The sequence below is a fragment of the Benzoatithermus flavus genome (assembly GCF_037908215.1).
GTDB lineage: Bacteria > Pseudomonadota > Alphaproteobacteria > Geminicoccales > Geminicoccaceae > Benzoatithermus > Benzoatithermus flavus.
In genome coordinates this window covers 56,265-110,689 of sequence record NZ_JBBLZC010000010.1, presented here as the reverse complement: position 1 = coordinate 110,689, position 54,425 = coordinate 56,265, and the positions used below count along the sequence as shown (strand labels likewise).

General features: G+C 69.4%; 55 protein-coding genes, 3 tRNA genes and 1 pseudogene (2 of these 59 cut by a window edge). 30 read left to right on the top strand and 29 right to left on the bottom strand.

What is annotated here, in order from left to right; translation table 11 throughout:
- Both U1T56_RS11875 and U1T56_RS11870 read right to left on the bottom strand, forming a co-directional pair.
- On the bottom strand, positions 1-533 hold the start of the coding sequence (locus U1T56_RS11875) for an RsmB/NOP family class I SAM-dependent RNA methyltransferase (RefSeq protein WP_418159682.1). It extends 910 nt beyond the left edge of the window; the window shows 533 of its 1,443 coding nt (coding positions 1-533); its start codon is at positions 531-533; its stop codon lies beyond the left edge, outside the window.
- Positions 530-2,233 (bottom strand): lysine--tRNA ligase, encoded by a 1,704-nt coding sequence (locus U1T56_RS11870; protein ID WP_418159681.1) that lies wholly within the window; start codon positions 2,231-2,233, stop codon positions 530-532. Before U1T56_RS11870 ends, U1T56_RS11875 begins: the two co-directional genes overlap by 4 nt.
- Positions 2,234-2,311: 78 nt before the next feature.
- Here U1T56_RS11870 and U1T56_RS11865 point away from each other — a divergent pair, with 78 nt between their 5' ends.
- The 4 genes from U1T56_RS11865 to pdeM are packed head-to-tail and all read left to right on the top strand — an operon-like array spanning position 2,312 to position 6,043.
- Positions 2,312-2,560, top strand: a complete 249-nt coding sequence (locus U1T56_RS11865) for an AbrB/MazE/SpoVT family DNA-binding domain-containing protein (protein ID WP_418159680.1) — start codon at positions 2,312-2,314, stop codon at positions 2,558-2,560.
- Positions 2,553-2,936, top strand: coding sequence for a PIN domain-containing protein (locus tag U1T56_RS11860; protein WP_418159679.1), 384 nt, complete (start codon positions 2,553-2,555; stop codon positions 2,934-2,936). The genes U1T56_RS11865 and U1T56_RS11860 overlap by 8 nt, the downstream gene beginning before the upstream one ends.
- Entirely contained in the window at positions 2,891-5,341 is a 2,451-nt protein-coding gene (locus tag U1T56_RS11855; RefSeq protein WP_418159745.1) for a ligase-associated DNA damage response DEXH box helicase, read from the top strand. The genes U1T56_RS11860 and U1T56_RS11855 overlap by 46 nt, the downstream gene beginning before the upstream one ends.
- Before the next feature lie 15 nt (positions 5,342-5,356).
- Complete coding sequence (pdeM, locus tag U1T56_RS11850; protein WP_418159678.1) at positions 5,357-6,043, top strand: ligase-associated DNA damage response endonuclease PdeM; 687 nt, start codon at positions 5,357-5,359, stop codon at positions 6,041-6,043.
- On the opposite strand, the gene U1T56_RS11845 is transcribed toward pdeM, so the two are convergent.
- On the bottom strand, positions 5,954-6,733 hold the full coding sequence (locus U1T56_RS11845) for a type 1 glutamine amidotransferase (RefSeq protein ID WP_418159677.1): 780 nt from the start codon (positions 6,731-6,733) through the stop codon (positions 5,954-5,956). The genes pdeM and U1T56_RS11845 overlap by 90 nt on opposite strands.
- Before the next feature lie 94 nt (positions 6,734-6,827).
- Here U1T56_RS11845 and U1T56_RS11840 point away from each other — a divergent pair, with 94 nt between their 5' ends.
- From U1T56_RS11840 to U1T56_RS11825, 4 genes are all read left to right on the top strand, one after another.
- Positions 6,828-7,271 carry a SufE family protein gene (locus tag U1T56_RS11840; protein ID WP_418159676.1) on the top strand — a complete coding sequence of 148 codons (444 nt, stop codon included), beginning with the start codon at positions 6,828-6,830 and terminating at the stop codon, positions 7,269-7,271.
- A gap of 178 nt (positions 7,272-7,449) precedes the next feature.
- Positions 7,450-7,923, top strand: coding sequence for an Hsp20 family protein (locus U1T56_RS11835; protein ID WP_418159675.1), 474 nt, complete (start codon positions 7,450-7,452; stop codon positions 7,921-7,923).
- A 133-nt stretch (positions 7,924-8,056) separates the two neighbouring features.
- The gene (locus U1T56_RS11830; RefSeq protein WP_418159674.1) at positions 8,057-8,554 is read left to right on the top strand and encodes an Hsp20/alpha crystallin family protein; all 498 of its coding nucleotides are present in this window, start codon (positions 8,057-8,059) and stop codon (positions 8,552-8,554) included.
- Positions 8,555-8,619: 65 nt separating this feature from the next.
- The gene (locus U1T56_RS11825; protein WP_418159673.1) at positions 8,620-9,117 is read left to right on the top strand and encodes an NADH dehydrogenase ubiquinone Fe-S protein 4; all 498 of its coding nucleotides are present in this window, start codon (positions 8,620-8,622) and stop codon (positions 9,115-9,117) included.
- A 255-nt stretch (positions 9,118-9,372) separates the two neighbouring features.
- On the opposite strand, the gene U1T56_RS11820 is transcribed toward U1T56_RS11825, so the two are convergent.
- The 5 genes from U1T56_RS11820 to U1T56_RS11800 form a co-directional block, all read right to left on the bottom strand.
- On the bottom strand, positions 9,373-10,188 hold the full coding sequence (locus tag U1T56_RS11820; RefSeq protein ID WP_418159672.1) for an ABC transporter permease: 816 nt from the start codon (positions 10,186-10,188) through the stop codon (positions 9,373-9,375).
- Complete coding sequence (locus U1T56_RS11815) at positions 10,188-11,105, bottom strand: ABC transporter permease subunit (RefSeq protein WP_418159671.1); 918 nt, start codon at positions 11,103-11,105, stop codon at positions 10,188-10,190. The genes U1T56_RS11820 and U1T56_RS11815 overlap by 1 nt, the downstream gene beginning before the upstream one ends.
- Complete coding sequence (locus tag U1T56_RS11810) at positions 11,102-12,217, bottom strand: ABC transporter ATP-binding protein (RefSeq protein WP_418159744.1); 1,116 nt, start codon at positions 12,215-12,217, stop codon at positions 11,102-11,104. The genes U1T56_RS11815 and U1T56_RS11810 overlap by 4 nt, the downstream gene beginning before the upstream one ends.
- Before the next feature lie 126 nt (positions 12,218-12,343).
- Complete coding sequence (locus U1T56_RS11805; RefSeq protein ID WP_418159670.1) at positions 12,344-13,447, bottom strand: polyamine ABC transporter substrate-binding protein; 1,104 nt, start codon at positions 13,445-13,447, stop codon at positions 12,344-12,346.
- A gap of 205 nt (positions 13,448-13,652) precedes the next feature.
- A tRNA-Gly gene (locus tag U1T56_RS11800) sits at positions 13,653-13,727 on the bottom strand.
- Between the two features lie 112 nt (positions 13,728-13,839).
- Here U1T56_RS11800 and U1T56_RS11795 point away from each other — a divergent pair.
- A tRNA-Lys gene (locus U1T56_RS11795) sits at positions 13,840-13,915 on the top strand.
- Positions 13,916-14,354: 439 nt separating this feature from the next.
- Here the strand turns inward: U1T56_RS11795 and U1T56_RS11790 are convergent.
- Together U1T56_RS11790 and U1T56_RS11785 are read right to left on the bottom strand one after the other, a co-directional pair.
- Positions 14,355-14,612, bottom strand: a pseudogene (locus U1T56_RS11790) (integrase core domain-containing protein); the annotation flags it as partial.
- 261 nt (positions 14,613-14,873) lie between these two features.
- Positions 14,874-15,512 carry an ABC transporter substrate-binding protein gene (locus tag U1T56_RS11785; RefSeq protein WP_418159743.1) on the bottom strand — a complete coding sequence of 213 codons (639 nt, stop codon included), beginning with the start codon at positions 15,510-15,512 and terminating at the stop codon, positions 14,874-14,876.
- A 181-nt stretch (positions 15,513-15,693) separates the two neighbouring features.
- Here U1T56_RS11785 and U1T56_RS11780 point away from each other — a divergent pair, with 181 nt between their 5' ends.
- Positions 15,694-17,268, top strand: coding sequence for an ABC transporter substrate-binding protein (locus tag U1T56_RS11780; protein ID WP_418159669.1), 1,575 nt, complete (start codon positions 15,694-15,696; stop codon positions 17,266-17,268).
- Between the two features lie 46 nt (positions 17,269-17,314).
- Here U1T56_RS11780 and U1T56_RS11775 read toward each other — a convergent pair whose 3' ends face one another.
- On the bottom strand, positions 17,315-19,639 hold the full coding sequence (locus tag U1T56_RS11775) for an ATP-binding protein (RefSeq protein WP_418159668.1): 2,325 nt from the start codon (positions 19,637-19,639) through the stop codon (positions 17,315-17,317).
- A gap of 206 nt (positions 19,640-19,845) precedes the next feature.
- On the opposite strand from U1T56_RS11775, the gene U1T56_RS11770 reads away from it, so the two are divergent.
- The gene (locus tag U1T56_RS11770) at positions 19,846-21,006 is read left to right on the top strand and encodes a branched-chain amino acid ABC transporter substrate-binding protein (RefSeq protein WP_418159667.1); all 1,161 of its coding nucleotides are present in this window, start codon (positions 19,846-19,848) and stop codon (positions 21,004-21,006) included.
- Positions 21,007-21,021: 15 nt separating this feature from the next.
- On the opposite strand, the gene U1T56_RS11765 is transcribed toward U1T56_RS11770, so the two are convergent.
- On the bottom strand, positions 21,022-22,068 hold the full coding sequence (locus U1T56_RS11765; RefSeq protein WP_418159666.1) for an adenylate/guanylate cyclase domain-containing protein: 1,047 nt from the start codon (positions 22,066-22,068) through the stop codon (positions 21,022-21,024).
- Positions 22,065-22,442 (bottom strand): response regulator, encoded by a 378-nt coding sequence (locus U1T56_RS11760; RefSeq protein WP_418159742.1) that lies wholly within the window; start codon positions 22,440-22,442, stop codon positions 22,065-22,067. Before U1T56_RS11760 ends, U1T56_RS11765 begins: the two co-directional genes overlap by 4 nt.
- A 253-nt stretch (positions 22,443-22,695) precedes the next feature.
- On the opposite strand from U1T56_RS11760, the gene U1T56_RS11755 reads away from it, so the two are divergent.
- From U1T56_RS11755 to U1T56_RS11735, 5 genes are all read left to right on the top strand, one after another.
- Complete coding sequence (locus U1T56_RS11755) at positions 22,696-24,306, top strand: alkaline phosphatase D family protein (protein ID WP_418159665.1); 1,611 nt, start codon at positions 22,696-22,698, stop codon at positions 24,304-24,306.
- 291 nt (positions 24,307-24,597) lie between these two features.
- Positions 24,598-25,989: a DNA repair protein RadA gene (gene radA, locus U1T56_RS11750; RefSeq protein WP_418159664.1), complete on the top strand. Its 1,392-nt coding sequence runs from the start codon at positions 24,598-24,600 to the stop codon at positions 25,987-25,989.
- A 4-nt stretch (positions 25,990-25,993) separates the two neighbouring features.
- Positions 25,994-26,623 carry a CvpA family protein gene (locus U1T56_RS11745; protein ID WP_418159663.1) on the top strand — a complete coding sequence of 210 codons (630 nt, stop codon included), beginning with the start codon at positions 25,994-25,996 and terminating at the stop codon, positions 26,621-26,623.
- Positions 26,624-26,642: 19 nt separating this feature from the next.
- Entirely contained in the window at positions 26,643-28,097 is a 1,455-nt protein-coding gene (purF, locus tag U1T56_RS11740; protein ID WP_418159741.1) for an amidophosphoribosyltransferase, read from the top strand.
- A gap of 2 nt (positions 28,098-28,099) precedes the next feature.
- Positions 28,100-28,828, top strand: a complete 729-nt coding sequence (locus tag U1T56_RS11735; RefSeq protein ID WP_418159662.1) for an SDR family NAD(P)-dependent oxidoreductase — start codon at positions 28,100-28,102, stop codon at positions 28,826-28,828.
- Here U1T56_RS11735 and der read toward each other — a convergent pair.
- The 3 genes from der to U1T56_RS11720 are packed head-to-tail and all read right to left on the bottom strand — an operon-like array spanning position 28,813 to position 32,190.
- Positions 28,813-30,180, bottom strand: coding sequence for a ribosome biogenesis GTPase Der (gene der / locus U1T56_RS11730; RefSeq protein WP_418159661.1), 1,368 nt, complete (start codon positions 30,178-30,180; stop codon positions 28,813-28,815). The genes U1T56_RS11735 and der overlap by 16 nt on opposite strands.
- A 7-nt stretch (positions 30,181-30,187) precedes the next feature.
- Positions 30,188-31,525: an outer membrane protein assembly factor BamB family protein gene (locus U1T56_RS11725; RefSeq protein WP_418159660.1), complete on the bottom strand. Its 1,338-nt coding sequence runs from the start codon at positions 31,523-31,525 to the stop codon at positions 30,188-30,190.
- Positions 31,522-32,190: a tetratricopeptide repeat protein gene (locus tag U1T56_RS11720; protein WP_418159659.1), complete on the bottom strand. Its 669-nt coding sequence runs from the start codon at positions 32,188-32,190 to the stop codon at positions 31,522-31,524. The genes U1T56_RS11725 and U1T56_RS11720 overlap by 4 nt, the downstream gene beginning before the upstream one ends.
- 164 nt (positions 32,191-32,354) lie before the next feature.
- Between U1T56_RS11720 and thpR the strand changes: the two genes are divergently transcribed.
- Complete coding sequence (thpR, locus tag U1T56_RS11715; RefSeq protein WP_418159658.1) at positions 32,355-32,918, top strand: RNA 2',3'-cyclic phosphodiesterase; 564 nt, start codon at positions 32,355-32,357, stop codon at positions 32,916-32,918.
- Between the two features lie 18 nt (positions 32,919-32,936).
- Here the strand turns inward: thpR and guaA are convergent, their stop codons facing one another.
- From guaA to U1T56_RS11700, 3 genes are all read right to left on the bottom strand, one after another.
- The gene (gene guaA / locus U1T56_RS11710; protein ID WP_418159657.1) at positions 32,937-34,481 is read right to left on the bottom strand and encodes a glutamine-hydrolyzing GMP synthase; all 1,545 of its coding nucleotides are present in this window, start codon (positions 34,479-34,481) and stop codon (positions 32,937-32,939) included.
- Between the two features lie 83 nt (positions 34,482-34,564).
- The gene (locus U1T56_RS11705; RefSeq protein WP_418159656.1) at positions 34,565-35,263 is read right to left on the bottom strand and encodes an alpha/beta fold hydrolase; all 699 of its coding nucleotides are present in this window, start codon (positions 35,261-35,263) and stop codon (positions 34,565-34,567) included.
- Positions 35,264-35,353: 90 nt separating this feature from the next.
- On the bottom strand, positions 35,354-35,896 hold the full coding sequence (locus U1T56_RS11700) for a hydrolase (RefSeq protein WP_418159655.1): 543 nt from the start codon (positions 35,894-35,896) through the stop codon (positions 35,354-35,356).
- 174 nt (positions 35,897-36,070) lie between these two features.
- Here U1T56_RS11700 and U1T56_RS11695 point away from each other — a divergent pair, with 174 nt between their 5' ends.
- The 5 genes from U1T56_RS11695 to U1T56_RS11675 all read left to right on the top strand — a co-directional run bounded on the left by U1T56_RS11695 (position 36,071) and on the right by U1T56_RS11675 (position 38,880).
- On the top strand, positions 36,071-37,483 hold the full coding sequence (locus U1T56_RS11695) for a DEAD/DEAH box helicase (protein WP_418159654.1): 1,413 nt from the start codon (positions 36,071-36,073) through the stop codon (positions 37,481-37,483).
- The gene (locus U1T56_RS11690; protein ID WP_418159653.1) at positions 37,483-37,725 is read left to right on the top strand and encodes an Lrp/AsnC family transcriptional regulator; all 243 of its coding nucleotides are present in this window, start codon (positions 37,483-37,485) and stop codon (positions 37,723-37,725) included. The genes U1T56_RS11695 and U1T56_RS11690 overlap by 1 nt, the downstream gene beginning before the upstream one ends.
- 10 nt (positions 37,726-37,735) lie before the next feature.
- Positions 37,736-38,374, top strand: coding sequence for an NUDIX domain-containing protein (locus U1T56_RS11685; protein ID WP_418159652.1), 639 nt, complete (start codon positions 37,736-37,738; stop codon positions 38,372-38,374).
- An 88-nt stretch (positions 38,375-38,462) separates the two neighbouring features.
- Positions 38,463-38,750, top strand: coding sequence for an ETC complex I subunit (locus tag U1T56_RS11680; protein ID WP_418159651.1), 288 nt, complete (start codon positions 38,463-38,465; stop codon positions 38,748-38,750).
- A gap of 53 nt (positions 38,751-38,803) precedes the next feature.
- Positions 38,804-38,880, top strand: a tRNA-Arg gene (locus U1T56_RS11675).
- A gap of 80 nt (positions 38,881-38,960) precedes the next feature.
- On the opposite strand, the gene U1T56_RS11670 is transcribed toward U1T56_RS11675, so the two are convergent.
- The 3 genes from U1T56_RS11670 to U1T56_RS11660 all read right to left on the bottom strand — a co-directional run bounded on the left by U1T56_RS11670 (position 38,961) and on the right by U1T56_RS11660 (position 41,799).
- Positions 38,961-41,018, bottom strand: coding sequence for a cytochrome-c peroxidase (locus tag U1T56_RS11670; RefSeq protein WP_418159650.1), 2,058 nt, complete (start codon positions 41,016-41,018; stop codon positions 38,961-38,963).
- A gap of 47 nt (positions 41,019-41,065) precedes the next feature.
- Entirely contained in the window at positions 41,066-41,350 is a 285-nt protein-coding gene (locus U1T56_RS11665; RefSeq protein WP_418159649.1) for a hypothetical protein, read from the bottom strand.
- A 185-nt stretch (positions 41,351-41,535) separates the two neighbouring features.
- On the bottom strand, positions 41,536-41,799 hold the full coding sequence (locus tag U1T56_RS11660) for a hypothetical protein (protein ID WP_418159648.1): 264 nt from the start codon (positions 41,797-41,799) through the stop codon (positions 41,536-41,538).
- A 204-nt stretch (positions 41,800-42,003) separates the two neighbouring features.
- Here U1T56_RS11660 and U1T56_RS11655 point away from each other — a divergent pair, with 204 nt between their 5' ends.
- The 3 genes from U1T56_RS11655 to U1T56_RS11645 are packed head-to-tail and all read left to right on the top strand — an operon-like array spanning position 42,004 to position 44,069.
- A complete protein-coding gene (locus U1T56_RS11655; RefSeq protein WP_418159647.1) occupies positions 42,004-42,540 on the top strand; it encodes a sigma-70 family RNA polymerase sigma factor in 537 nt (178 codons plus the stop codon).
- Positions 42,541-42,544: 4 nt separating this feature from the next.
- Positions 42,545-43,357, top strand: a complete 813-nt coding sequence (locus U1T56_RS11650; RefSeq protein WP_418159646.1) for an anti-sigma factor family protein — start codon at positions 42,545-42,547, stop codon at positions 43,355-43,357.
- A complete protein-coding gene (locus U1T56_RS11645) occupies positions 43,350-44,069 on the top strand; it encodes a Bax inhibitor-1/YccA family protein (protein ID WP_418159645.1) in 720 nt (239 codons plus the stop codon). Before U1T56_RS11650 ends, U1T56_RS11645 begins: the two co-directional genes overlap by 8 nt.
- Positions 44,070-44,198: 129 nt before the next feature.
- On the opposite strand, the gene U1T56_RS11640 is transcribed toward U1T56_RS11645, so the two are convergent.
- On the bottom strand, positions 44,199-44,921 hold the full coding sequence (locus U1T56_RS11640; RefSeq protein ID WP_418159644.1) for an alanyl-tRNA editing protein: 723 nt from the start codon (positions 44,919-44,921) through the stop codon (positions 44,199-44,201).
- Positions 44,922-45,088: 167 nt separating this feature from the next.
- On the opposite strand from U1T56_RS11640, the gene U1T56_RS11635 reads away from it, so the two are divergent.
- The 4 genes from U1T56_RS11635 to U1T56_RS11620 all read left to right on the top strand — a co-directional run bounded on the left by U1T56_RS11635 (position 45,089) and on the right by U1T56_RS11620 (position 49,425).
- Complete coding sequence (locus U1T56_RS11635) at positions 45,089-46,189, top strand: ABC transporter ATP-binding protein (RefSeq protein ID WP_418159643.1); 1,101 nt, start codon at positions 45,089-45,091, stop codon at positions 46,187-46,189.
- 77 nt (positions 46,190-46,266) lie between these two features.
- Positions 46,267-47,316 carry an ABC transporter substrate-binding protein gene (locus tag U1T56_RS11630; protein ID WP_418159642.1) on the top strand — a complete coding sequence of 350 codons (1,050 nt, stop codon included), beginning with the start codon at positions 46,267-46,269 and terminating at the stop codon, positions 47,314-47,316.
- A gap of 60 nt (positions 47,317-47,376) precedes the next feature.
- On the top strand, positions 47,377-48,600 hold the full coding sequence (locus U1T56_RS11625; protein WP_418159641.1) for an ABC transporter permease: 1,224 nt from the start codon (positions 47,377-47,379) through the stop codon (positions 48,598-48,600).
- A 3-nt stretch (positions 48,601-48,603) separates the two neighbouring features.
- Positions 48,604-49,425: an ABC transporter permease gene (locus U1T56_RS11620; RefSeq protein WP_418159640.1), complete on the top strand. Its 822-nt coding sequence runs from the start codon at positions 48,604-48,606 to the stop codon at positions 49,423-49,425.
- Here the strand turns inward: U1T56_RS11620 and U1T56_RS11615 are convergent.
- From U1T56_RS11615 to pdxH, 4 genes are all read right to left on the bottom strand, one after another.
- Positions 49,415-49,861: a DUF1284 domain-containing protein gene (locus tag U1T56_RS11615; RefSeq protein ID WP_418159639.1), complete on the bottom strand. Its 447-nt coding sequence runs from the start codon at positions 49,859-49,861 to the stop codon at positions 49,415-49,417. The two genes, U1T56_RS11620 and U1T56_RS11615, sit on opposite strands and share 11 nt — an antisense overlap.
- Positions 49,858-50,436 (bottom strand): biotin transporter BioY, encoded by a 579-nt coding sequence (locus tag U1T56_RS11610; RefSeq protein WP_418159638.1) that lies wholly within the window; start codon positions 50,434-50,436, stop codon positions 49,858-49,860. The genes U1T56_RS11615 and U1T56_RS11610 overlap by 4 nt, the downstream gene beginning before the upstream one ends.
- Before the next feature lie 75 nt (positions 50,437-50,511).
- Positions 50,512-51,246 (bottom strand): SDR family NAD(P)-dependent oxidoreductase, encoded by a 735-nt coding sequence (locus U1T56_RS11605; protein WP_418159637.1) that lies wholly within the window; start codon positions 51,244-51,246, stop codon positions 50,512-50,514.
- Between the two features lie 46 nt (positions 51,247-51,292).
- Positions 51,293-51,934, bottom strand: a complete 642-nt coding sequence (pdxH, locus tag U1T56_RS11600) for a pyridoxamine 5'-phosphate oxidase (protein WP_418159636.1) — start codon at positions 51,932-51,934, stop codon at positions 51,293-51,295.
- A 139-nt stretch (positions 51,935-52,073) separates the two neighbouring features.
- Between pdxH and pdxY the strand changes: the two genes are divergently transcribed.
- Positions 52,074-52,925: a pyridoxal kinase PdxY gene (gene pdxY, locus U1T56_RS11595; RefSeq protein WP_418159635.1), complete on the top strand. Its 852-nt coding sequence runs from the start codon at positions 52,074-52,076 to the stop codon at positions 52,923-52,925.
- 236 nt (positions 52,926-53,161) lie between these two features.
- Here the strand turns inward: pdxY and U1T56_RS11590 are convergent, their stop codons facing one another.
- Together U1T56_RS11590 and U1T56_RS11585 are read right to left on the bottom strand one after the other, a co-directional pair.
- Positions 53,162-53,890 (bottom strand): endonuclease/exonuclease/phosphatase family protein, encoded by a 729-nt coding sequence (locus U1T56_RS11590; protein WP_418159634.1) that lies wholly within the window; start codon positions 53,888-53,890, stop codon positions 53,162-53,164.
- A gap of 10 nt (positions 53,891-53,900) precedes the next feature.
- A protein-coding gene (locus tag U1T56_RS11585; protein WP_418159633.1) for a VTT domain-containing protein crosses the window boundary here: on the bottom strand, positions 53,901-54,425 show its final stretch. It continues 1,602 nt past the right edge of the window; 525 of the gene's 2,127 nt are visible here — the last part of the coding sequence; its start codon lies beyond the right edge, outside the window; it ends in the stop codon at positions 53,901-53,903.

Sequence of the window (54,425 nt, the reverse complement as noted above, 5' to 3'; positions counted from 1 at the left end):
GTCGCGAGCCGGCGCAGCACCGCGTTCAGCATCGGCATCTCGCGGGTGAAGCCGGCGGCGGCGAGGCGCACCGTCTCCGCGACCGCGGCATGAGGCGGGGTGCTCAGGAACAGGAGCTGGGCGGCCCCCAGCCGTAGCATGTTGTGGACCCGCAGCTCCTTCGGCCGGTAGCGCAGGAGCGGCAGGACCGTGTGGTCGATCTGGCCCAGGCGGCGCAGCACGGTCGTGACCAGAAGGCGTGCGAAGGCGCGGTCGCGCACGGCGAGCTTCGCGAGCTGGGGATGGCCCTGGAAGGTCTCGTCGAAGGCGCGATGGTCCGGACCCAGCACCCGGTCGAGCACGTCGAGAGCGATGCGCCGGGCGTTGGGCCCCGCGGGTGGGGTCGAGGGGCGGGTCGTCGTGGCGGCCGGCGGCGTGCCGCCGGTGGGTTTGCCCTTCTCGAGCCCCGGCTTGCGGCGGGCGAGGTTGCCGGCGCGCTCGCCGCTGCCGCCGCGAGGCTGGTTGCGCCGGTCGTGCGATCCGCGCTCGTTCATTCGGCTGCCGCTCCCTCACGGGCGAGCCCGGCCTCGATCAGGGCGCGCGTGTTGGCGATGCCGTAGATCACCGCGAACGAGCCGAAGCGCGGCCCCTCGCTCTGGCCGAGCAGCACCTCGTAGAGCGCTTTGAACCAATCGCGGAGATGCGCGAACGAGTGCCGCTTGCCGATCTCGTAGAGCTCGTGCTGTACGGCCTCGGCATCGACCCCTTCGCCGATGCCGGCGAGCCAGTCGCGCAGCTCCAGGAGCGCCTTGCGCTCCTCGGCCGTGGGCGCCCGGTAGCGCTTGTTGGGCCGGACGAAGTCCCGATAGTAGGCGATCGCGTGCTCGACCAGGCGGGCGAGGCGGGGCGAGGATTCCGGCGTGGTGCCGGGCGCGTAGCGGCCGATGAAGCCCCAGAGCACGGAAGGCTCCTCGGCGTTCACCACGCTCGCGAGGTTCAGGAGCATGCCGAAGGTGAGGCCAGGCGGCAGGCGGTCGTCCACGGGCGGGTGCCCGTCGTGGATGTGCCACAAAGGATTGCCCACCTGCTCCTGCGGGAGCTGGCGCGGGAAGGCGTCGAGGAAGCTTTCGTAGTCGTCGACGTTCTTCGGGATCACGTCGAAATAGAGCCGCTTCGCCTTTCTGGGATCGCGGTAGAGGAAGAGCTGGAGGCTCTCCTTCGTGCCGTAGCGCAGCCACTCCTCGATGGTGAGCCCGTTGCCCTTGGACTTGCTGATCTTCTGGCCCTTCTCGTCCAGGAACAGCTCGTAGGAGAAGCCCTCGGGCGGCACGCCGTCCAGCACCCGGCAGATCTGCGAGGAGAGCTTCACCGAATCGATCAGGTCCTTGCCCGACATCTCGTAGTCGACGTCGAGCGCCGCCCAGCGCAGCGCCCAGTCGCACTTCCACTGCATCTTGCAGTGGCCGTCCGTGACCGGAACCTCGGTGAGGGTCCCGTCCTCGTCGCGGAACACGACCGTGCCGCTCGCCACCCGGCACTCCTCGATCGGCACCTGGAGCACGCGGCCGGTCCTGGGCGAGATCGGCAGGATCGGGCTGTAGGTGGCGCGGCGCTCGGGGCCCAAGGTCGGCAGCACGATCCGCCGGATCTCCTCGTGCCGCTCGAGCACCTTGAGGAGAGCCCGGTTGAAGGCGCCGCTCTTGTAGGCCTCGGTCGCCGACTTGAACGTGTAGGAGAAGCCGAACGCATCGAGGAACGCCTTGAGCCGGGCGTTCATGTGCGCTCCGTACGATTCGTGCGTCCCGAACGGGTCGGGGATCGCGGTCAAGGGACGGCCGAGATGCTGCGCCACCATCTCCTGATTCGGGACGTTGTCCGGCACCTTCCGCAGGCCGTCCATGTCGTCGGAGAACGCGAACAGCTCGGTTGGCAGATCGCTGAGGCGCGTGAAGACCTGGCGCACGAGGGTGGTGCGGAACACTTCCGCGAACGTGCCGATGTGCGGCAGGCCCGAGGGGCCGTAGCCGGTCTCGAACAGGACGTAGCCCTTCGCGGGCGGCCTTTTCGCGACGCGCTCCAGCACACGCTGCGCCTCGACGACGGGCCAGGCTTTGCTCGCGGCCAAGATCTCGCGATCCTCAGACATGCTCGTCCATGTTGATCTGGGAAGGAACGGGCGGCTCCGCTGTTTAGGCCGATTTCGCTGCGGCGCAAAGGCCTCGGCCGCACTTTCGCGAGGTCCGTCATCCGCCATATGGACGGAGCTCTTGCCGGATATCGGGTGCTTCCGGCAAAATCCGCCGTCTTCTGCCAGTCGGAGGCATTTTTCGCCATGGGCCACCAGCGCCTCAAGCTCGGCGAGAACGGGCGGATCTCGATCCCGGCCGCCTACCGCAAGGAGCTCGGCCTCGAGCCCGGCGACGAGCTGATCCTGCGCGTCGACGAAGGCGAGCTGCGCATCACGAGCGCGAAGCTGGCGCTCGAGCGCGCACGGCGTCTGATCGCGCGCTACGTCCCGGCCGAGGACGATCTGGCGCAGAGCCTGATCGACGATCGCCGGGCCGAGGCGGCGCGTGAGTGAGGTCGTGCTCGACGCCTCGGCCCTTCTGGCCGTGCTGCACCGCGAGCGCGGCAGCGAGGTCGTGGAGCCTCTGCTCGGGGCGGCCGTGATCGGGGCGGTGAACCTCGCCGAGGTGCTCGCGAAGCTCGTGGACCGAGGGGTGCCGGAGGATGCCGCCTGGTCGGCCGTAGCCGGGCTCGGCCTGCACACGGTGGCGCTCGATGCCGTGCAGGTGCGTGCCACCGCGCGCCTGTGCACCCTGACCCGGCGGCACGAGCTCTCGCTGGGCGACCGGGCCTGTCTGGCGCTCGCCGAGTGCCTGCGCCTGCCCGTGCTCACCGCCGATCGTAGCTGGGCGGCGCTGGGGCTGTCCCTCGACATCCGGGTGATCCGCTGACGATCGCGCTCCCGCCACCCTTCGCCGCCTGGTTCGTGGCGCGCGGCTGGCGGCTGCGGCAGCATCAGGCCGCCATGCTCGAGGTGGCGCAGGAAGGACGGGATGCGCTCCTGATCGCACCCACGGGCGGCGGCAAGACGCTGGGCGGATTCCTGCCGAGCCTGATCGAGCTCACGGAATGCGGCTCCTCGGGCCGGCTGCACACGCTCTACATCTCGCCCCTGAAGGCGCTCACCAACGACATCGCCCGCAACCTGCTGCGTCCGGTGGCGGAGATGGGTCTTACGTTGCGCATCGAGACCCGTACCGGCGACACGCCGCAGAACCGGCGCCGGCGCCAGCGCGAGCACCCGCCCGATCTGCTGCTGACGACGCCGGAATCGCTGGCTCTCCTCCTCTCCTATCCCGAGGCGGTCCCATACTTCGCGAGCCTGCGCTGCGTCGTGCTCGACGAGCTGCACGCGCTGGCCGCGAGCAAGCGCGGCGCCCTCCTGAGCCTCGTTCTCGCCCGCCTGCGACGCCTGGCACCGCAGGCGCGCTTCGTCGGGCTTTCGGCGACGGTGGCCGACCCGCCGCAGCTCGCCCGCTATCTGAGCCCGACACCCGAACGCGTCGCCGTGATCGCGGGCGGGGCCGGGGCCGAGCCCGAGGTCCGCATTCTCGTTCCCGAAGGCCCGATGCCCTGGGCCGGTCACGTGGCGCTCTATGCGGCACCCGCCATCATGCGCGAGATCGGGGCCGCCCGGCTGGCGCTGGTCTTCGTCAACACGCGCGCCCAGGCCGAGCTGATCTTCGGCGCGCTGTGGCGGCACAATCCCGCGAACCTGCCGATCGGCCTGCACCACGGCAGCCTCGACGTCGAGCAGCGCCGCCGGATCGAGGCGGCGATGGCGGCAGGAGCCCTGCGCGCCGTGGTGGCGACGGCCTCGCTCGATCTCGGCATCGACTGGGGCGACGTCGATCTCGTGCTCCAGGTGGGGGCGCCGAAGGGAATCGCCCGACTCCTGCAGCGGATCGGCCGCGCCAACCACCGGCTCGACGAGCCGAGCCGGGCGGTTCTCGTCCCCGGCAACCGGTTCGAGCTTCTGGAATGCCTCGCCGCGCGCGAGGCGCTGCATGCGCGCGAGCTCGACGGCGGCGGCATCGCTCCGGGCGGGCTCGACGTGCTGGCGCAGCACGTTGCCGGTGTCGCCTGCAGCGGCCCGTTCGATGCCGACACGCTCTACGCGGAGGTGCGGACGGCAGCACCCTTTGCGGCTCTCTCCCGCCGCGACTTCGACGACGTGCTCGATCTCGTCGCGACCGGCGGTTATGCGCTCCGCACCTACGAGCGCTACCGCCGGATCGAGCGGCGGGACGACGGGCTCTGGCACCTATGCGATCCGCGGCTCGCCCGTCAGCACCGCATGAACGTCGGCACCATCGTGGAAGCGCCCGTGATGCGGGTGCGGCTCGGGCGAAAGCGTCTCGGCGAGATCGAGGAGACGTTCGTCGCCTGGCTCGAGCCCGGCGACACGTTCCTGTTCGCGGGCCAGCTCCTGCGCTTCGAGGGCATTCGCGACAACGAGGCGATCGTGAGTCCGGCCAAGGACCGGAGCGAGCCCAAGGTTCCGACCTGGGCCGGCAGCCGCTACCCGCTCTCGACCGAACTCGCGGGGCGCGTGCGCCGCATCCTGGCGGCACCCGCGACGTGGCGGTATCTGCCGGCGCCGGTACGGGAATGGCTCGAAGCACAAGCGCGCCACGCCGTCCTGCCCCAAGCGGGCGAGCTTCTGGTCGAGACCTTCCCGCGTCGGGGCCGGCATTACCTCGTCGCCTACAGCTTCGCCGGCTACAAGGCGCACCAGACGCTCGGCATGCTGCTGACGCGGCGGATGGAGCGAAGGAAGCTCAGGCCCCTGGGCTTCGTCGCCTCGGACTACTGCATCGCCGTCTGGGGGCTCGAGCCGGTGGACGACGTGGCGGCACTCTTCGACGTCGACATCCTGGGCGAGGATCTCGAGGCGTGGATGGCCGAGAGCTCGCTGATCAAGCGCACCTTCCGCAACTGCGCCGTCGTCGCCGGCCTGATCCAGCGGCGCCATCCGGGGGCGGAGAAGACCGGACGGCAGGTCACGTTCGGCGCCGACCTGATCTACGACGTGCTGCGGAAGTACGAGCCCGACCACGTTCTCTTACGCGCCGCGCGCGCCGAGGCCGCGACCGGCCTTACCGACATCCGCCGCCTCGCCGATCTTCTGGTTGCGGTGGAAGGCCGGATCCGGCATGTCCGGCTTCCGCGCATCTCGCCCTTCGCGGTCGCGATCATCGCCGGCATCGGCCGGGAGCTCGTGGCGGGTGATGTGCTCGACCAGTCGCTCGACGAGGCCGTGGCCGAGCTCGTCGCCGAGGCCATGGCCGACTGACCTTTGCCGGTGAAGATGCAGCTTTCGTTCCGCGGCCACGATCTCGTGCTCGACCCGTCTGGTGCCTTGTTCTGGCCACGGCACCGGCTCCTCGCCGTGGCCGATCTCCACCTCGAGAAGGGAGCGGCCTTCGCGCGACGCGGCAGCCTGCTGCCGCCCTACGACACCCACGCCACGCTCGCCCGGCTGGAGGGGCTCGTCCGGAGCCTCGCACCCGAGACGGTCGTGAGCCTCGGCGACGGCTTCCACGACCGGGAGGGGCCCGACACCCTCTCGCCCGATCTGTTCGACCGGCTGAGCGCCCTCACGCGCGCCGTGCGCTGGATCTGGATCACGGGCAACCACGACCCGTTACTGCCGCTGGCGCTGGGCGGGGCGGCGCTTTCGGAGCTGGTCCTGGACGGCCTCGTCTTCCGCCACCAGCCCGCCGCCGCGAGCGGGATCGCGGGCCATCTCCATCCCAAGGCGCGGGTATGGAGCCGCGGCCGGCTCTTGTGCCGACCCTGCTTCACAGCCGACGACGACCGGCTCGTCCTGCCCGCCTTCGGCAGCTTTTCCGGCGGCCTCAACGTGCTTGATCCTGCGGTCAGCGCTCTTTATCCTAGAGGATTTTCAGCCTATCTCCTCGGCGACGCGCGCGTTTTCCGTTTCCCCCACGCCGTGCTGGCGCCCGAGCCGGGCAGCTCTCTGCGCCGCCACTAGATCGAGCCAGCGATCGGCGATCCGCCGTCCGAACATCTCGGCCGCGGCTCCTACCGTTTCGACCTGGGCCGTGATCGCGCGGGTGAGGTCGGGCAGGCCGTAGAGCTCGTGCCGCAGCCGGGCCCAGGCGAGCATCGCTGCCCGGTCGGTCTCGAAATGGCACTGGAAGCCGTGGACGATCTCCGCCACCCGGAAGGCCTGATGACGGCAGGTCTCGCCGGTGAGCAGGAGCGTGGCTCCCCGCGGCAGGTCGAACGTGTCGTCGTGCCACTGCATCGCCCAGACCGGGCCGCCCATGCCCGCCAGCAGGGGATCGGCATCGGCGGCCGGGGTCGGCCGGAGCGGCACGAGGCCGAACTCGTGCGCTCCACCGAGATGCACCGCCGCACCCCAGGCCCGGGCGAGGAGCTGGGCGCCGAGACAGATGCCGAGCACGGGCCGACGCTCGTCGGCGAAGCGGCGGGCGAGGTCGAGAAGGGCCGGAAAGTGCGGGCAGCGATCGTCCGCGTAGGCGCTCACGGCCCCGCCCAGGATGACGATGCCGTCGTGGCTTCCGGCATCCTGCGGGATCGCGACGCCGGCTTGCGCATCGAGCGTCGTCACCATCGCACCGCGTGCCGCCATGCGCTCGCCGACGAGGCCGGCGGGCGAGGTGGAATGATGCTGGAAGACGAGGATGCGCAGCGGCATGGGACGGCCGATCTCGCGAAGGTCCGTGGGCTCCCGCCGTTGATCCCTGGCGCGGGCGATCGCATATGTCCAGCGTGAAGGACCACGCGAGCCCATGACCCAGACCCCTACCTTCGCCGACGCTGCCCGTGCCCTCGAGGAGGAGTTCGCGCTGTTCGACGACTGGCGCGACAAGGTCGAGTACATCATCGAGCTGGGCAAGGACCTGCCGCCGCTGCCGGAGGCCTACAAGACCGAGGCCAACAAGGTGCGCGGCTGCCAGAGCCAGGTCTGGATGGTGGCCGAGCTCGAGCCCGGCGGGCGCATCCACATCCGCGCCGACAGCGACGCGGTCCTGGTCAAGGGCCTGATCTCGCTGCTCCTGCGCCTCTACGACCGGCGCACGGCGCAAGAGATCCTCGACAACCCGCCGAAGGTGCTCGAGACGATCGGCCTTTCGAAGCTCCTCACCCCCGGCCGCTCGAACGGACTCTACTCCATGGTCGCCCGCATCCGCTCCTTCGCCGAGGCGTTCGCCGCAGCCAGGGTCGATGCCTGACGTTCCGGGCGGATGTCATCCAAGTTGTTGAATTCGCGGCTTCAACCCCTCTTGACAGCCTGCCGGTCGATCCCCAGCTCGTAAGACGCCGGATGCCACGATCGGGTCCGGCGGATCCGAAGGGTCAGCGCCTTTCGGATGTCTCTCGTACCCATGTCGCTCGAAGGAGGATGTGGCTATGAGGACGGTTTTCGACTTCTCACCCCTGTTCCGCTCCAGCATCGGCTTCGACCGCGTGTTCGATCTGCTCGAGAACGCCACGCGGTTCCAGACGACGGACAGCTGGCCGCCCTACAACATCGAAAAGATGGGCGAGGACCAGTACCGGATCGTCATGGCCGTCGCGGGGTTCGCGCCGGATGAGCTGAACATCACGGTCGAGCCCAACCTGCTCGTCGTCAGCGGCGAGAAGAAGGTCGACGAGAACGTGCAGTACCTGCATCGCGGGATCGCTGCCGGCTCGTTCGAGCGTCGCTTCGAGCTCGCCGACTTCGTGCAGGTGAAGGATGCCAGCCTCGACAATGGCATCCTGACGATCCAGCTCGTGCGCGAGCTGCCCGAGGAGATGAAGCCGCGTCGGATCGAGATCCAGGCGAAGGCCCTCGGCGCGGGCGCGCAGCCGCAGCAGCTCGAGCACAAGAAGGCAGCCTGAAGGCTTCTCGGCCGCGTGCGCTCGCCGACGTCGGGCGCCGATGCCCGATGCCGTCCGGCGCGCCGCGCGGGTCGAGCCGCGGTACGGGGTCGGCCCCCGTGCCGCCGGCGACCAGCAACAAAGGAGGTGAGTCATGGCCATGCGTTCCATCGTACCCTTTGGCTGGGGTGGCTCGACGCTGCCCGGCCGTATGGCGAACGACGACCCGTTCATCCGGCTGTGGAACGATGTCGATCAGCTCTTCCGTAACGTGATCGGCGACGTCGGTCCGGGCGAGTGGCTGCGGACGGGGAGCTTCGGCCCGCCGGTCGAGGTGTCCGAGACCAGCACCGAGCTCAAGGTCGTAGCCGAGCTGCCCGGTGTGGACGAGAAGGACGTCTCGGTCGAGCTGCAGGGCGACACGCTCGTCATCCGCGGCGAGAAGAAGGCCGAGGAGGAGCGTAAAGAAGGCGGCTATCACCTCGCCGAGCGCCGCTACGGCAGCTTCTCGCGGGCGCTGCGGCTGCCCTGCGAGATCGACGCCGACAAGGTCCGGGCTACGTTCAAGAACGGTGTCCTGACCATCACCATGCCGAAGCCGGCCGAGCTGCAGCGGCAGCCGAAGCGGATCGAGGTCAAGGCCGCTGCCTGACCCGTTCTCGGGTCGGCAGTGCCCGCCGCGTGCTGTCGCGACGACCGGCCGCGAGGAGGACGGCCATGCTGAACGCACGGCTGCAGGATCGGCCGACGGCGCCGGCCATGGGCCCCGAGATCATCCCCGGTGGCGCCGCGCAGGCTGCCGAAGCTTCTGCGCCGCGTCGGCGGCCCCAGCTCCGTCTGGTGTGTTCGGCCGAGCCGACCGGCGAGCCCGCCCGGGCTTCCGGGCCGATTGCCGCGGCGGCGCCGCATCGGGGCGCTGCCTGCCGCCTCTACTGCCCCGCGCCGAGTCCGACCTCGTCGGCACCACGGCTGCGCGAGCGCTGGGTGCTGGCGTTCGAGCCAACCCGGCGGCAGGAGCCCGACCGGCTGATCGGCTGGACCGGCGGCGGTGACCCGCTCGACCAGGTGCGGCTCGTGTTCCCGCGCAAGGAGGCGGCGCTGGCCTATGTCGAGCGCTACGGCCTGGTGTGCGAGGTGCGCGAGCCGCACCGGCGGCGTGCCGTGCCCCGGGCTTATGCCGAGAACTTCCTGGCGCCGCCGGAGCCGCGAGTCTGACCCGGACCCTGGACCGCTGCCCGAGTCCGGGCCCGGCCTCCTCTTGACGGCTTACTCGTCCTAGCCAGCTGGAAAGTCGAGGAACCCGATCGGAGGAGAGGCGGACGCGCGTCGTCGAGGAGCGGGCACGGACCGTTCCGAAGGTCGAATCGGGACCATCGGCGGCGCCCGCGACAGCCCGCGGGTGCCGTCCGTTTCCCGGGTACAGGATGACGGGCGGCCCGTCCGCTGCGTCCGGCCGAGCCCCGTCGCTTCTCATCGAGCGCCGCCCGGCACCTTCGCCGCCCGGATCAGACTCCGTTTCTGCACGATCGAGGCCACGATGACGCCCACGGTCACGATGCCGATCAGCACCGTGCAGACGGCGTTGATCTCGGGCGTCACGCCGAGCCGCACCGAGCTGTAGATCCGCATCGGCAGCGTGGTGGCGCCGGGGCCGGTGGTGAAGCTCGCGATCACGAGGTCGTCGAGCGAGAGGGTGAAGGCGAGCAGCCAGCCGCCGACGAGTGCCGGAGCGATGATCGGCAGCGTGACGACGAGGAAGGTTTTGAGCGGCGGGGCACCCAGGTCCATCGCCGCCTCCTCGAGGCTGCGGTCGAAGGTGAGGAGGCGCGACTGCACCACCACCGTGACGTAGCACATGGCGAAGGTCGTGTGCGCGATCACGATGGTCCAAAAGCCCCGATCGACGCCGAGGCTCACGAAGAGCAGCAGCAGCGACAGGCCGAGGATCACGTCGGGCATGACGAGAGGGGCCGAGACCATGCCGGCGAACAGGGTCCGGCCCGGAAAGCGCGCGATCCGGGTCAGCACGACGCCCGCCATGGTGCCGAGCACCAGCGCCAGGGTCGAGGCCGTGAACGCCACGCGCAGCGTGACCCAGGCGGCATCCAGGAGCTGCTGGTCGCGCAGCATCTCGCCGTACCACTGGAGCGAGAACCCGCCCCAGACCGTGACGAGCTTGGAGGCGTTGAAGGAGTAGACGACGAGGAGCGCGATCGGCAGGTAAAGGAAGGCGAAGCCCAGCGTGAGCGCTGTCGTCGTCACGCGCGTGAACCCACGGCGCAGCATCAGGTGCTCTCCTCGAGATGTCTGGCCTGCTGGCGCTGGAAGAGGGCGATCGGGATCACGAGGACGAGGAGCAGCAGCACGGCCACCGCCGAAGCCAAGGGCCAGTCGCGATTGTTGAAGAACTCGGCCCAGAGAGTCTTGCCGATCATGAGCGTGTCCGAACCGCCCAGGAGATCCGGGATTACGAACTCGCCCACGGCCGGGATGAAGACGAGAAAGCAGCCGGCGATCACCCCCGGAAGCGAGAGCGGGACGGTGATCTGCCAGAAGGCACGGATCGGGGTCGAGCCCAGATCGACCGCGGCCTCGATCAGAGATGGGTCGTGCTTCTCGAGGTTGGCGTAGATCGGCAGGATCATGAACGGCAGGTAGGAATAGACGATGCCGATATAGACCGCGGTCGTGGTCTGGAGGATGACGAGAGGCTCGTGGATCAGTCCGAGCCATTGCAGGAAGCCGTTGAGGAGCCCCTCGTTCTTCAGGATGCCGATCCAGGCATAAACCCGGATCAGAAACGAGGTCCAGAACGGCAGGATGACCGCCATGAGGAGCGTCGGCCGCCAGCGGTCGGGCGCACGCGCCATGCCGTAGGCGATCGGGAAGCCCACGGCGAGGGTCAGGACGGTCGAGACGGCGGCGATCCGGAGCGATTCGAGATAGGCGCGGATATAGAGGCCGTCCTCGGCGATCAGCAGGAAGTTGGTGAGGTTCAGCTTGAGCTGGAGATAATGGGAGCCGGCCTCCTCGATCCATTCCACGAGCGGCAGGTAGGGCGGCTGGGCGATGGCGCTCTCGGAGAAGGCGAGCTTCAAGACGGTCGCGAACGGGACCAGGAAGAACAGGAGGAGCCAGAAAAAGGGCAGGCCGATCAGGACGGCGCGGCCGAGCTTCCTGCCCAGGGCGGGGGAGCGGCTCATGACTTCAGGATCACGCTGGCATCGGGCGCCCAGGTCAGCCAGACCCGGTCCTCCCAGGTGATCGGTCGCTCGATCAGGCGCTGGCGGTTGGCCTGGGTGCAGCGGACGGCCACACCGCTCGCGAGGCGGACATGGTAGATCGAGACGTCGCCGAGATAGCCGATGTCCCAGACCTCGCCCGCCATGCAGTTCACCGCCGGGTCGGCCGGCGGCTCCTTCGCCAGCACGAACTTCTCGGGCCGGATCGCGACCCAGACCGTCTCGCCCGGCACCGCCGGCGGGCTGCGGTCGGCCAGGACGTCGCAGCCCGCGGCCTCGGAATGGACCCGCATCCGCTCGCGTCCCGCCTCGACCACGCGCGCTTCCAGCACGTTCACGTCGCCCAGGAAATCGGCGACGAAGCGGCTCGCCGGGTACTCGTACATCTCGGCGGGCGTGCCGAGCTGCACGACCTGACCCTCGTTCATGACCGCCATCCGGGTCGAGACCGTCATGGCCTCCTCCTGGTCGTGGGTCACGATGACGAAGGTGAGGCCCAGGGTCTCCTGGACGTTGACGAGCTCGAACTGGGTGCGCTCGCGCAGCTTCTTGTCGAGCGCCCCCAGGGGCTCGTCGAGCAGCAGCACCTTCGGCCGCTTGACGATGGCGCGTGCGAGCGCCACACGCTGCTTCTGACCGCCCGAGAGCTGGTCGGGCCGGCGCTTCTCCCGGCCCTCGAGCTGGACGAGGCGGATCGCTTCCGCCACCCGGTCCCGGATCTCGCTCCTGGCCAGCCGCTCCTGCTTCAGGCCGAAGGCGATGTTGTCCTCGACCGTCATGTGCGGGAACAGGGCGTAGGACTGGAACATCATGTTGACCGGCCGCCGCCAGGGCGGCACGGCCGCCATGTCCTGGCCGTCGATCAGGATGCGGCCCTGGGTCGGCGTCTCGAAGCCCGCGAGCATCCGCAAGAGCGTGGTCTTGCCGCAGCCCGAGGGGCCGAGGAGGGCGAAGAACTCGCCGCGGTAGATGTCGAGGCTGACATTGTCGACGGCGTAGAGATCGCCGAACTTCTTCGTGACGTTCTGGATGCGGATGAAGGGCAGGGCGTTCGGGTCCTGCCAGGGCTCGATCCGGGTGCGCTCCCCGCCGCCCCGCGGCCGGGGCGGAGCGGCGGGCGGAGCGACCGTGGCCCCGGACGGGGGGCGTTCTGCGCTCACCTCGGTTCCCACTTCTCGCGGTTGGGTTCGCGTGCGGTATCAGCCGCCCGTCGTGATCTTGGTCCACATCCGGGTCACCGCCCGCTGCACCTTCTGGTCGTAGGGCGTGACCACGAACAGCTTCTTCTTGAGCTCCTCCGGCGGGAACAGGTTCGGGTTGTTCCTCACCTCCTCGTCGATGAGTGCATAGGACGCCGGCACCGCGTTCGGGTAGGTGACGGCGTTCGAGGACTTCGCGATCACCTCGGGCTGGAGCAGGTAGTTCATGAAGGCGTAGGCGTTCTCGGGGTCGGGCGCATCCTTGGGCATCGCCATCATGTCGAACCAGAGAAGAGCGCCCTCCTTCGGGATCCGGTACTCGATGCTGACCCCGTTCTTCGCCTCCTCGGCCCGGGTGGCGGCGATGCCGGCATCACCCGAGTACATGACCGAGATGCAGATGTCGCCGTTGGCGAGCGCGTTGATGTTCTCGGAGCTGTGGAACTTGCGTACGAACGGGCGGACCTTCTCGAGGACGGCGGCCCCCTTCGCGATCACCTTCGGGTCCTTCGTGTCCGGGTCCTCGCCGATGTAGTTCAGCGCGATCGGGATCAGGTCGTCGGCGGCGTCGAGCATCATGATCCCGCAGTCCTTGAATTTCGCGACGATCGCGGGATCGAAGACGAGCTTCCAGCTGTCGACCGGAGCGTCGGGCATCCGCTCCTTGATCTTGTCGACGTTGTAGGCGATGCCGGTGGTGCCCCACATGTAGATGAAGGCGTGCTCGTTGCCGGGGTCGTACTTCGCCGCCTCGGCCATCAGCTTGGGATCGAGGTTCTTCCAGTTCGGGATCCTGCTCTTGTCGAGCTTCTGGAACACCCCGGCCTGGATCTGCCGGCCGAGGAAGTTCCCCGACGGCACGACGAGGTCGTAGCCGGTGTTGCCGGCGAGGAGCTTCGTCTCCAGCACCTCGTTGCTGTCGTAGACGTCGTAGACGACCTTGATGCCGGTCTCTTTGGTGAAGTCCTCGAGGATGCTCTCGTCGATATAGTCGGACCAGTTGTAGATCCTGACCACCTTGTCCTGGGCATGTGCCAGCGTGGCGGCGGTCAAGAGGGCGGCGACTGCGGCCGCCAGCCGGATCGTCGTGCGCACGAGCTTCATCTCCTCCTCGCCAGTCGCCCGATCGTGCACGAGGCGGACATCGGGGTGAGGCTTCTCGAACCGCGATCGGCCGATCGCTCGGCCCCCGCCGGTCTGCGCACCGGCGGCCTCCAACCGGTACCGGAACAGCGCCGAGCCACGCAAGCGCGCATGCTCGGGAGGATCGCTCGAGGCCCGTGCGGTGATGAAAGGAGGGGAGGGAAGTTGGAGCGGGTGATGGGAATCGAACCCACGACATACAGCTTGGGAAGCTGTCGTTCTACCACTGAACTACACCCGCGTGCTCCAAGGAATAGAGGGAACGGTGCCCGGATGCAAGGGGCCAGAAGCCTGTCAGAGACGCTTGACGCCCGCACCGATCCCGCTTACATGCAGCGCACCGCGACACGCGGGGGCGCATAGCTCAGTTGGTAGAGCAGCTGACTCTTAATCAGCGGGTCCAAGGTTCGAGTCCTTGTGCGCCCACCAAAGTTCCCCACACAGTATAGCAGCAGATTAGCGAAGGGCAGCTCCAGGCCCCGAGACCAAGCGCCGGTTTGGAGGCAATGGAAGCAAGGCGCTTCCAGAGGCCCTGCCGCAGGCGTCAGCCGAGGACGAACCCGGTAGGCGCGGCCCTGAGCAGCCCTCGGGTTCTCCCGAAGTGTCACCCGAAGCTGCAGGCGTGGAAGCACGATCTCACGCTGCCATAGGCGGTCCCTCCTGCTGTGCATGGCTCTCCTGCGCTTCGCACTGTGCCAGCCAAGCCCGAAGCGTGGCGATCCGGTACCCGATCCTGCGCGTGCTCAAGCGTACCGGCTGCTGCACCACGCGACCGTCGTGCCGATCACGGGCGAGAGCTACCGGCTCGAGGACAAGCGCCGCGCCGGATTGAGCCACCTCGGGAATCCCGGAGACGCGTTGGTGTGAGTCACGCCGCCATGGCGAGCGCACGGGATTGTTGATGGTAGATCGCTTCGGCCTCGGCCGGTGGGCTGTCGCCGATCGGGCCCAGCAGCCGCTTGTGGTTGAACCAGTCCACCCAGTCCAGCGTCGCCGGTTCCACCGCTTCCCGGTCGGGCCAGGAACGCCGATGGATGACCTCGGCCTTGTACAGCCCCTCGATCGTCTCGGCCAAGGCATTGGCGTAACTGCCGCCGACGCTGCCCGCCGGCGGTTCGATCCCGGCTTACCCGGCGCCGCAGCGTCTCGGCCGTGCAGCCCATCTTGCCGGCAACCGACGCGATCGCCGCCCATTGCGAACCGTGCTCGCCTTGGTGCTCCAGCACCCGCCGGACCGCCCGCCCCTGGACCTCGGGGGAAAATTTCGGGGCCTTCCTCATGGCTCCATCCTCGCAAGTGAAGGAGCCTCCGGGAAAGCCGGGGCGGTTCAACCGTTGGCGTCGCTTGGGGTCGTAGAGATAGGCATCATAGCATACCCACCAGTCTTTCAACAACGGCACCAGGCGGCCCGACCCGAAGTGGGGCTGGGCCAGACGCAGCGGGACATAGGCGATCCCCAGCCCGTCCAATGTTGCATCCAGCACCAGGAACGTCGTGTTGAAGATGGCCTGTCCCTCGACACGCACGTCGACCGGCTTGCCGTCCTTCTCGAGTTCCCACACCGCCAGCCCGCCATAGGTCGGCAAGCGCAGATTGATACAGCAGCAGCACGCTGATGGCATAGTCGGCCGCGCCGATGCGCACCAGCCCGGCCGGCCCTTCGCGGAACTCGGCCAACGCGGCCAGTTCGGCGTCGATTGCCGCGAGGCGCGGCTCCGGGGTCGCCAGCAATCGCGCACCGGCATCGATGGGCGGCCGCCGAGCCCTGATGGCCGAAGACGACAGCCACCCGGATTGCGACGAGCCCGCGCGCCGCGGCTCGGGCCCGTTCCGCGTCGCAGTAGCCACCTGCGACCACCTCCTCGACCCGTTGCCCGAGCACGCCACCCGCGTCGTTCAGATCGGCGACGGCTCGGGCGAACCCGTTCCGGACGATGCTTCCGTTCCAGGCATGGTGGCCGGTGAGGGGTACGGCGAGGCCGAGCCGAACCTCGGCGCGGGCTTCTCGCGCGGCGGCCCAGACCATGGCGGCTGCGGCGATGCCGTGGATGCTTCTGCCCATGGGCCCGCCTCGATCCCGCCTGCACGCTGCGGCACGACCAGCATAGGCCGATTTTCATCGAGGAGAACACCCCGACGCCGAAACATCGGGTTGCCCTGCTCCGCCATACGGCTCATTCTGGCCGACTTCATCAGGAGATCCGGCGATGGCGTACATCGAGCTGATCGTCTGGGCGCTGACGGCGATCCTGATCGTGGTGCCGGCAGCATCCGTCCGGGGCGAGAACGTGGTCCGCTGGGTGAGTGCCGTCGGCATGATCCGATGGGAACCCACCAACCTCGACGATCCCACCTCGACCGGCCTGGCCCAGGTCTACGAGGGGCTCACCCTCACCGATTCCGATCTCACCCTCCACCCGGCCCTGGCCACCGACTGGGTCCTGGTCCGCCCGGACATGTGGCGGTTCCATCTGCGCCCGGGTGTGCGCTTCCACGACGGCACCACGCTCACCGCCCGGGACGTCGCCTTCAGCCTGGAGCGTGGCCGCGGCAAAGGCTCCGACTATGCCATCTTCATCACGAACGTGGCGGCCGTGACCGCGACGGCCGACGACACGGTCGAGATCACGACCAAGCGGCCGGACCTGCTGCTTCCGGTCAAGCTGAGGCGGATGCCCATCATCCCCGAGGCATGGGCGCTACGGCATGGAGCAGCGCTTCCGGCCCGGCTCGACGACAGCTCGGCCTACACCTTCGCCCATGCCAACGGCACCGGCCCGTTCATGCTCGAGAGCTTCGAGCCGGGCCGACGCACCGTGCTGGTCAGGAACCCGAACTGGTGGGGCTCGGCCGCGTACCCACGCGACATCGACCGGATCGTCTGGACGATCGAGACCGACCCGGAGCGGCGGCTCGCGCTGCTGGTCGGCGGCGAGGCCGACTTCCTGCAGGACCCGCCGCTCGACCGGCTCGACCGGCTCCGCAATACACCCGGGATCAAGCTGACCTCGATGGACGTGCTGAGCACGGTCTTCCTCGGCCTCGACCTCGGCAGCGCCGAGCTCCGCACGTCCGACGTCAAGGGCCGGAATCCGTTCGCCGATCGCCGCGTACGGCAGGCGGTGTACCAGGCGATCGACGTCGCGGCGCTGGTCACCAAGGCAGTGAACGGACTCGGCAAGCCGGCCGGGATGATGACCGCCCCCGGCACCAACGGCTACGACCCGGAGCTCGACCGGCGGCTGCCCTACGACCCCGAACGGGCGCGGGCGCTGCTGGCCGAGGCCGGCTATCCGGGCGGCTTCGCCGTGCGTCTCGACTGCCCGCCGCACCGCCGAAGCCCGTGCGAGGAGATAGCGGCCCAGCTCGCCGGGGTCGGGCTGCGGGTCGTAGCCGACATTCCGCCTTACCCCGTGTTCCGGCAGCGCGTCACGGATCGGGCCAGCGACTTCTATCTTTCCGCCGACCATCCCGGGATGACGCTGGACTCGGGAGAGTCGTTCCACGATCTCTACTACCAGGCCCGCCCGCACTGGCTGGCAGCGCCGGGCTACGCCGATCCGGTCACGGAAGGGCTGATCGAGAGGATCGACGGCGAGGTCTCCACCCCCGTCCGCGACGCGCTGATCGATCAGACCTGGCGCAGGGTCCTGGACGACATCGTCGTGGTCCCGCTCTACCATACCGTATGGGTCTGGGCGATGCGCGACTGGCTCGACGTGCCGCCGCATGCACTTCCCTGGCCTCTGTTCCGGCAGGCGCGGCTCGCGACATCCCGCTGAGGCGCGCACGGGTGGAGCACCCGGCCGTCGGGCGAGCCGCAGCGTCTCATGCCGTCTCGAACGGCTCCACGGCACGGGCCGGCACCCGGACGGTGAAGAGCGAGCCTCGGCCCGGCTCGCTCTCGACGGCGATGTCGCCGCCCATCAGACGTGCCAGCCGCCGGCTGATCGCGAGCCCGAGCCCCGTGCCGCCGTCGCGGTGCTGGCCGGAAGTCCCGGCCTGGCTGAACTCCCGAAACAGCCGATCCATCCGCTCGGGTGCTATGCCGATGCCGGTGTCTTGCACCGTGAGCTGGACGAAGCCATCCGGCCTGCGGCACACCTCGAGCCGCACCAACCCCGCCTCGGTGAACTTGCACGCGTTCGAGACGAGGTTGAGCACGATCTGGCGCAAGCGCATCGGGTCGGCCACGACCCGGCCGAGCCGCGCCGGGCGCTCCAGCACCAGCCGATTGCGGTTCTTTTCCGCCAACGGCTCGGCGGTCTCCACGACATCCTCGAGCAGCGCATCGAGATCCACCGTCTCGAGGTGCAGCTCGAACTTGCCGGCCTCGATCTTCGCGAGATCCAGGGCCTCGTTGATCAGCTCGAGCAGCAGCCGTCCGGCACGCAGGATGCGCCCGAGCGGCTCTTCCAGCTCCGTCCGGCCTTCCTCCGCGGCGTCCTCCTGGAGCATCTCGGTGATGCCGATGATCGCGTTCAGCGGTGTCCGCAGCTCGTGGCTCATCGCGGCCAGGAAGTCCGACTTGGCCCGGCTCGCGAGCTCGGCCTGCTCCTTGGCGGCCCGCAGCTCCGCCTCGGCCTGCTTGAGCCGGGTCAGGTCGAAATAGGTCAGCATCCGGCCGCCGTCCGGCAGCGGCACGCACTGGTACTCGAACACACGCCCGTCCGCGAGACGCCACTCGCGAGGGGCCACGGTCCCGGCCGCCAGCTCGGCCAGACGCATGCCGGCATAAGCCTTCCAGCCTTCGTCCGGCACGTCGTAGATGCCGGCGGCACGGGCCGCTTCCATGACCTGCCGGAAGTGGGGCCGGGTGCGCAGCAGGTCTTCGCCCACACCCGAGAGATCGACGAAGGCCCGGTTATGGATGCGCACCCGTAGGGCGGGGTCGAGAATCATCACGCCGTAGTCGATCGTGTCGAGCACGACCTGCCGCTCGCGTAGCCGCTGCTCCTCGACCTCGAGCGCGGTGTCGCGGAAGACGCGCAGGGCCTCGGCCATCCGGCCGATCTCGTCGCCGCTGGCAGGAGGCAGGGGGGCGGCGAGATCGCCGCCCGCGATCCGCAGCATGCTCGAGCTCAGCGCTTTCAGCCTGCCCACGAGGTCGCGATCGACATAGCGCCAGACGATCAGGCCCGAGCTCAGGAGGCTCGCGAGCACGACGGTGGCGAGCACGACCGTGCTGAGTCGGCGCACGGCTCTCGCCTCGCTGCCCGCCGCCGCGATGTCGGCCTTGCCGGCCGCCACCAGCCGGTCGACGGCCTCGGTGAGGCCGCGCGAGAGCGTCGCGTTCTCGGCGAGCAGCCGCGCGCCACGGCCGAGCACGTCGAGCTCGCGCTCGCGCGCGGCGGGCAGGCTGTCCGAGCCTGCCACGAGCGTACCGAGCTCGTGGACCCGTTCGAGGAAGCGGCCCTGGAGCGAGGGCTCGAGGTCGGGTGCCAGCGCCTCGAGCGCGTAGAGGGAGCGCTTGAGCGGAAAGGAGAGGAGCGGCAGGTCGGCCGGAGCCGGTGCTGCTGCGGCCTTGAGCAGGCCGTCGTTGATCGCTGCTATCTCGAGCTGCGCCTTCTGCAGCGGGACGAAGCCGGCGATGGCGCGCGCCAGCGGCTCGCCGGTACCGCCGGTACGCCGCCATGCGGCCAATTCGGAGTCGAGAACCAGGATGCCCGGAGTGACCAGCCGCTGGGCGCCGACGATCGCCGCAGAGAGACGGCGCAGCAGCTCCTCCTTGTGTCCGGCGCTGGCCAGGCGCTCGGCCACGAGCGCATCGAGCGCGTCGAGGTTGCGGCCGAGGCCGGCCACGGCGGGTTCGATGGCACCCAGCACGGCGGCGTTCGGAGCCGTGCCGCGCAGGTCGACGAGAAGGACCTCGAGTCCGTCGAGCTGCAAGCGGATCCCCGAGGCGACCTCCTCGCGGGCGGATTCGGTCGCGACGGCAAGAAGCGCCGGCGCGGCGGCGACGATCCGCTCGGCCTGCCGGGACAGCTCGAGCGAGGCCAGGGCCGCCGGTGCTCGCCGCTCGGTGGTCCGCTCGACGACCCGGCCGAGCAGCAGGAAGGCCCACATCGCGGCCGCGGCCGCGAGCAGCGCGAAGGCGCTGACGCCAAGAAAGGCGAGCAGGAAGCGCCAGCGGACGCTGACCGATCCCGGCATGAACCTCCTCCGCAACGCCGTGATGCCGGTGCGGCGACCGGGAATTGTCGCGCAGAACCCGACGTCCGACAACAAGGAGCGGGATGTGGCGACGGCAACGAGGCAGTGCACCCCAGGTTCGATTTGACCGCACTGCATTCAGGATGCAGCTTGTCCGGTGCCCCTGCGCCCGTTCAGGTGTTGCAGGACGGATGGGTCCACATGCCATGACGCACCTGCCCCCATCACCCGGCCGTCGTCTCACCGGACTGGCCGTGGCCTTCGCTCTCGCGATCGGCAGCATCGAGATCGCGCAAGCCGACATCCTGATCGCGGCGGTCGGGCCAATGAGCGTCACCCCGATGACCGGGCAGTATGCGATGTTCGGCGAAGAGCTACGGCGCGGCACCGAGCTTGCGGTACGGCACGTGAACGCTGCAGGCGGCGTCGGCAGCCAGAATCTCAAGCTCCTCGTCGTCGACGATGCGTGCGACCCGGAGCTGGCGGTGGAAGTCGCCAACGAGCTGGTTCAGCAGAAGGTCGGGCTGATCGTGGGGCACGTGTGCTCGGGCGCTTCGCTCGCCGCGTCGCGGGTCTATCACGACAAGGGCATCCTGATGATCACGCCCGCCTCGGTCAACACGCGGCTCACCGAGCAGGGCTTCGCGAACGTCTTTCGCACCTGCGGGCGCGACGACACGCAGGCCAGGTTCGCCGCCGACTACGTGATCGACAACCGGCTCGCCGAGAGGATCGCGATCGTCCAGGACGGGAGCGCGTTCGGCAAGGGCATAGCCGACGCGTTCAGGCAGCATCTGAACGAGCGTGGTCGGTGGGAAGCGATGTACGAGGCGATCCGCCAGGGCGAGAGGGACTTCGGCGCCTTGATCGACAGGATGCTGGGTGCCGGCATCGACCTCGTCTATTTCGGGGGCTATCACACCGAGGCGGGCCTGTTCGCACGGCAGGCGCGTGCCGAAGGGCTCACGGCCACGCTGATGGTGAACTCGGCCATGGTCAACCACGAGTTCTGGGACCTGGCCGGCCCGGGCGGCGAGGGGACGCTGATGACCTTCGCGCCCGACCCGCGAAAGCTGCCGTCGGCGGCCGAGGTGGTGCGGCAGTTCGAGGCCGAGGGCTACAGCCCCGAAGGCTACACGCTCCACGCCTACACGGCGGTCCAGGTCTTCGCCGAGGCCGCGAGGCGCGCGGGCTCGACCACCCTCGAGGCGCTCGAGAAGACGCTGCACGAGGGCACCTACGAGACCGTGCTCGGCCCGATCGACTTCGACGCCAAGGGCGACGTCAGGAATTTCCGATATCAGATGTACCGATGGCACGACGGCAGGTACGAGGCGATCTGCTGTGGCACGAAGGACGGAGGTTGAACCGCCGGTCCGGGCCTATGCTCTCGCCGCACCCAGGCAGCGGTACACCAGCAGCTCGCCCTTGCCCTTGAACGGCAGGGCGCCGAGCGGCTCCGTCCTGAGCCCCGGTCCTGCGCGCTCCGCCGCGGGCTGGCTGAGATAGACCGCCGGCTCTTTGCCCAACTTGGAGAGGCGGCCGGCGAGGTTCACCGTATCGCCCCAGATGTCGAAGCCGAACTTCTCGCGCCCGACCACGCCGCCGACGACGGGCCCGAGATGGATGCCCACCCGCACCGCCCAGCGCCCGGGCAGGCCGGCCGCCGCCTTGACGATCGCCAGGCCGCAGCGTGCGGCGGCGAGGGCCGGCTCGGGGTGAGGCTCCAACAGGTTGGCGGTGGCCAGCACCGCATCGCCGGTGGCGTTGATCTTCTCCAGCCCGTGTCTCCTGGCCAGATCCTCGCAAGCACAGGCGAAGCGATCGAACTTGCTCACCACCTCCTCGGGTGGGTGTCGGTCGCAGTAGCGGGTGAAGTCGACCACATCGGCCAGCAGCACGGCCACGTCCTCGAAGCGGCGCGGCGCGATCCGGCCGGTCGCCTCCAGCTCGGCCAGCGCCGATCCAGGCAGGATCGCCCGCAGGCAGGCGTCGAGCCGTTGGCGCTGGGCGTCGATCGCGGCGAGATAGGCGCGCTCGGCGTCGCGCAGCCGCTTACGCTCGAGCGAGGCGCCGATCCGGGCGCGGAGCAGCACCTTGTTGAAGGGCTTGAGCAGATAATCCTCAGCCCCGAGCTCGATGCAGCGGACCACGCGCTCGAGGTCGCCCACGGCCGAGATCATGATCACCGGCAGATGGCGCAGCCGCTCGTCGGCCTTCAGGCGCGCCAGGGTCTCGATGCCGTCCAGAACCGGCATCATGACGTCCAGAAGGACGAGATCGAACGGCTCGCCCGCGAGGCGCGCCAGGGCCTCGGCGCCATCGCAGGCGGTCGCGAGATCGACGTAGCCCTCGCGCCTGAGGCGCTCGATGAGCGTGTAGCGATTGTCCTCGTTGTCATCGACGACGAGGATGTGGCCGCCCGTCACGATCCTGGGCCCCTGTGGAGAAGCGCCTTGATTCTCCCGAGCAGACGCGTGAAGTCGACCGGCTTGGTATCGTAGTCGTTGCAGCCGGCTCCAAGGGCCCGGGAGCGGTCGCCGGCCATGGCGTGAGCCGAGAGAGCGATGATCGGAATAGCGCGGGTGAGCGCGTCGTCCTTGAGGAGGCGGGCGGCCTCCCAGCCGTCGAGCACCGGCAGGCTCAGATCGAGCAGGACGAGATCCGGCCGTTCGGCGCGCGCCGCCTCCACGCCGGCCCGCCCGTCGCGCGCGACCAGCACCGTGTGGCCGCGACGCTCGAGCCGGCTCTTGAGCATGTAGAGGTTGTCCTCGTTGTCCTCGACATAGAGGATAAGGGCCATCGGCGCCTCCTTGTACTGGCCGATCGCGGCTGCCTCATGCATGATCATACGCTTCACCCGGAGCGCTGTCTGTTCAGCGACTTGCAGGTCGGGACCGGATCCGGATGGGATGCCGGGTCCGGCTCGTCCGTGCGACGATGGAAACGGCATCCTCGAGCGCTGCGCCGCGATCCCTGTCGAGGTTCTGTCACCGCCGGCTTCTAAAGCCAGTGCGGCCCCAGCAAGGAGATCGGAGGAGAGGATGCGCTCACCCATGGCACCCACGCGCCGGAGCCTGATGCGGAGCGGCCTGCTGCTCGGTGGCGGCGCGCTCCTGACCCGCCCGTTCCGGGCGCTCGCGCAAGCGCCAGCCGTGATCACCTCGGAGAAGATGCGCCCGCAGCTCCCCTACGGCGTCCAGGCCGGCGACGTCGTGGGCGACCGTGCGGTGATCTGGAGTCGGGCCGACCGGCCGGCGCGGATGCTGATCGAGCTCTCGACCACCGAGAGCTTCGCCCATAGCTGGAAGATCACCGGGCCCGCGGCGCTCGAGGACAGCGATTTCACGGCGAAGCTCGACGTCGCCGGGCTGCCGCCCGGTCAGCGCGTGTTCTACCGCGTGACCTTCCAGGACCTCGGCGACCTCGTCACCACGAGCACGCCCGTCACCGGCAGCTTTCTCACCCCGCCGGCCGTCCGCCGCCACATCCGCTTCGTCTGGGGCGGCGACGTAGCGGGGCAGGGCTGGGGTATCAATCCCGATTTCGGCGGCATGCGCATGTTCGAGACCATGCGCGCGGTCGAGCCCGACTTCTTCATCCATTCCGGCGATACGGTCTACGCCGATGGCCCGATCTTCCCGGAGGTGAGGCTGCCGGACGGGTCGGTGTGGAAGAACCTCGTCACCGAGGCCAAGGCGAAGCCGGCCGAGACCCTGGCCGAGTTCCGCGGCAACCATGCCTACAACCTGCTCGACGAGAACGTGCGTCGCTTCAATGCCGAGGTGCCGTCCTACGTGCAGTGGGACGACCACGAGGTCACCAACAACTGGTATTGGGAGAAGGTGCTGGGCGAGCCGACCGCGGCCGACCTCAAGGCGGGCAGGATCTACAGGAACGAGCGCCGCGTCTCGATATTGGCCCCGCGCGGTCTGCGCGCCTTCATGGAGTACTACCCGATCCGGCGCAATCCGCTGAGCCCGGACCAGATCTACACGAGCTTCCGCTACGGCCCCTCGCTCGAGATCTTCCGCCTCGACGAGCGCTCCTACCGCGCCGCCAACAGCTTCAACCGGCAGGAGCGGCCGGGGCCCGACACGGCGTTTTTGGGTGCCACACAGCTCCGCTGGCTGAAGCAGGCGCTGCTGGCCTCGGACGCCACCTGGAAGGTGATCCAGTCGGACATGCCGATCGGGCTGCTCGTGCCCGACGGCAAGGATCAGGACGGCCGGCCGCAGTTCGAGGCCTTCGCCAACGGCGACGGCCCGGCCCTAGGGCGCGAGCTCGAGGTCGCCGATCTCCTGCGCTTCATCCGCGACAACCGGATCAGGAACACGGTCTGGCTCACGGCCGACGTGCACTACGCCGCCGCCCACCGCTACGATCCCAGTCGGGCCCAGTTCAAGGCGTTCGAGCCGTTCTGGGAGTTCGTCGCCGGGCCCTTGAACGCCGGCACGTTCGGCCCAAACGAGCTCGACGACACGTTCGGCCCCGAGGTCGTGTTCGTGAAGGCGCCGGAGAAGGGCCAGGCCAACCTGCCGCCCTCGGCCGGGATGCAGTTCTTCGGTCAGGTCGACATCGACGCCGAGAGCGAGGTGATGACCGTCTCGCTCAAGGACTTGAACGGTGCCACCCTGTTCACGCAGGAGCTGATTCCGGTGGCGTGACCGGCGCGCCCGATGCGCAGGAGCCGGAGCGGCGGACGATCCGGCACCCCTGACGCCCGTCGCTGCGGCCGCGATCGTCGTCGACCTGCCCGGCCGCACGCTCGTCGACAAGCCGGTGGAGGGAGCAGCTCGTCTGCGCACGCCCATCCGGTTGCCGCGCGCCGAAGCCGCCGTCATTCGGCCCGCCGGCCTTGTGCTTCGGGCCGGTTTACCCCAATTTAGCGGCAGCGGGGCGAGCTGCTCCGCTCACGCGTTCCTTCCGCCCGCTCTCGGGCATCTTCCAGGACCTCCATGGCCAAGGCGCAACGATCCTTCGTCTGCCAGACCTGCGGTGCCGTCTACCCGAAGTGGGCCGGCCGCTGCGAGGACTGCGGTGCCTGGAACAGCATCGTCGAGGAGGCGAGCACCAGGAACACCACGGCGGCCGCGGGCGGGAAGGCGCAAGGGCGCAGGCTCGATCTCGTTTCGCTCGAGGGCAGAATGGCGCCTCCGCCGCGCCTGCCGAGCGGCATCGAGGAGCTCGACCGTGTCTTGGGCGGCGGCATCGTGCCGGGGGCGGTCCTTCTGATCGGCGGCGATCCCGGCATCGGCAAGAGCACCCTCATGCTCCAGGCGGCGGCGGCCCTGGCGGATGGGGGGCGCGAGGTCGTCTATGTCAGCGGCGAGGAATCGGTCGATCAGATCCGGCTCAGGGCGCTCCGCCTCGGCCTCGCCGGCAGCCCGGTGCGCCTCGCCAGCGCCACCTCGGTCGGCGACATCCTGGCCACCGTCGATCACGCGAAGGCTCCGGCCCTCGTCATCGTCGATTCCATCCAGACCATGTGGGTCGACGGGCTCGAGCAGGCACCCGGCACCGTGACCCAGCTCCGTGCGGCAGCACAAGGACTGATCCGGTTCGCGAAGGATCGCGGCAGCGCGCTCATGCTGATCGGCCACGTCACCAAGGACGGCCAGATCGCGGGCCCGCGCGTGCTCGAGCACATGGTGGACGCCGTGCTCTACTTCGAGGGCGAGCGCGGCCATCAGTTCCGGATCTTACGCGCGGTCAAGAACCGCTTCGGCCCGGCCAACGAGATCGGCGTGTTCGAGATGGCGGACGCCGGCCTGGTACCGGTGCCGAACCCTTCCGCCCTGTTCCTCGCCGACCGTGAGGACGGGGTGGCCGGTGCCGCGGTCTTCGCCGGCATGGAAGGCTCGCGCCCGCTTCTCGTCGAGATCCAGGCCCTGGTGGCGCCGAGCGGTCTCGCCACGCCGCGTCGCGCGGTCGTGGGCTGGGACGGCAACCGGCTCGCCATGCTGCTCGCCGTCTTGGAAGCGCGCTGCGGCCTCGTGATGAGCACGCGCGACGTCTACCTCAACGTCGCGGGTGGTCTGCGCGTGCAGGAGCCGGCGGCCGATCTCGCCGTGGCCGCGGCGATCGTCTCCTCCGAGCTGGGCCGCCCGGCCCCGCGGGCGAGCGTCTTCTTCGGCGAGGTGGGCCTCGCCGGCGAGGTGCGCGCCGTGGGCCACATCGAGGCCCGGCTCAAGGAGGCGCGCAAGCTCGGCTTCGAGCGCGCGGTCATGCCGCGGACGGGCAAGGACCGCCCGGCGGGGCTCGCAGGCGACGAGCTCGCCCGGCTCGCCGATCTCGTCGGCCTCATGGGCGGCGGGCCGCTCCAGCGCCCCCGCAAGCTGGCAGGCTGACGTGATGCACGAGCTGCCGCTGACGCTGTTCGATGCCTTCGTCATCGTGGTCGTGGGCCTCTCGGCGCTCGTGGCGCTCACCCGAGGTGCCGTCGCCGAGATCCTGGGCCTCCTGAGCTGGGTGGTGGCGGGCATCGCCGCCGTGGCGGTGCAGCCCCGTCTGACGCCGATGGTCAGGCAGGCCGTGGCCAACGACACGGTGGCCGCTGCGCTTGCTGTCGCAGGCGCCTTTATCGTGGTGCTCGTCGTCTGCAAGATCGTGGCGGGTGTCGTCGTCCGCGCGGTCGAGAGCAGCCCCTTAGGTCCGCTCGACAAGCTTCTGGGGCTCGTGGTCGGCGCTCTGAAGGGTGCGGTCCTAGTCGCCGTCGCCTATCTCGTCGCGAGCAGCCTGATCAAGCCCGAGCTGCAGCCGCGGTGGGTGCAGGAGGCCTACCTGATCGAGCCCGTGCGCGAAGGTTCCGCCCTCCTGGCGCGGCTCGTGCCGGAGCGCTACCGGCGGGAGGGGCTGGCGGCGGCGGGTGCCGCGGACGGCGCCATCGAGGACGAGGCCGCCCGTGCCACGGGCGGGCATGGTTCCACGACCGGGCAGCGGCAGGTGATCGCGAAGCCCCTGCCGCCTGCTCCGCAACGCTGAGGTGAGAGGATTGACCGAGATCGGCACCGGCCTGCCCTTCGACGGCGACAAGCTCAAGGAAGAGTGTGGCATCTTCGCCATCCACGGCCATGCCGAGGCCGCGGCGCACGCCGCCCTGGGCCTGCACGCGCTGCAGCATCGCGGCCAGGAGGCGGCCGGCATCGTCAGCTTCGACGGCGAGCACTTCCACAGTCACCGCGCGGTGGGCCTGATCGGCGACATCTTCGGCCGCAAGTCGGTGATCGACGGGCTGCCGGGCCATGCCGCGATCGGCCATGCCCGCTACGCCACGACCGGGGCCAGCATGCTCAGGAACGTGCAGCCGCTGTTCGCCGATTTCGCCTTCGGCGGGCTCGCGGTCGCGCACAACGGCAATCTCACCAATGCCATGGTCCTCCGGCGCCGCCTCGTCGAGGAGGGCTGCCTGTTCCAGTCCACGACCGACACTGAGGTGATCGTCCACCTGATCGCCCGGAGCCGCCGGCAGAACATCGTGGCTCGCGTCGTGGACGCCTTGCGCGAGATCGACGGCGCCTGGTCGCTCGTGGCCGTGTTCGCGGACGGCATCCTGGGCGGCCGCGATCCCCTGGGCGTGCGCCCGCTGGTGCTCGGCCGGCTGGACGAGGCCTGGATCCTGGCGTCCGAGACCTGTGCCCTCGACATCATCGGCGCCGAGTTCGTCCGCGACGTCGAGCCGGGCGAGATCGTGATCATCGACAGGAACGGCCTCAAGAGCCTGCGTCCGTTCGCGCCCCGGCCGCACCGGTTCTGCATCTTCGAGTATGTCTATTTCGCCCGGCCCGACTCGATGGTCGAGGGCAGGGGCGTCTACGAGGTGAGAAAGCGCATCGGCGCCGAGCTCGCCCGCGAGAGTGCCGTGCCGGCCGACGTCGTGGTGCCGGTACCGGACAGCGGTGTGCCGGCCGCGATCGGCTATGCGCAGGAATCCGGCCTGCCGTTCGAGCTCGGCATCATCCGTAACCACTATGTCGGGCGGACCTTCATCGAGCCCAGCGACTCGATCCGCCATCTCGGCGTGAAGCTCAAGCACAACGCCAACCGGGCGAGCCTCGCGGGCAAGCGTGTCGTGCTGGTCGACGACAGCATCGTGCGCGGCACGACCTCGACCAAGATCGTGAACATGGTGCGCGCCGCCGGTGCTACCGAGGTCCACATGCGGATCGCGAGCCCGCCCACGACCCATAGCTGCTTTTACGGCGTCGACACGCCCGAGCGCAGCAAGCTCCTCGCGGCACGCCACACGGTCGAGGAGATGGCCGGGATCATCGGTGTGGACAGCCTCGCCTTCCTCTCGATCGACGGGCTCTACCGTGCGGTCGGCGAGGCGCGCCGCGATCACGCCGTGCCGCAATACTGCGACGCCTGCTTCACGGGCGACTATCCCACCCGCCTCGCCGATCTCGAAGGTGAGCTCGGCGGCCGGCAGATGACCTTCCTGCTCGAGGACGCATGACGATGGCCGCTTCCGCCGGTCGCCTCGCCGGGCGCGTGATCCTGATCACCGGTGCATCGCGCGGCCTGGGCGCCGCCGTGGCCGAAGCCTGCGCCGCCGAAGGGGCGCATCTCGTCCTCGTCGCGCGCACCAAGGGGGCGCTCGAGGAGATCGACGACGCGGTCCGCCGGCACGGCGGCGAGGCCACGCTGGTGCAGCTCGACGTTACCCGCGGCGATCTCGTCGACGCCCTGGGTGGCGCGCTCTACGAGCGCTTCAAGCGCCTCGACGGCTTCGTCGCCTGTGCCGCCGAGCTCGGCACCATCACGCCCGTGAGCCATCTCGAGCCCAAGGTCCTGGACCAGGCGCTGGCCGTCAATCTCGTCGCCAACCAGCGCCTGATCCGGAGCCTCGACCCCTTGCTCCGGGCGGCCGATGCCGGCCGGGCCGTGTTCGTGACCGACGGCAGCGTGCTGCCGGGGCGCGCCTATTGGGGTGCTTACGCCACGAGCAAGGCCGGGCTCGAGGCCCTGGCGCTCAGCTATGCCGCCGAAACCCGGATCACGCGCCTTCGGGTCAACCTGTACGACCCCGGCCCGATGGCGACCCGGCTGCGTGCGCGCGCCTTTCCGGGCGAGCGCCCGGACGCGCAGCCGGGCCCGGCCACGAAGGTGCCGCCCCTGATCGAGCTCCTGCTGCCGGGCTGCACGCGGCACGGCGAGATCGTGCGGTTCGCTCAGTCCGGGGCGTAAGGGTTCTCCCCGTGCCGGACGTGGAAGCGGATCGGCACGCCGCCGAGGTCGAACGTCTCGCGCAGGCCCGTCGCGAGATAGCGCAGATAGCTCTCGGGCAGGGCTTCCGCGGCCTTGTTCGCGAACAGGACGAAGGTCGGCGGGCGTGCCTTGGCCTGGGTGGCGTAGCGGATCTTGACCCGCCGGCCCTGTACGAGCGGCGGCGGATGCTTCTCCAGTGCCGCCTCGAGCCAGCGGTTGAGGGCCGAGGTCGGCACGCGCCGGTTCCAGCGTGCATGCGCCTCGACCACGGCCGGCAGCAGCTGGTCGACGTTCCGGCCCGTGAGCGCCGAGAGCGGCACGTAAGCCACGCCCCGCACGTCGGCGAGCTGGTCCGCGAGCGCCCGGCGCACCTCGGCCATGGTGGCGTTGGGATCGGCGACGAGATCCCACTTGTTGAGGGCGATCACCAGCGCCCGGCCTTCCTGGGCCACGAGGCGGGCGATCGTCAGATCCTGCCGCTCGAGCGGCATGGTGGCGTCGACCACGAGGACGACCACCTCGGCCATCTTGAGCGCCCGCAAGGTCGCCGAGGTCGAGAGCTTCTCGAGCCTCGCCTCGACCCGTGCTTTCTTGCGCAGACCCGCGGTATCGACGAGATCGATCCTGTGCCCCTGCCAGACGAGCGGGATGGTGATGCTGTCGCGTGTGAGGCCGGGCTCGGGGCCGGTGAGCAGCCGGTCCTCCTCGATCAGCCGGTTGGCGAGCGAGGACTTGCCGACGTTCGGGCGGCCGACCAGGGCCAGCCGCAGCGGCCGCTCCGGTTCCCGAGCTCCACCCTCGGCCTCTTCGGCCGGAGGCGGCCCGGGATCGGCGGTGAGATAGGGCTCGAGCGCGGCCAGGAGATCGGGGAGGCCGTCGCCGTGCTCGGCCGAGACCAGAAGGGGCTCGCCCAGGCCAAGGCTCCAGGCCTCGGCGGCCTGCGCCTCGGCGATGCGGCCCTCGCTCTTGTTCGCGAGGAGGAGAATGGGCTTCGCCTGGCGTCTGAGCTCGGCCGCGATCTCCTCGTCCATGGGGGTGATGCCGGTGCGGGCATCGACCAGGAACAGGCCGACATCGGCCTCGGCCAGGCCCTGCATGGCGACCTGCCGCATCCGGCCCGCCAGGCTCTCCTCGGGCCCGGCCTCGAGGCCCGCCGTATCGACCACCCGGAACGGAATCCGGCCGAGCCGGCAGATGCCCTCGATCCGGTCGCGGGTGACGCCGGGCGTGTCGTCGACGATCGCCTGCTTTCGCCCGACCAGGCGGTTGAAGAGGGTCGACTTGCCGACATTGGGCCGGCCGAGAATCGCAACCGTATGCAGCCTCGTCATCCCATCGTCAGCGATAGGCCAGCAGCTCGCCGCCGTCGGTCAGGAAATAGACGGTGCCGTCGGCGACGATCGGCGGCACGCTGACGGCACCGGCGAGGGAGGTCCTGCCCAGGACCTCGCCCGTGTAGGGCGAGACGCTCGCGACCTCGCCCTCGGAGCTCGCGAGCAGCAGACGGTCGCTCGCGAGGATCGGCCCCACCCAGCGGATCCGCCGCGAGTCCGGGTCCTTGGGATCGACCAGCTCCGCGAGCGGGCTCACCCAGCGCACGCGCCCGCCCTGGCGCAGCATGCAGACGACCTCGTTGCGCTCGGTGAGCACGTAGATGAAGTCGCCCGCGACCCAGGGGGTCTGCGTCGAGGTGACGTCGACGCTCCACTGCCGCTCGCCCCGATCGAGGTCGAAGGCCGCCATCTCGCCGCTCGCACCCGCCACGATCACCTTGCCGTCGTCGATCACGGGATCGCCGACGATGTCGGTGATGGCGCCGATGGCGAGCGTGCGGCGCGGCCGCAGCACGGTCTCGTTCCACAAAGGCTGGCCGTTGTCGAGCGACAGCGCCACCACCTCGCCCGAAGGATAGGTGGCGACGACGGTGTTGCCCGCGACCGCGGGCGAGGCGCCGCCCAGGATCGCCGCCTGCTCGAACAGGCCGGCATGCCGCCACTGGATCTCGCCGTTGTCGCCGCGCAGCGCGTAGAGCTGGCTGTCCGCGGTCGGCACCAGCACCCTGCCGTCCACCACGGTCGGTGCCGCACGCATCGGCGCCCGCAACGGCTGGCGCCACAGCTCCCGGCCGGTCGCAGCGTCGACGGCGAACACGGTGCCGTAGCCGGTAGCGACATAGAGCCGGCCACCGTCGAAGGCACAAGCGCCGCCCTGCAGCCGGTCCATCTCCTCGACGTCCTTGGGCCCGAAACTCCAGACCCGGCCGCCGTTCCCCGCCTCGTAGGCGCTCACCACGCCGGCACCGTCGACCGCGAACACCCTGCCGCCGGCCGCCACCGGCGTGCCGAGGAGCCGGGTCCGGCTGCCCGAGCCGGTCCCGATATCGGCCCTCCAGGCACGGCCGATCGTTTCGGCCACGCTCAGATGCTGCATGGCGTGCTGCGGATTGCCACCCGACTGGGGCCAGTCCGGGTTCCGCTGCGGCACCGGCAGCGTGATCTTGAGATCGGCGAGGCGCGGATCGGCGCGCACCTGCTCCTCGATCAGGAGCACCGACTTGCGCTCGCCCGGCAGCGGCGGAGCCTTCTTCTCGCCGAGCCAGGTATCGCCGCTGCAGCCGGCCAGGGTGAGCATGGCCGCGGTGCCGAGAAGGCTCCGGCGGGAAAAGGAATGCCTCATGAGCTTGCCTGCTGCGTTGCACCGCCGATGGCGTCCAGCAGCTCCTGCGCCCGGCGCTGCTGCGTCTGCGGCACGCCGACCTCGCGGCTCAAGGGCTCGAGCAGCTTTCTGGCCCTGTCGAGATCGCCCGTGCGGATCGCGAGGAGCGCCAGGAGCTCGCGCGCCCGGTAGCGCCACGGCGCGTCGTCCTGGGCCAGGGGCTCGAGCCGGCGGGCGAGATCGCCGGGATCGGCCGTGTCGAGCTCGTGCGAGGCGGCGAGCAGCGTGCCGAGATCGCGCAGAACGGCGTCGCCCGTCCCCGACGTCGCGAGCTCCTCGAGCGCCTTCTTGGCCGCGACCTGGTCCTTGAGCGTGATCCGGGCCTGCGCCTCCTTCAGCCTGGCGAGCGCCGCGTAGCCCGTGTCGCCCTGCGCGGCGAGCGCTGCGAACTGCTCGGCCGCCTCGGCCGGCTTCGCGGTCAGCGCCTGCTCGGCCGCATGGAAGCGCAGCGCCTCCTCCGCCATCGCCTGCTGGCGCCAGTGATCCCAGCCCACCTTGGCGGCGGTCCCGACGACGACGAGGACAGCGAGCCCCACGACGAGGCCGCCATAGCGGTGCCACAGCTTGGCCAGCTGCTCGCGCTGCAGCTCCTCGTCGACCTCGCGGATGAACTCTTCCGATTTCACGCCGCTTTCCTTAGCAGTGGATCGACGCGCGCCCCGGTAGCCTCGATGGCGAGACGGACGAGCGTCGCGACCGACCGCGAGTAGGTATGGGGTACGGTCGCCTTTGGCAAGGCCGAGCGTATCGGCTAGCCTTCGCGGATCACCAGCCTCCGGAGGGACCGACCATGCCGCGTCTGTTCATCGCCCTCGACCTGCCGGAGGACGTGGTCGCCTCCCTGGATCGTTTGTGCGAGGGCCTGCCGGGCGTGCGCTGGAGCACGTCCGAGCAGTTCCACCTGACGCTCCGCTTCATCGGCGAGGTGGACCAGGGCCTGTTCTACGAAATCGGCGAGCATCTGGCCGGGGTGAGTCACCCGCCGTTCGAGATCGGACTGAAGGGCCTCGGCCAGTTCCCGCCGCGCGGGGCGCCGCACACGCTCTGGGTCGGGGTCGAGGACCCGAGCGGTGCTCTGCCGACCCTGCGGCGGCGGATCGAGCGCGTGCTCGAGGAGGTCGGGCTCGAGCCGGAGCGGCGCAAGTTCACGCCGCACGTGACGCTCGGCCGCTTCCGCTCCCCGCCGCCGGAGCCGCGGCTCGCCTCCTATCTCTTCCACCGCAACCTGTTCCGCACCGAGCGCTTCCCGGTGAGCAGCTTCGGCCTCTATTCCAGCCAGCTCCGCTCCGAGGGCTCGCGCTACACGCTGGAGGCGTCCTACGACTTCGTGGCGGGCGTGGCGGAGCGGGTGTGAGACGGGTGCTCGCCCCGATCACTCCCACTCGATCGTGCCCGGCGGCTTCGAGGTGTAGTCGTAGACGACGCGGTTGATGCCCTTGACCTCGTTGACGATCCGGTTCGCGACCCGACCCAGGAACGCGGGCTCGAAGGGAAAGAAGTCGGCGGTCATGCCGTCGACCGAGGTCACGGCGCGGAGCGCGCAGACGTCCTCGTAGGTGCGAGCGTCGCCCATGACACCCACCGTCTTCACCGGCAGGAGCACGGCGAAGGCCTGCCAGATCCGATCGTAGAGGCCGGATACGCGGATCTCCTCGAGGAAGATCCGATCGGCCTGCTGCAAGGTGGCGACCCGCTCGGCCGTGACCGCCCCCGGAATCCGCACGGCGAGGCCGGGGCCGGGGAAGGGGTGGCGCTGCACGAAGGGCTCCGGCAGGCCGAGCTCGCGCCCGAGCTCCCGGACCTCGTCCTTGAACAGCTCGCGCAACGGCTCGACCAGGCCCAAGGCCATGCGCTCCGGCAGGCCGCCCACATTGTGGTGCGACTTGATCGTCACACTCGGGCCCTTGAACGACACGCTCTCGATCACGTCGGGATAGAGCGTGCCCTGGGCCAGGAAGCGGATGTTCGGAAGCTTCCTGGCCTCGGCCTCGAACACGTCGATGAAGGTGGCGCCGATGATCTTGCGTTTCCGCTCGGGATCGGTGACGTCCGCGAGCTTCTCGAGGAACAGGGATCCTGCCTCGACGTGGACGAGCGGGATGTTGAAGTGGCCGCGGAACAGCTCGACCACCTCCTTGGCCTCGCCGTAGCGCAAGAGGCCCGTGTCCACGAACACGCAGGTGAGCTGGTCGCCGATCGCCTCGTGGATGAGGAGCGCCGCCACGGCGGAATCGACCCCGCCCGAGAGGCCGCAGATCACGCCGGCATCGCCGACCTGCTCACGGATACGGGCGATCGCCTGCTCGCGGTAGGCGTGCATCGACCAGTCGCCCGCAACGCCGCAGAGCTTGAACAGGAAGTTCTGCAGGAGGCTGGCACCGATCCCGGTGTGCACGACCTCGGGATGGAACTGCACGCCGTAGAAGCGCCGGGCCTCGTCGGCGATGGCGGCGAAAGGCGAGCCCTCGCTCTCCGCGATCGGCCTGAAGCCCGGCGGGAGTGCCGTCACCCGATCGCCGTGGCTCATCCACACCGCCGTGCGGTCGCCCGGCGCCAGAATGCCCTCGAACAGAGGCGAGGGCTCCTTCAGCGTGATGATCGCGCGGCCGAACTCGCGGTGCGTGCTCGGCTCGACCGTGCCGCCGAGCTGGGCGCACATGGTCTGCTCGCCGTAGCAGATGCCGAGCACCGGCACGCCGGCCTCGAACACGGCGGCGGGTGCCCTGGGGCTCGCCGCCTCGTGGGTCGAGGCCGGCCCGCCCGAGAGGATGATGCCCTTGGCCCCGAAGTCGCGCACGAACGCGTCCGGCACCGTGCAGGGGTGGATCTCGCAATAGACCCGCTGCTCGCGCACCCGGCGCGCGATGAGCTGGGTGTACTGCGAGCCGAAATCGAGAATGAGGACGCGCTCGGTCATCGGCTCCGGCCGCTTCTGGAATGGAAAGTGGCGCGGGTCTTACGGCAAAACCGGCGCCGGTTGAAGCAGGGAAGCCGCCCGGCTCAGGCCTCGAGCCAGACGAGGAGCTGGCGCGTCACGGCCTGCGGCTGCTCGAGCGGAGCCAGATGGCCGCAACGCGGCAGAAGCACCAGTGTGGCGTTCGGGATGGCTGCCGCCATCTCGAGCTGCAGCTCGGGCGGGGTCACCACGTCCTCGCGGCCGGCCAGCACCAGCGTCGGACAGCGGATCGCCGGCAGATGAGGCCGGCTGTCGGCCCGGGCCATGATCGCCGTCTGCTGGCGCAGGAAAGCGTCCTTGCCCACGCTCAGCGCCATGTTCTGGACCATGCCCGTGAGGCTCGTGTCGCTCAGCCGGTCGCGATGGATGAAGAGCGGCAGGAGCCGCGGGCTCACCCCCTGGAACTCGCCCTTCTCGGCGAGCTGCATCAGGCCGCGCCGGCGCGAGCGCGTCTCCTCGCTGTCGGGCCGGGCCTGGCTGTCGAGAAGGGCGAGGCGCATCACCCGCTCCGGTGCTCGCCGCACGATCTCGAGCGCCACGTACCCGCCCATCGACAGGCCGGCGAGCGCGAAGCGGGGTGGTGCTGCGGCCAGCACGCGCTCCGCCATCGCCGGGATGCTCGCATCGCGGGTGAGATCGGCCACCATCACCCCGGCGTGCACGGCGAGGGCCGGGATCTGTGCCTGGAACAAGCGATGGTCGCACAAGAGGCCGGGCAGCAGCACGATCTCGTCACGCATCATCGGGCCGGTCTCTCCCGCTACAGGGCCGAGCGAGGCGACGCTCCTCGTGCGGCCATCGCGCGCTCCCGTCAAGCCGCGAACGCGTCCGCCTCATTTGATGAGACGGCTCAGCTCCTTGAACACGGGCGTGCCGGCCTCGCCCAGCCACTCGAACAGCACCATCTCGCTGTCGACGATGTCGATGCCGCGCGCCCGCATCCGCTCGAGCCCGAGCGCACGCCGCTCGGGCAGGCGCGAGCCGACCGCATCCGCCACGACCGCGACGTCGAAGCCCTTCTCCTTCAGGCCGAGGGCGGTCTGGAGGACGCAGACGTGGGCCTCCATGCCGGCCATGACGACCTGGCGGCGTCCGAGCCGGTCGAGATGGGCAAAGATCGCCTCGTCGCGTGCCGCGGAGAACGCGATCTTCGGCAGGATGCGAGCCCCCTCGGGCAGAGGCAGGAGCCGCTCGTCGGTATGGCCCAGCCCTTGCGGGTACTGCTCGCTCACGACGACCGGCACCTCGAGCCGGGCGGCCGCCTCGAGCAGGAGGCGGGTGCGGGCGATGACGGTCTCGGCGCCGGCAATGGCCGGGGCCAGACGGGCCTGGATGTCGACGACGAGAAGAAGGCTGCGATGACGATCGAGCAACATGGGCGGCCTCGTCCGTGGTTGTGATATTTCGACGACTATTCTCGGGTTTCGCCGGCCACGTCCATCTTTCCGGCGACGACGTCAACGCAGACGGCGAGTGGCTTCGTTGACATTCGCTGCCGGATCACTACATGCACGTCCAGTTCTCACGCATGTTTGGCAACGGTCCATTCCTTGACAACTTCGGACGTTGAACTGCCCGGCTTTGCCGACCTCGGTCTCGGTGAACCGATCCTCAAGGCCATAGCCGACGCCGGCTATACCCATCCCACGCCCATCCAGGCGGGCGCCATCCCGGCCGTGCTCGCCGGCAGGGATGTCATCGGCATCGCCCAGACCGGCACCGGGAAGACGGCCTCGTTCACCCTGCCGATGCTGCACATCCTTGCGCACGGCCGCGCGCGGGCGCGCATGCCGCGCTCCTTGATCCTCTCGCCGACCCGCGAGCTCGCGACCCAGACGGCCGCGAACTTCGAGACCTACGGCAAGTACCTGAACCTTTCCATGGCGCTCCTGATCGGCGGTGTGGGCATGGGCGATCAGGAGAAGGCGCTCGAGAAGGGTGTCGACGTCCTGATCGCGACACCCGGCCGGCTCCTCGACTGGTTCGAGCGCGGCAAGGTGCTCCTGGGCGGCATCCAGATCCTCGTCATCGACGAGGCCGACCGGATGCTCGACATGGGTTTCATGCCCGACGTCGAGCGCATCTTGAACCTCCTCGTCGGCCGCCGGCAGACACTCCTGTTCTCCGCGACCATGCCGCCCGGCGTGCGGCGGATCATCGAGCGCTTCCTGCAGGACCCGGCCACGATCGAGGTGGCGCGGCCCGCCACCTTGGCCGAGAACGTCGAGGCCGTGTTCGTGCCGGTCTCGGGCCGCGACAAGCGCCGTGCTCTGGTCAAGCTGATCGCCCAGCAGGCGGTCTCGAAGGCGATCATCTTCGCCAACCGCAAGCGCGAGGTGGCGAGCCTCAACCGCTATCTGCAGAGCGTGGGTCTCAACGCGCGCGACATTCACGGCGATCTCGAGCAGGTGCACCGGCAGGCGACGCTCGACGCGTTCAAGGCCGATCAGGTCGACTTCCTGGTGGCGACCGACGTCGCGGCACGCGGCCTCGACATCTCCGACATGCCGGTCGTCATCAACTACGACGTGCCGTTCAATCCGGACGACTACATCCACCGCATCGGGCGCACCGGCCGTGCCGGCCGGAGCGGGCGCGCCTTCACCCTGGAGACGCCCGAGGAGGCCAAGTCGGTCGCGGCGATCGAGAAGCTGACCGGCAAACCCGTCCGCCGGCTGGAGCTGCCGGGCGAGGAGCCGGTCACGAACGGCGCGAAGCCGGCGAAGCCCGCACGCGAGCGGCGTCCCCGCCGGGAGGCCGCCAATGGCGAGCCGCGGCCGGCAGCATCGCGGCGTGGCCGCGCGCCTGCGGCCATGCCGTCGTCCCGTCCGGCAGCGCGCCGTCCGGCGGCGAAGCCCGAGCCTTTGCCCGAGGCACCGGTCGTCGCCTTCGGCGACCACATTCCCCGCTTCCTGCTGCGGCCGGTCCCGGTCGCCACCCCTAGCAAGGCCAAGGCCGGCTGATGCAGACGATCTTCGTCATGGTGAAGTGCGAGCTCGGTCACGCCTACGACGTGGCCGACGCCGTGGTGCAGACGATCGAGCAGGTGTCGGAGGTCTACTCGACCTCGGGTCAGTACGACCTGCTCCTGAAGTTCCACCTCGACGACGAGATCGACATCGGTCGGTTCGTGACCACGCAGGTCCAGACCCTGCCCGGCGTGAAGGACACCTTCACCCTGATCACCTTCAAGGCCTTCACCTGAGGCCTCCCCGGTGAGCGACCAGCCAGAAGGGAAGGGCCGCCGGGTCGAGATCCTCGAGCGCGAGCGGCTCCACGACGGCTTCTTCAAGCTCGACCGTCTCAAGCTGCGCCACGAGCGTTTCGCCGGCGGCTGGACGCCGCCCTTGAGCCGCGAGCTGTTCATCCAGCGGCCGGCGGTGGTGGTGCTGCCCTACGATCCCGTGCAGGATCGCGTCGTCCTGGTGGAGCAGTTCCGCACGGGCTGCCTCGAGCATCCGGGCGATCCCTGGCTGATCGAAGCACCGGCCGGGCTGATCGACACCGAAGAGACGCCCGAGGCGGTGGCACGGCGCGAGGTGCGCGAGGAGACCGGCCTCGAGGTCGGCCGGCTCGCACCGGTCTGCATCTACCATTCCACGCCGGGCGGAACCACCGAGCGGGTGCACGCCTTCGTTGCCGAGGTCACGGCGCCCGAGAGCGGTGGCGTCTTCGGCCTGCCGGACGAGCACGAGGACATCCGCACCCACGTGCTTGCGGCCGAGGAGGCGTTCGCCTGGGTCGAGGCGGGCCGGATCATCGCCGCCAACGGGCTCATCCCGCTCATGTGGCTGCGGATCCACCGCGACCGGCTCCGGCGCGAGTGGCAGCGTGCCGCGGTGTCGCAGCCTTGAATCCCTCTTCGCCCGGTTGTAGCTGCAAAGGCCACGGCTCCAGCCGAACGAACCCGAGACGAGGGAAGAAGGAGCGCGCGTCGCGGTCATGGATGCGAGGATCTATCAGCCGGCCAAGCCCGCCACGCAGTCGGGTCGGTTCAAGACCAAGTTCTGGATCGTCGAGCACGAGCCGAAATGCCGCCAGGAGCCGGATCGCCTGATCGGCTGGATCGGTTCCGACGACACCGAGAAGCAGGTGATCTTGCGCTTCCCGACCAAGGAGGCGGCGATCGCCTATTGCGAGAAGCACGGGCTCAGCTACAGCATCGCCGAGCCGCATCAGCGCATCGTCCGGCCCAAGTCCTATGCCGACAACTTCATCCGCCGCGTGTGAGCGACCCCGTTCCGGTTGGTCGCGCGCGGGCTTGCTGCTATAAGCCCATCCAGGCGCCCGTAGCTCAGCCGGATAGAGCATCCGCCTTCTAAGCGGAGGGTCGCAGGTTCGAGTCCTGCCGGGCGCGCCAGGTCATCACGTGAGAAGCGGCGCCGTGATCTCCCACGGCGCCGCTCCCGTTCGTATCCGACGCTCCGGCTCGGCCGCCGGTCACGGCGCGCGCTGCAGCATGCCTCCGATCAGGTTGCGATCGAACAGGTCGCCCGTGCCGGGATCGCACCAGGCTCGCGGATAGCCCTCGCGGCCGACCGCGAGGAGCCGGAGCCGTGCGTCCCTGGCGCGGCCGCCGCTCGCCGGCAAGGACAGGCTGCCGTTGCTGACGATCAGCTCGGGGTGATCGAACGGCGCCTGATGACAGGCGACCCGGTCGTCGGTGAGTGCCTTCAGGAAGGCGACGAGGTCCTCGATGTCGCCCTCCTCCAGCCCGAGGGGCTGGATGTCGGGATCGAGATTGCTCCCGACGACGCTGGAGCCGGACGTCGTGCCCTGGCCCAAGGGACCAGTGCCCGTCGTGTCGCCGGTCGCGAGGTCGCGCCGGTTGCCGCCGCGGTTGTAGAACCGCACCACGTCCGTGAGCGATCTCTCGCCGCCATTGTGGAAATAGGGCGCGGTCAGGGCGACGTTGCGCAAGGAAGGCGTCTTGAAGGCGCCGTCCACGGCCACGCGGATGCCGTCCGGAGAGCCGGGCTGGGCGAAATCGATCTGGAAGAAGTCGGGCCGGCCGGTGGGATCCGCAGGGCGATCCACGTATTGCCGGGTGAAGGAGAGGGGATTGCCCCAGGGATCCTTGCCGCCGACCCCCAGATCCTCGAGCACCGGCCGCACACCGATATTGTAGAAGCCGCCATCGTAGAGCGCATTGCCGCCGACCCCCATCACCATGTTTTCGATCAGCTCCAGAGGCTGCCGCGGTGGCACGGCGGCGCTCGAGAACAGGGGGCCGTTGTGGCAGTTGACGCACTTGGCCCGGCCGGTGAACAGCGCGAGGCCGTGCTGCTCCTGCCCGCTCAGATTGCCGCTGTCGAACCGCGACTGGTCGGAGATCAGGGTCCGCTCGTATGCGTCGATCGCAAGACCGAAGAACAGGGAGAAGTTGAGCTCGGCCTGGCTGTGGCCGGTCGTGCTCGCTGACACGGCCCCGTCGGGGGCCACGGCCCACGTTCCGGCCTCGCCCCACAGGCGCTGCTGGAAGGCGTTCTTGACGAGCTCGAGATAGGTGAGGCGCAGGCCTGCACCTGTGCGGCGGACCAGGTTGCCGAGCCTGGAGCCGTTTCCGAACACGCTGTCCGTGGCGGCGATCTTCTGGTCGGCCAGCGGGATCCGGCCGAGAAGCTTGCGACCGATGTCGGCGAAGGTGCGATTCGCGCAGGCCATCTCGAACGAGCTGTTGGGCGGACCCACCGCCTGCGAGGCCAGGCTCGCGTTCTCGAGCTGGACCCGCTCGATCGCCATCGAGCCTGCGGAAGGCGCGGTGACGATGCCGGCGGCGGGATCGACGAAGGCGCGGCGTCCGAACGGATTGACGCCGTTGAAGACGTTGTTCGCGCGCCCGTCCCAGAAATTGCGGAAGAAGTAGGCGGCGTTGATCGTGGTCGGCGTGTTGCGCGGCTCGACCTTGCGCACCTTTCTCTGCTGGCCGAGGACGTTGATGGTGAAGATCGTGTCGTCGGCCGCCCGGCAGAAATCCCGCTTGCGGCCGCGGAGCCTGACCGTCTGGCGGATGCCCATGAACAGCCCGTCGAACACGCCCTGGGACGAGACGACGTCGTTGGTGTCGTAGAGGATCTCCGAGTTGCGGTTCCGGCTGTCCCGGAGCCGGTGGAAGGGGAAGTCGTCGGGCTGCAGCGCCAGGTTGGGTCCGGCGGTCCGGCCGCCGGCGGTCCGGCCGACCGCGGACGCGGGCTCGATCCCGCCGAACCTGTCGTCGCCGCCGGCGATGCCGGGGTTGAGCTGGTTGACGGTGCGCGGATCGGCGCCGGCGTGAAAATGGCAGCTCGCGCAGGCCTGTCCGTCGCTGCCGACGGCGCTGTCCCAGAACAACGCCTTGCCCAGCACCACGAGCCAGTCCCGGTTCTTCACGTATCGCTGGTAATCCTGGGGCGAAGGGCCCGGTGGCGGCATGGCCGCCACGTCCAGAGGCGCCACCGAAGGTGGCGGCTCGGCCGCCTGCACGGTCGTCAGACCCAGGAAAGGCAGGACGATAGCCATCCCCGCCGTCCCTCTACGGGACGACGTCGACCACGTGGACACGGCGTTCACTCCGATTGACCCCGTTCGGGAAGCGCGAATGGCGCAGATCGTCGCCGGATCGTCGGACCCGACGCGATGCCGGCGCGCTCTTCCTTTTCTTCGATGCTGCCGAATGCTCCCGGCGCGGCCGCGGAAATGTCGACCGCCACGGAAAAGGCAACGACGACGATATCTTCTAGAATCCGAATATTCTGCTCATCGTTTCCTCCCGTAGTGCGATGATGTTGTATGAATATGGCTGGATAATCTTCTTTGTTTGCAGCCGATGCCAACTCGGTAGATGATTTCAACTATATTACAAAAACTTTCTGCAACCAAGCCAAAAAACGAAGGCGCAGGAAGATCGTCGTACATCGAGTCGAGATTCCGGTACTCCGATACGATCTCGTAGCGATCCTGTGCGATGGCAAAGACAAGATGGATCGATTAGCGCTTCTGTTCTCTTAGAAAGCAACACCATCCGGCGCAGCTTCCGCTACGGGCCGGAACCTCCGTCCATGCTGCTCGTGTCGGACCTGCGCGGCGGCGGCCGCTGCTCCAGGCGGTGCGCGAAGAGCATGGCCGCACCGGCCGTCGGCGCCGAGAGCGGGCAGGCGAGCATCACGATCCGATACTTGCCGAGCCGGTCGCCGATCGGTCTCCGGAGTGCCCGGCAGAGGCCACAGGCGAGCGTGAAGGCGGTGACGAGCAGGCCCACCTGACCCGGCGTGGTGGCGAACTCGGCGGCGATCGCCGGCACCAGGGGGCGAGCACGCGCGCGATCGCCGAGGAGGCGAACGCCGCCATGGCGAGCACCGTCACCGATCCTCCCCGATGGGAGGCGCTTCGCCGAGACCTTGCGCCGTCTTCACGCTCACGTCACATCGTCCTTTATGGTCGGGCAGCCCTCCGAAGCCGCCGGGCCCCTTGGGATTAAACCCGGGGCCCGTGCGTATACCCGAGCATGAGACGTACGAACACGCCGACCCTCGACATAGCCTCGCATCTCGGGGCGCTGCGCCGCTACGCTCTCGTCCTGACCCGCAACGTCGATCAGGCCGAGGATCTCGTGCAGGACGCTCTGGTCCGGGCGATGTCCGGCGCCCACACCTGGCGGCCGGGACACGACGTCCGCAAATGGCTCCTTGCGATCGTGCACAACACCCACGTTTCCCGTCAGCGCCGCCTCAAGCTCGAGGCGGCGACGGCCGAGCAGCTCGGCCGGGAGGCGAGCGAGGCGATCCCGCCGCGCCAGGCCGAGCAGTTTCATCTCAGCCGGACCGTCGAGGCGCTGATGACGCTGCCCGAGGAACAGCGCGAGGCGCTGGTGCTCGTCGCCTTCGAAGGCATGGCATACAAGGAGGCGGCCGAGCTCCTCGGCATCCCGCTCGGCACGCTCATGTCCCGGCTCGCCCGCGGCCGCGAGGCGCTTCGGGCCGCGACCGGGCACGGCGGCGAGGCGCCGGCCGACCGTCGACCGTTCCTGCGTGTGGTGAGGTGAGCCCGTGGCCGATCGCATCACCGACGCCGAGATCCAGGCCTATATCGACGGCCAGCTCGACATGGCGGGGCGGATCGCGGTCGAACGCTACCTCGAGGCGCACCCCGATGCAGCCGCCGCGATCATGGAGGGTCTGCGGCTGCGCGACGAGCTCCGGCTCTTCCTCGCCGACGATGCCTGGCCGGCCCCGCCGCCGACGGTGGCACTGGCACGCCAGCTTGCGCGCCGGCTGAGCTGGCGCGCGTTCGGCCTCCGGCTCCGGCGCGGGCTCGCGGCCGCAGCCCTGCTTGCCGCCGGCTGGTTCGCCCATGCCGAGCTCGGCCTCGTCGTCGACCAGGTGGCGGCCGCGCACGCGCCACCGTCTTATGCCGAGGAGGCGGCCCAGGCCTACGAGGCCGCCCGGCTCGAGCTCGCCGCCGGCACGGTGCCGAACCGCGTGCTGCTGCCGCTTACGGCCGAGCGCACGGGCGGGGTCGTGCCGATGCCGGCGCTCCCGGACGGCCTCGCGTTCCTGGGCTCCGACCTCGTCCGTGGGGATGGCGGCACGGGACTCCTCGCGCTTTACGACGCTGGCCGCGGCCGGCTGGTCACCCTCTTTGCGATCGAGGCCGACAGCTTCGCCGTGGCGGGTCCGCAAGTGGTGACCGCACACGGCGACCTCACGGTCTTCTGGCAGCTCGGCCACTTCGCCTACGCGCTCAATGGCGGGCTCCCCGAGCCCGAGCTCCTCGCCATCGCCCGGAGGGCAGCGGCCACGCGCCCCTGGGCCGGCATCTTCCCCCTCACGCCTTCCGTCTCAGGAGACAACCATGGCTGAGCCCTACCTTGGCCGCTACGCCACCGCCCGTTGGGCGAGCCGGGCCGAGTTCGACGAGGGCCTGCGGCGGCACATGCTGCAGGTCTACAACTACATGATGCTCGGGTTGGCGCTCACCGGCATCGTCGCCTACCTCGTCGGCACCATCCCGGCCCTCTACGTCCCGATCTTCGGCACGCCGCTCAAGTGGGTGGTGATGCTGGCCCCGCTCGCCTTCGTGTTCTTCTTCTCGTTCCGCCTCGCCGCCATGTCGGCGGCGACGGCGCAGATGACGTTCTGGGCCTTCTGCGCCGTGATGGGCCTCTCCATGGCCTCGATCTTCCTCGTGTTCACCGGCGCCAGCATCGCGCGCGTGTTCTTCATCACGGCCGCCATGTTCGGCGCCGCCAGCCTCTACGGCTACACCACCAAGGCCGATCTCACGAAGTTCGGCTCGTTCCTGTTCATGGGCCTGATCGGCATCATCATCGCCAGTCTCGTCAACATCTTCGTGGGCTCGAGCGCCATCCAGTTCGCGGTCTCGGTGATCGGCGTCATCGTGTTCACGGGCCTCGCCGCCTACGATACGCAGATGATCAAGGAGACCTACGCCGAGAACGCCGGCATCGAGGCCAACAGCAAGCTCGCCGTGTTCGGCGCGCTCCAGCTCTATCTGAGCTTCATCAACCTGTTCCAGATGCTGCTCTCGCTCATGGGGCAGCGGGAGGAATAGGCGTACCCGTTCGTACCACCATCGAGCTTTCTGCCCGGCCGAGCCGCCACCGGCCGGGCTTTTTCATGGCTGAAACAGCCGCGCGTCCGGCGAAAGGGGCAGGAGGCACGGGAGGCCGGTCGCCCGACCTCACGTGCCGGGGTCGAGGAGGGTCAGGCTGATCCGGCGGTTGCGCTTGCCCTTGCTCTCGATCTTCGTCACCGCCACGGCGCCGATCTCGGCCGTGCTGCGGACGTGGGTGCCGCCGCAAGCCTGGAGATCGACCCCTTCGATCTCGACCAGCCTGATCCGGCCCTGGCCGCGCGGCGGCCGCACCGAGAGCGTGCGGACGAGCTCGGGTCTGGATTCCAGCTCGGCCTCGTCGATCCAGAAAGGCCGGATCGGGCGGTCCTCGGCGATCCATCGCCGGAGCCGTTCGGTGAGCGTGTCGCGGTCGATCGGGGTGTTGCCGAGGTCGAAGTCGAGCCGGCCCTTGCCGTCGTCGATCTGGCCGCCCGTGACCGGAGCGCCCACCGCCCGGCAGAGGAGGTGAAGGGCGCTGTGCATCCGCATCAGCCGGTGGCGTCGCGGCCAATCGACCTCGGCGGTGAGGACCACGCCGGGCGGGGGCAGGGCGCTGCTCGGCGTCAGGACGTGGACGATGTCGCCGGTGGCGGCGTCGCGCACCGTATCGATCACCTCGAGCGAGCGGCCGTCGCTCAGCACGAGCCAGCCGCGGTCACCGGGCTGGCCGCCGCCGCGGGCATAGAACACGGTCTGGTCGAGAATGACCCGAGCATCGTCCTCGGCCGCCTCGACGATCCCGGTGCAGTGGGTGCGATAGGCGTCCTCGCGGAACAGCTCCTCGGTCATTTCGTCACATCCTCTCCTGATCGCCGCCAGCATTTACAGCGGCCCTGCTCTCGATTACGACATGCCGCGACAGGGCAGAACAAGAATGGCGGCGCCCTTCGTGGCATGGCCAGGTCACGGCGGGAAGAGAGTAGCCGTTAGGATCACAGGCCTCAGCAGAAAAGACGATGCCCAGCACCGATACCGCCTTCGTGCGCTTCGCCGACGTCCAGAAGACCTATGACGGCGAGACGCTCGTGGTGAAGAACCTGAACCTCGCCATCCGTCGTGGCGAGTTCCTGACCATGCTGGGCCCCTCGGGCTCGGGCAAGACCACCTGCCTCATGATGCTGGCGGGCTTCGAGGCCGCCACGCACGGCGAGATTTTCCTGGACGGCCGGCCGATCAACCATGTCCCGCCCTACAGGCGCGACATCGGCATGGTGTTCCAGAACTATGCCCTCTTCCCGCACATGAGCGTGGCCGAGAATCTGGCCTTTCCGCTCGAGGTGCGAGGCATGGCCAAGGACGTGATCGCGGCCAAGGTGAAGCGGGCGCTCGAGATGGTCCGGCTCGAGAGCTTCGCGAACCGGCGCCCGGCCCAGCTCTCGGGCGGCCAACAGCAGCGGATAGCGCTAGCTCGCGCGCTCGTGTTCGAGCCCAAGCTCGTGCTCATGGACGAGCCCTTGGGAGCGCTCGACAAGCAGCTCCGCGAGAACATGCAGTACGAGATCAAGCACCTGCACGAGCGCCTGGGCATCACCGTAGTCTACGTCACCCACGACCAGGGCGAGGCGCTCACCATGTCGGATCGGGTGGCCGTGTTCAACGACGGGGTGATCCAGCAGCTCGCCCCGCCGGCCGAGCTCTACGAAGCGCCCGAGAATGCCTTCGTCGCCCAGTTCATCGGCGAGAACAACCGGCTCCTGGGCCGCGTGCGCACGGTCGACGGGCCTTACTGCGACGTCGAGGTCGCAGGCGCGGTCGTGCGAGCGCTCGCGGTCAACGTCCAAGGTCCGGGTGCCGCCACCACGCTCTCGCTACGGCCGGAACGGGTCGTGCTCGCGAACGGCACGGACGGCTATCCCAACCGCTTTCCGGGCCGGGTCGAGGAGCTGATCTACCATGGCGACCATATCCGCACCCGGGTCAACGTGCTGGGCCACGACGACTTCATCATCAAGGTGCCGAACCGTGCCGGCCACGCCAACGACCTGCGGCCGGGCGACCCCGTGACCGTGGCCTGGCTCGCCGAAGACTGTCGGGCGCTCGACCCACAGCCGGACTAGCGCGACGTTCCCGGCCGGGCCATGATCCCGGCCGGGAACGTCGCCGGAACGACGACGAGGAACGGGGAATATCGACGATGCGAGCAGGGATCAGGCGTTTTCTCCTGGGCGTGGCCGCGTGCGCGGCCATGGCCACGGTGGCGCAGGCGCGCGACCTCACCGTGACGTCCTGGGGCGGCAGCTATCAGGACGCCCAGCGCAAGGTGTTCTTCGAGCCGTTCCAGAAGGAGACCGGCATCAAGCTGGTCGAGGACAGCTGGGACGGCGGCATCGGCGCGCTGCGCGCCAAGGCCGAAGGCGCCCCCACCTGGGATCTGGTCCAGGTCGAGGCCGACGAGCTGGTGCTGGGCTGCGACGAGGGCATCATCGAGCCGCTCGACTGGAGCAAGCTCGGCGGCAAGGACGCGTTCCTGCCCGAGGCGGTCCACGAGTGCGGCGTGGGTGCCATCGTCTGGGCCAACGTGCTGGCCTACGACGGCGACAAGTTCAAGGACAACCCACCCAAGAGCTGGGCCGACTTCTTCGACACGAAGAAGTATCCGGGCAAGCGGGCGCTGCGCAAAGGGCCGCGTCAGGCGCTCGAGTTCGCGCTCATGGCCGACGGCGTGCCCAACGACCAGATCTACGCCACGCTGAAGACGCCAGAGGGCGTGGACCGCGCCTTCAAAAAGCTCGATTCCATCAAGAAGGACCTGATCTTCTGGGAGGCCGGCGCGCAGCCGCCGCAGCTTCTGGGCTCGGGCGAGGTGGTGATGACCTCGGCCTACAACGGCCGGATCACCGCCGCCAACAAGACCGACAAGAGGAACTTCAAGATCGCCTGGGATGCCGGGTTCGTTTATCAGATCGACAGCTGGGTGATCCCCAAGAACTCGGACAAGAAGGACGAGGCGATGAAGCTCCTCGCCTACTTGGTCGCACCCGAGCATCAGAAGCTCCTGCCTCCCCTCATTCCCTATGGGCCCACGAACAAAGCGGCCGTCGCCCAGGTCGATCCCGCGGTGATGCCCGACGTGCCCACGGCACCGCAGAACCTGCCGCACGGCCTGTTCTACGGACGCGAGTTCTGGGCTGACAATGTCGAGAAGCTGAACGAGCGCTTCAACAGCTGGGCGGCCAAATCGTAAGCCGACCGCCCGACCCGGCCCCGGCCCGGTTGCCGGGGCCGGCGCAGCACGAGAACCGAGATGCCCGCTTCCGATACCGGCCTGCGCCGATCGCTCCGACGGGCCGAGCGCCGCCGCCTCCTGAGCGGGCTCGGCCTGACCCTGCCGCTCGTGGCCTTCCTGCTCGGCTTCTTCCTGCTGCCGATCCTTGGCATGCTCGAGAAGAGCGTCGAGAACCCGGAAATCCGCGCCGCTATGCCGGAGACGGCACGGGCGCTGCAGGACTGGAACGGGGAAGGCATCCCGGACGAGGCCGTGCTCGCGACCTTCGCACGCGAGGTCGTGGCCGCCCAGAAGGCGCGTACGCTGGCCTCGGTCGCGAAGCGCCTCAACGTCGAGCACAGCGGCTGGCGCAGCGTGGTCATGGCCGCGGGCCGCGGCCTGCCGGAAGCGCCGGAGGGAAGCTGGCGCGACACCTTCGCAAAGCTCGACCCGGCCTGGACCGAGCCCGAGATCTGGCAGGCGATGAAGCGGGCCGCCGCTCCCTACACCGACTTCTATCTCCTGGCGGCACTCGACCTGCAGCGCGGCGACGACGGCGCGATCCGGAGTGCTTCCGCCGACGAAGCGATCTACCGGACCGTGCTCTGGCGCACGCTCTGGATCAGCACGGTCGTCACACTCGCCTGCCTCTTCCTGGGCTACCCGCTCGCCTACCGGCTCGCGACCCTGCCCGAGGGCACGGCGAACCTCCTCATGATCCTCGTTCTCCTGCCGTTCTGGACCTCGCTTCTGGTCCGGACGGCGAGCTGGATCGTGCTGCTCCAGCGCGAGGGCCCGATCAACGAGATCCTGCAGCGGCTGGGCCTGATCACCGAGCCTCTGGCGCTCGTCTTCAACCGCACCGGCGTCTACGTCGCCATGACCCACGTGCTGCTGCCGTTCATGGTGCTGCCGCTCTACAGCGTCATGCGCGGCATCCCGCCGAGCTTCGTGCGGGCAGCGCTCTCCTTGGGAGCGAGGCCCACGACCGCCTTCTTCCGGGTCTACCTGCCGCTCTCGATGCCGGGTGTGGCCGCGGGTTGCCTGCTCGTGTTCATCCTGGCGATCGGCTACTACATCACGCCGGCTCTCGTCGGCGGCCAAGCCGACCAGATGATCAGCTACTTCGTCGCCTTCTTCACGCTGCAGACGGTGAACTGGGGCATGGCGGCCGCGCTCGGCAGCGTGCTCCTCGCCGCCACGATCGTCCTTTACCTGGTCTATGCCCGCCTCGTCGGCATCGACCGCCTGCGCCTGGGCTGAGCCATGACCGTTGCCACGCTGCCGACGAGCCGCACGGGCCGGGCGCTGCTCTGGCTGGTCTCGGCGCTCGTCCTCGCCTACCTGATCCTGCCGCTGCTCGTGATCGTGCCCCTGTCGTTCACCTCGGGCACGATCCTGACCCTGCCGCTGCCGGGCTTCTCGCTCCGCTGGTACGCCGAGCTCGTCCATTCGGCACCCTGGCAGAACGCGCTCAAGAACAGCCTGATCGTGGGCTCGATCGCCACCGTCGTCGCCACCGTGCTCGGCACGCTCGCCGCCCTCGGGCTGGCGCGCGCCGAGTTCCGCGGCAAGAGCCTGCTCATGGGCTTCCTGATCTCGCCCATGATAGTACCCCTCGTGATCGTGGCGGCCGGCAGCTACTTCTTCCTCCTGCCGCTCGGGCTCACGAACAGCCTTCTGGGGCTCGCCCTCGTCCACGCCGCTCTCGGCGCTCCCTTCGTCCTCATCACGGTCTCGGCGACGCTCTCGGGCCTCGACCCGTCGCTGCCGCGGGCCGCGGCCAGCCTCGGTGCCAACCCCGCCTATACCTTCCGCCGCGTGATCCTGCCTCTGATCGCACCCGGCGTGATCTCGGGAGCGCTCTTCGCCTTCATCACCTCGTTCGACGAGGTGGTGGTGGCGATGTTCCTCACCGGCCCGCAGCAGCGCACCCTGCCGCGGCAGATGTTCGACGGGCTGCGCGACAATATCAGCCCGACCATTCTCGCCGTGGCGACGCTCCTGATCGCGGTGGCGGTGCTGCTCCTCGCCACGGTCGAGTTCCTGCGCCGCCGCAATCTCCGCCTGCGCGGGATCAAGGCCTAGACGGCTCGGGCGTGCCGGGCAGCCGCACGCCCGCGAAACCCGCATCGGCGATCGCCGTACAGAGCCCGTTCCATTCGCAGCCGGCGCAGGCCGGACGGATACCGCCTGCGGCGAAGGCGGCACGCAAGCCGGCCACCGTGGTCGGATCGAGCACGAGACGCCGACCCGGCTCGAGCGGCCGTCCCATGTGGATGGTCAGCGCCACGAGCGCCTTCCGGTCGCGCTCTTTCACCTGGGCCAGATGGCAATGCGCGTCGCCATCGTCCTCGGCCAGCGGCCCGCAGATATCGTCCGGCCCCTCGACGACGAGCGCCGCCTCGCCGGCCGCGAGCCGCGCCGCGATCCGGTCGAGGTTGGCGACGAAAGCGGGGCCGTAGCCCTCGCCCTTGTAAGTGAGAAGGCAGAGTAGGTGATGGCCGCGAAGGCGAACCGTCACCGGGCGCGCCGCCCGTGTGGCACGACCCGCAAGGTCGCAACGGCCAGTGCCGACTTGAGTACGGTGCCGAGCAGGAACGGGGTGAGGCCGAACGCGATCGCCTGCGCGAGCCCGATCCGGGTCGCGAGCCAGGAAACACCCAGCGCGAAGATCACGCCATGGCCCGCGAGCATGACGGCAAACGCGGGAAGAACGCGCTTCGTCCAGCCGCGCTCGGCGAGAAGGCCCACGAGTGCCGCCGCGAGCGGGAAGGAGACGAGATAACCGCCGGTCGGACCCGCGAAGTGCGCGAGACCACCGGCACCACCGGCCAGCACCGGCAGCCCGACCATCGCCTCGCCGAGCCAGGCCAGCACGGTGGCGAGCGCCAGCCGCCAGCCGCAAAGGGCGCCCACGAGCAGGACCGCGTAGGTCTGCATGGTCATGGGCACCGGCACCATCGGCACCTCGATCCAGCTCGAGGCGGCGAGGACCAGCGTGCCCAGCGCCACGACGAGCGTCTTCGTGGCGAGCCGCGCGCCTTCGAGGCGGAGCGGCAGGGCGGCAGGCGTCGGGACGGCAGGTGCTTCGGGCATCGATGGCTCCCGGTCGTTGTTGGCGGCCGCGACCATAGCTCGCCGCCACACGATGTGAAGCCCCGGCCGTCCCGCTCAATAGACGTCCTGACCGCCGTTCACGGGGATCTCGGCGCCGGTGACGTAGGAGGCCTGCTCGCTGCACAGATAGTAGATCACGGCCGCCACCTCGTCGGGCGAGCCCAGGCGCTTCAAGGGAATGCGCTCGACCAGCGCCTCGGTGCCGGGCGAGAGGATCGCCGTGTTGATCTCGCCGGGACAGACCGCGTTCACGCGAATGCCGAGATGCGCGAGATCGGCCGCGAGCTCGCGGGTGAGTGCGGTCAGCGCCGCCTTCGAGGTGCTGTAGGCGCTGCCCGCGAAGGGATGCACGCGGTGGCCGGCGATCGAGGTGAGATTGACGATCGACCCACCGGTCTCGGCCAGGAGGGGGGCACAGGCGCGGCTGAAGAACACGGGTGCGAAGAAGTTGATGGCGAAGGTCCGCTGCCAGACCTCCATGTCGCCGTCGAGGCAGCCCAGCCGCTTGCCGCCCTCGGCCTTGGGCGAGTAGCCGGCATTGTTCACGAGCGCGTGCAGCGACTGGCCTTCCAGGATGTTGTGCAGCCGGTTGATCGCATTGGGCAGAGCGTCGGTCCGGGCGAGATCGATCGTGATGTGGGCGTGCCGCTCGTTGCGCGGGCACTGCGGCGGCACCTCCTCGCGCGAGCAGGTGATCGCCCGCCAGCCATGGCGGACGAAGTAGGCCGCGGTCGCATGCCCGATGCCTCGGCTGGCGCCCGTGATGAAGACCGTCTTGCGCTCGCTCATGAAAGCTTCCTGTTCACCCGTCGCTGGCGACGCTGTCTCTAGCACATCACGGGGCGAGGCGCTCGATCCGCCACGTCCCACCCTGCCGGACGTAGCGCAGCCGGTCGTGGAGGCGGCTGGGCCGGCCCTGCCAGAACTCGAGCAGCTCCGGGCGCACGCGCCAGCCGCCCCAGTACGGCGGCCGCGGCACCTCGTCCGGGTAGCGGGCCGCGAGCTCCTCCACCCGTGCCTCGAGCACCTCGCGGCGGGGGATCACGCGGCTCTGCGGCGAGGCGTGAGCGCCGATCCGGCTGCCGTAGGGCCGGCTCCGGAAATAGGCATCGGCCTCGGCCTCGCTCACGCGCGTCGCCGTGCCTTCGATCCGCACCTGCCGGTGCAGCCGATCCCACCAGAACAGGAGTGCGATCTTGGGGTTGGCGCGCAGCTCCTCGCTCTTGCGGCTCTCGAGGTTGGTGTAGAAGACGAAGCCGTCCGCATCGAAGCCCTTGAGCAGGATCATGCGCAGCGAAGGCTGGCCGTCCGGTCCCACGGTCGCCACCGCCATGGCGTTGGGCTCGTAGATGTCGCCGGCCGCGAGGGCTTCCTGGAACCAGCGCTCGAACTGCGCCACGGGATCGGGGAGGGCCTGTTCCTCGAGGAGCGCATCGCGGTCGTAGTGGCGGCGCAGATCGGCGGGTTGCGTGGTCATGACGGCTCCATGCGGCAGCTCGGCCGTGGAGATAGAGAGAGATGCCCCGCCTGTCGAGGCGGCAGCTTGCAAGGGCGGAGCGCCCGCGCTTTCTAGGGGGCTCTCTCCACCGTGAGCCTGCGACGGGAACGGCCCTCACATGCGCGACGGCATTCTCTCCATCCAATCGGCCGTGGCCTACGGCCATGTCGGCAACAGCGCCGCGGTGTTCCCGCTGCAGCGCTTAGGCTTCGAGGTCTGGCCGGTGAACACGGTGCTGTTCAGCAACCATACCGGCTACGGTGCCTGGCGCGGCCGGATCGTCGGCCTCGACTGGATCGAGGAGATCATCGAGGGCATGGCCGAGCGCGGCGCCATCCCGCGCACGCGGGCCGTGCTCTCCGGCTATCTCGGCGCCCCCTCGCTCGGCGAGGAGGTGCTGCGCACCGTGGCCCGCGTGCGCGCGGTGCGTCCCGACATGCTCTATGCCTGCGATCCCGTCATGGGCGACGAGGGCAGGGGCTTCTTCGTCCGCCCCGGCATTCCCGAGTTTTTCAAGGAGCGGGCGGTGCCGGCGGCCGACATCGTCACCCCCAACCAGTTCGAGCTCGCCTGGCTCGCCGGACTCGAGATCCGCAGCCTCGACGACGCGCTCAGGGCCGCGGCCCGGGTCCGCGCCACAGGTCCCGGAATCGTCGTCTGCACGAGCCTCGTGCTCGGCGACGAAGAAGAGCTCGCCGTCCTCGCCGACAGCGCCGAGGCGGGCTGGCTCGTCCGCACGCCGCGTCTCCCTGTGAGCCTGAACGGCACGGGCGATGCGTTCACGGCGCTCTTCCTCGGCCACTGGCTCGCCACCGGCCGGCTCGAGGCCACGCTCGAGAATGCGGTCTCGGCCATGTACGCGCTGGTCGAGGCGACCCATCGCGCCGGCTCGCGCGAGCTCGAGCTCGTGGCGGCGCAAGACCAGCTCGTGCGCCCGAGCCGCCGCTTCACGGCCGAGCGCGTGCGCTGAGTGCCCGGACACCGGGGCGAGGGAGCCTCGCCCCGGCACCGCCGGTCGCTTCAGGAAGCCGGCCGCTGCTCGCCGGTGAGCGTCCTCAGGGCGGCAAGCGTCGCGGCGAGCGAATGGCGCATGGGGCAACCCCCGAATTGGCGTGGCTCCGCAGCAGCGCGGCACGCGCGTTCGCGTCGCCGTCGATCGAGGATATTCTTTAGAATAATTCTAATATTGTTTTGATGCAAGTCAAATCATGCGCGGCAGGCTGGCCCGCTCGGGGCTCGACGTCCTGCGCGCGCCGGCCCAACCTCGACCCAGAGCGGCAGGTGATCGGAGGCGCAACGTGCCAGCGGCGAGGTTGCCACGATCGGGCCGGCGCGCACCACGGCCCCCTTCAGCGCCAGCCGGTCGAGGGCGAGGACGGGCAGCCGGCTCGGGAAGCTCGCGCGTGCCGCCAGCACCTGGGTCACCTTCCGTAGCCCGTCGAGCCGGCGCAGCCAGGGTCGCCACTCGTTGAGGTCGCCCGCGAGGACCAGCGGCCCGTCCATGCCGGCGACCCGTGCGGCGAGCTCGGCGAGCTGCGCCGAGCGCACGCTGCTCACGAGGTCGAGATGGGTGACGACGACGTTCCAGGTGGGGCCGTCGGGCTCCAGGATCTCGACCTCCATCCACCCCCGCCGCTCCCGCCCCTGCGCCGCGAACTCGGCCTCGGTCAGAAGCCGCAGCGGCCAGCGGCTCAAGAGCGCGTTGCCGTAATGGCCGATGTGCTCGCGCAGGAGCGGGCCCTCGACCAGCCCCATGCCGAGCCGGACGGCCAGGATCGTCGCCTGGTCGAGGCCGCCGCGGCTCACCCGGCTGTCCACCTCCTGCAGCGCCACGACGTCGGGCTCGAGCTGCTCCAGGACCGCCGCGATCCGGGCGGGATCGCGGCGGCCATCCGTGCCGACGCAGCTATGGATGTTGTAGGAGACGAGGCGCAAGGAGCGGCTTTCAGGCAGTGATGCGGCTGCGCCCCCAGCGCTTGAGCGCAGCGCCGCCGGCAATGAGGAGGGCGAGGCAGCCCAGGAGTACCACGAGCCCGAGCGGATCGGGCTTCCTGATCCAGTCGCCGAGCCGGTCGCCGAACAGGGTGGCGAGAGTGATGCCGGGAAGAAGGCCGAGTGCGCTGCCGATCACAAAGTCGCGCAAGGAAATCTCGGAGACCCCGGCCACGATGTTGACGATCGTGAACGGTGCGATCGGCACGAAGCGCAAGAGCACCACCGCGAGGATGCCATGGCTGCCCAGCCGGCGGCTGACGGCAGCGAGACGTCGGCCGGCGAGGCGGCGCACCCGCTCCCGGCCGAGCGCGCGGCCGAGAAGGAAGGTCGCGGCCGAGGCGATGATCGAGCCGAGAAGTGCGTAGACGAAGCCCAGAGCCGGCCCCATGGTGGCCGCGGTGAGCGCGATCAGGAGCGTGATCGGCATCAGGACCAGGCTTCCCAGCACGAAGGCCGCGAGCACGATCACCGCACC

What these genes read in the sequence shown, in the direction of transcription:
- U1T56_RS11870 (WP_418159681.1), bottom strand. Translation starts at nt 2,233, where the DNA reads ATGGCGGATGACGGACCTCGCGAAAGTGCGGCCGAGGCCTTTGCGCCG.
- U1T56_RS11865 (WP_418159680.1), top strand. Translation starts at nt 2,312, where the DNA reads ATGGGCCACCAGCGCCTCAAGCTCGGCGAGAACGGGCGGATCTCGATC.
- pdeM (WP_418159678.1), top strand. Translation starts at nt 5,357, where the DNA reads ATGCAGCTTTCGTTCCGCGGCCACGATCTCGTGCTCGACCCGTCTGGT.
- U1T56_RS11845 (WP_418159677.1), bottom strand. Translation starts at nt 6,733, where the DNA reads ATGCCGCTGCGCATCCTCGTCTTCCAGCATCATTCCACCTCGCCCGCC.
- U1T56_RS11840 (WP_418159676.1), top strand. Translation starts at nt 6,828, where the DNA reads ATGACCCAGACCCCTACCTTCGCCGACGCTGCCCGTGCCCTCGAGGAG.
- U1T56_RS11835 (WP_418159675.1), top strand. Translation starts at nt 7,450, where the DNA reads ATGAGGACGGTTTTCGACTTCTCACCCCTGTTCCGCTCCAGCATCGGC.
- U1T56_RS11830 (WP_418159674.1), top strand. Translation starts at nt 8,057, where the DNA reads ATGGCCATGCGTTCCATCGTACCCTTTGGCTGGGGTGGCTCGACGCTG.
- U1T56_RS11825 (WP_418159673.1), top strand. Translation starts at nt 8,620, where the DNA reads ATGCTGAACGCACGGCTGCAGGATCGGCCGACGGCGCCGGCCATGGGC.
- U1T56_RS11820 (WP_418159672.1), bottom strand. Translation starts at nt 10,188, where the DNA reads ATGCTGCGCCGTGGGTTCACGCGCGTGACGACGACAGCGCTCACGCTG.
- U1T56_RS11815 (WP_418159671.1), bottom strand. Translation starts at nt 11,105, where the DNA reads ATGAGCCGCTCCCCCGCCCTGGGCAGGAAGCTCGGCCGCGCCGTCCTG.
- U1T56_RS11805 (WP_418159670.1), bottom strand. Translation starts at nt 13,447, where the DNA reads ATGAAGCTCGTGCGCACGACGATCCGGCTGGCGGCCGCAGTCGCCGCC.
- U1T56_RS11785 (WP_418159743.1), bottom strand. Translation starts at nt 15,512, where the DNA reads ATGGTCTGGGCCGCCGCGCGAGAAGCCCGCGCCGAGGTTCGGCTCGGC.
- U1T56_RS11780 (WP_418159669.1), top strand. Translation starts at nt 15,694, where the DNA reads ATGGCGTACATCGAGCTGATCGTCTGGGCGCTGACGGCGATCCTGATC.
- U1T56_RS11775 (WP_418159668.1), bottom strand. Translation starts at nt 19,639, where the DNA reads ATGCCGGGATCGGTCAGCGTCCGCTGGCGCTTCCTGCTCGCCTTTCTT.
- U1T56_RS11770 (WP_418159667.1), top strand. Translation starts at nt 19,846, where the DNA reads ATGACGCACCTGCCCCCATCACCCGGCCGTCGTCTCACCGGACTGGCC.
- U1T56_RS11760 (WP_418159742.1), bottom strand. Translation starts at nt 22,442, where the DNA reads ATGGCCCTTATCCTCTATGTCGAGGACAACGAGGACAACCTCTACATG.
- U1T56_RS11755 (WP_418159665.1), top strand. Translation starts at nt 22,696, where the DNA reads ATGGCACCCACGCGCCGGAGCCTGATGCGGAGCGGCCTGCTGCTCGGT.
- radA (WP_418159664.1), top strand. Translation starts at nt 24,598, where the DNA reads ATGGCCAAGGCGCAACGATCCTTCGTCTGCCAGACCTGCGGTGCCGTC.
- U1T56_RS11745 (WP_418159663.1), top strand. Translation starts at nt 25,994, where the DNA reads ATGCACGAGCTGCCGCTGACGCTGTTCGATGCCTTCGTCATCGTGGTC.
- U1T56_RS11735 (WP_418159662.1), top strand. Translation starts at nt 28,100, where the DNA reads ATGGCCGCTTCCGCCGGTCGCCTCGCCGGGCGCGTGATCCTGATCACC.
- der (WP_418159661.1), bottom strand. Translation starts at nt 30,180, where the DNA reads ATGACGAGGCTGCATACGGTTGCGATTCTCGGCCGGCCCAATGTCGGC.
- U1T56_RS11725 (WP_418159660.1), bottom strand. Translation starts at nt 31,525, where the DNA reads ATGAGGCATTCCTTTTCCCGCCGGAGCCTTCTCGGCACCGCGGCCATG.
- thpR (WP_418159658.1), top strand. Translation starts at nt 32,355, where the DNA reads ATGCCGCGTCTGTTCATCGCCCTCGACCTGCCGGAGGACGTGGTCGCC.
- guaA (WP_418159657.1), bottom strand. Translation starts at nt 34,481, where the DNA reads ATGACCGAGCGCGTCCTCATTCTCGATTTCGGCTCGCAGTACACCCAG.
- U1T56_RS11705 (WP_418159656.1), bottom strand. Translation starts at nt 35,263, where the DNA reads ATGATGCGTGACGAGATCGTGCTGCTGCCCGGCCTCTTGTGCGACCAT.
- U1T56_RS11700 (WP_418159655.1), bottom strand. Translation starts at nt 35,896, where the DNA reads ATGTTGCTCGATCGTCATCGCAGCCTTCTTCTCGTCGTCGACATCCAG.
- U1T56_RS11690 (WP_418159653.1), top strand. Translation starts at nt 37,483, where the DNA reads ATGCAGACGATCTTCGTCATGGTGAAGTGCGAGCTCGGTCACGCCTAC.
- U1T56_RS11680 (WP_418159651.1), top strand. Translation starts at nt 38,463, where the DNA reads ATGGATGCGAGGATCTATCAGCCGGCCAAGCCCGCCACGCAGTCGGGT.
- U1T56_RS11670 (WP_418159650.1), bottom strand. Translation starts at nt 41,018, where the DNA reads ATGGCTATCGTCCTGCCTTTCCTGGGTCTGACGACCGTGCAGGCGGCC.
- U1T56_RS11655 (WP_418159647.1), top strand. Translation starts at nt 42,004, where the DNA reads ATGAGACGTACGAACACGCCGACCCTCGACATAGCCTCGCATCTCGGG.
- U1T56_RS11645 (WP_418159645.1), top strand. Translation starts at nt 43,350, where the DNA reads ATGGCTGAGCCCTACCTTGGCCGCTACGCCACCGCCCGTTGGGCGAGC.
- U1T56_RS11640 (WP_418159644.1), bottom strand. Translation starts at nt 44,921, where the DNA reads ATGACCGAGGAGCTGTTCCGCGAGGACGCCTATCGCACCCACTGCACC.
- U1T56_RS11635 (WP_418159643.1), top strand. Translation starts at nt 45,089, where the DNA reads ATGCCCAGCACCGATACCGCCTTCGTGCGCTTCGCCGACGTCCAGAAG.
- U1T56_RS11630 (WP_418159642.1), top strand. Translation starts at nt 46,267, where the DNA reads ATGCGAGCAGGGATCAGGCGTTTTCTCCTGGGCGTGGCCGCGTGCGCG.
- U1T56_RS11625 (WP_418159641.1), top strand. Translation starts at nt 47,377, where the DNA reads ATGCCCGCTTCCGATACCGGCCTGCGCCGATCGCTCCGACGGGCCGAG.
- U1T56_RS11620 (WP_418159640.1), top strand. Translation starts at nt 48,604, where the DNA reads ATGACCGTTGCCACGCTGCCGACGAGCCGCACGGGCCGGGCGCTGCTC.
- U1T56_RS11610 (WP_418159638.1), bottom strand. Translation starts at nt 50,436, where the DNA reads ATGCCCGAAGCACCTGCCGTCCCGACGCCTGCCGCCCTGCCGCTCCGC.
- U1T56_RS11605 (WP_418159637.1), bottom strand. Translation starts at nt 51,246, where the DNA reads ATGAGCGAGCGCAAGACGGTCTTCATCACGGGCGCCAGCCGAGGCATC.
- pdxH (WP_418159636.1), bottom strand. Translation starts at nt 51,934, where the DNA reads ATGACCACGCAACCCGCCGATCTGCGCCGCCACTACGACCGCGATGCG.
- pdxY (WP_418159635.1), top strand. Translation starts at nt 52,074, where the DNA reads ATGCGCGACGGCATTCTCTCCATCCAATCGGCCGTGGCCTACGGCCAT.